The sequence below is a fragment of the Bacillus sp. AFS098217 genome, from assembly GCF_002551815.1.
GTDB lineage: Bacteria > Bacillota > Bacilli > Bacillales > Bacillaceae_G > Bacillus_A.
This window is the reverse complement of the sequence record NZ_NVPR01000045.1, coordinates 1-57,671: the sequence shown is the minus strand read 5'-3', so window position 1 is coordinate 57,671 and position 57,671 is coordinate 1. Positions and strand designations below refer to the sequence as shown.

Below are 57,671 nucleotides of genomic sequence, written 5' to 3'. Positions count from 1 at the left end.
CAACAAGGAACAAAAGTAGTGATGCGTACGGAAGAAGTATTTGGGAAAATTACTGAAAAAGTTCAGCAAGTATCTGCTCAAATTCAAACTGTATCTATGTCTACGGACGAAATGGTTGCGAGCAGTGAGGAAATTTCTGCTTCTGCAGAAGAAATGGCACACATTGCACAAAGGTCATCTGATCGCACTGATGCGGTAAAAGAATCTATTCGTCAGCAGGAAGAGTCCATTCAAACGATTTCTGTTGCAATTGAACAACTTCACAGTATAGCAGGTGGATTGAAAAAGATTGTTTCTCAATTTACACTTCAAAAATAGGAGTATGAGTCAAACAATCTGTAAAAGAAGCGTAACGATGTGAAAAATACAATCATGTATAAAAGAGACATGTTAAGATGTGATAAACCTTTACATTTTAATATGTCTTTTATTCTATTTTTTTACAGATTATTGTTCATAATATATAATTGAATTTATTGTTTTTGGAATATTTAGTTTATAAAGATTGGATTTGTATATGAGAATACCTATATAAATTCATTTTAATGTTTCGACATCTACATTCCTGCTATGCAGAACAAAAAGTAACCGACACTCGTTTGCTCATTCTGTTTTTACTTCGCATGTGGCAGAAAAGGGCCCTGACCGCTTCTATGCATGGTCAGATGCTCTCTCCCACCGAAAAAGAGGGGGATATGTCGTTTTTTAAATTGATGTATATATAGCAAAATTCAAAGGAGGTTATATGCATTGTTTCCAAAGAATCAAACAAAATCGATGCCAGCTATAAAAATGATACTATCTATGTCTATTTTTGGCTCAATTGGATTTTTCTCGGTAAGAACCGGTTTGCCATCTTTCGAATTAGTATTTGTACGCTGCATTTGTGCCACGGTATTTTTAACTTTATGCTGGCTTGTAACAGGGCAGTTTAAAGAGGAAAAATGGAATCGAAAAGAAATATTGCAAATATTAGCTTGTGGTGTATTCCTCGTTTTTAACTGGGTCTTTTTATTTAAAGCTTTTGAAGTAATGTCCATAACGATTGCAATTTCTGTATATCATCTTGCGCCAATTCTTGTATTACTAATTGGCAGTGTAGTATTTAAAGAGAAACTAACAATATTATCTATTATTTCAATTGTCATTTGTTTTATTGGTACTGTTTTAGTAGCGGGAGTGGATGGAAGTATCTCTTTAGAGAAATTGATGTCGTCTGGGATGATTTGGGCGCTTCTTGCCGCATTGTTTTATGCATTTACGACTTTATTAGGGAAAGGAATTAAGCAGACCAGCGCGTATGCAATGACATTTTTGCAAACGTTTTTAGGAATATTTCTTTTATTGCCATTTGTAGACTTTGGGGAATTTCAAGGATTAACAGAAAGTAATTGGATTGCAATTACAGCAACAGGACTCATACATACAGGGTTTGTTTATTATTTATTTTTCGACAGTTTAAGAGATTTGCCAACAAGGCTTATTTCCGTATTAGTCTTTTTAGATCCAGGTGTAGCGATTCTACTGGACACAGTATTTACTGGATTCCGGCCGACTATAGTGCAGATTGTAGGGATTATTCTTATCTTCGCGGGAATGACGTTTACTTTTCGGAAATCAAAAACTGAAACGGTGCAATGGGAAGAAAAGATTCACTCTGAAGCGTGAGATGCAAACACATTGTAATGAATACACTTCAAAAAAATGTCATATGTAATGCGCAGAAATATATTGTTCCATTTTTGGTTTTTTTATACAATTAATATGTACATAAATTAAGGGGGAAAGGTGGATGAATGAAATGAAGAAACAGTTAGTAAAAGTGATTACTTCTCTTACTTTAATGGGCGGGGTATTTGTAGGTGCAAATAGCGTTTCTGCAAACACTAATGAGACTCCACCAGTTGGACCGGATATCATGCTTACATTTAATGATTTACCAAAAGATCATTGGGCATATGAGGAAATTACGTCTTTGGTTTACCATAGAATTATGTATGGTTATGGAAATGGAAAGTTTGGTGTAGGAGATAATGTAACACGTGAACAAGCAGCAGCGGTACTCTATCGTGCGCTTGGCCTGAAACAGCGCGCAGATTTAGAAAATCCATACGAAGACATCGATGGAAGTTCAACAATGTTTCCATACGAAATTTTACAATTAACAGATCTTGGTATTTTTAAAGGGGATGAAAATGGAAAATTCCGTCCAAAGGCACCGTTAACTCGTGCAGAAATGGCGCAAATTCTTACAAGAACATTTGAATTTGAAGTGAAACAAAAGCATACGTTTACGGATGTGCCGGAAGATTTTTGGGCAAAAGATGCAATTAGTGCTTTACAATCTAATAACGTTGTGGTAGGAACTGGTGACGGGAAGTATGAACCCCAAATGTTTGTAACTCGTGATCAGTATGCGAAGTTTTTATATAACGCAATATTAAGCTACTATTCACAAGATGAAGTAGCTAAGCAATAAATTCTATTATATATACATCAATTAAAAAGCTAACATAAAACCCCTCTTTTTGGGTGGGAGAGAGCATCTATTCATGCATAGAAGCGGTCAGATCCTTTTTCTGCCACATGCGAAGTAAGAACAGAAAAAGCAAACGAGTGTAGGTTGCCTTTTGTTGTGCATAGCAGGGATTTAGATGCCGAAAAATGAAAATGGATTTATATAGAATTATGATTTAGATTTGGTTAAGAGAAAAAAGCGCAAAATCATATTTGCGCTTTTTTTGTTCATAAAGTGAAATTACATTCATTGTTTCTTACTTTTTATTCTTTAATTTTAAATTGGGAAAGTAATCCTTCTAATTCTTCGATTTTTTTCTTTATTTGCATGGATTGATTTGTTATTTCTGTAATGGATGACGCTTGTGTTCGAATGGCTTGAACGGTTTGATTTGTATCTTTCGCTACTTTTGTAGAAGTTTCTGATACTACTGATAGGGAAGCGTTAATTTCTTCAGTTCCAGCAGACATTTCCTCTGTTGTAGCTGATACTTCTTGGATTTGGCGTGTTATTTTATGAATGTCTTTCATAATTGTTGAAAAGGCTTCGTCTGCCTCATTGGCAGCATTTCTTCCCTGCGTAGCTTCTTCGTGTCCTTTTTTCATAATTTGAACCGTATCTTTTGTATCTTGTTGGATGGATTTAATTAAATCATTAATTTCATTTGCGGATTGCTTGGATTGTTCAGCTAAATCTCTCACTTCAGCCGCAACAACTGCAAATCCTTTTCCGTTTTCTCCTGCACGTGCTGCTTCGATTGCAGCATTTAAAGCAAGCAAGTTTGTTTGTTCCGCAATATTCGTAATCGCGTCTAAAGCCTTATCTATATGTTGTGTACGCATAATAAGACGTTCTATCACTGTAGATGTTTCTTCAACAACTGCATGCACATTATTCATTTGCGTAATAGATTGTTTGATTACTTTACTTCCGTTATTTACACGATCTGTTGTAGCAACAGATACTTCAGCAACAGTTGCTGCTGATTCAGCTACTGTTTGAACGCCATTTGTTAGGTCACTCATTGCTGTTGAACTTTCCTGAATATTAGTAACTTGTCCTTCTATTTGTTTGTTTACTTCATTAATGGTTTGAACGGCTTCGTTAGATATTTTAGATGCTTGTGTTGTATTCTGTAACATATTATCGGTAGAGGAAGTAACTTCGTGTGTCGTTACTTGTATTTTCTCAATTAATTGCTGTAAATTATCTAACATGTGATTAAAAGAAGTAACGATCGCTCCTAATTCATCATTTGCTTGATAGGAAGTACGTATGACTAAATTTCCATCTGCTACTTGTTTTATATCATGCTCTAATAAATCAATCGGACGTTTAATCGCGATTTTAATAATATATCCAATACATATAATAACTGCAGTTGCAATAACGGAAATAATAATAAACATCAGTATTGTAGTATGTGCACTGCTTGTATTGTTTTTTTGTAATTGTTCTGCCTGATCACTATTATATTTCACAAGTTCTTGAATAGAATTAATTGCATTTCGCATAGCGGGCTCAGTGTTTTTTGAATAATAAGCATAAGCTTCTTCATTTTTATTATTTACTGCTAAACTTTGTGCTTCTTTCATTTGAGTTCTAAATTCTTGAAAGTTTTTTTTGAAATTCTCATATAATTGCTTTTCTTCTTGTGAGCTGATCTTAGACTCAAAGTTTTTTAATAACTCATCATTTTCTTTACGTAGTTCAGCTATATTATTTGATAATTCTTTGTTTCTTTTTTCATCGGTTGTAACCATAAGTTCCATAAAATTACTATTCCCGGCGTAGAAATTCGATTCTAGAGCTTCTATCCAAAAAATTGGAAGTAACCTTTCGTCATACATACTTGCAGAAGCTTCACCTGTTTTCTTTAAAGAGATAACCCCTATAATGGATAAGAGAATACATGCAATACTAGCTGTAATCACTAATGTATTCAACTTTGTACCAATCTTACTGTTTTTTAGAACTGACATTCAACCACACCCCTCTTAAATCTTCATATTACGTTATATATCTTATAATAAAATACGCCAAATAACGACATATTTTTTGAAAAATGTCGTTATTTGTTGTTTTTTGAAGAACTAAAATTAGTAAAGTTGTTAATTGAGAAGGAAAGAACTGTAAGATATTTTGGATGTGGTGATATCTCAGTAATCGATTAAGAAAATATTAGTTCATCTCGCATAAACGGGCAGTAAGATCCCCGCCTCAAAATTCAGCAAAAGCAAAGAAGCTAGGTGAGGGCTAATAATCAGTGGGGGATGAAGAAAACTCCTACTGATTAAAGTTTCACTTTATCAACTAGATAAATACAAATGGATCGCAACAATATAAAGTTCGCAATTCAAGAGGACGAACTTTATATAGTACAGCAAGTGAATAATATGTAAAATAGGTTTAAAAGCAAAAAGCCCCGGTACTCTACTAAATGCAGTAACAGGGCTTTTTGCTTTTGTTTAATAAGGCGACAATTTTCTAATCAAACATTTTAATTATACTTGTTATGACATTACGAATACAAAAGTTGGTCAAGTAACTGTTGTAACACAAAAATATTGAATTATAAAGATTTTATAATATAAATTCGTTACAATTTTAGTAACATTAAAAAATAATCGTTTTAAACACCCTATTTGTACTCTCTAATTTTGATGTTGTAAAGATATATAAATCCATTTTCATTTTTCGACATCTAAATCCTTGCTATGCAGAATAAAAAGTAACCTCCAATCGTTTGCTCGTTCTGTTTTTACTCCGCATGTGGCAGAAAAAAGCCCTGACCGTTTCTATGCATGAATAGATGCTCTCTCCCACCTAAAAAGAGGAATTTTAGGTCGTTTTTTTAATTGATGTATATATAGATTAATTAAATTGTTAAATAGTTAATGAAATTAAACTTATCGTTATTTCCTACTTATTTTATCAGATAAGTTTATTAAAAAATAGACTGGTTTTAAAATTCTTTTAATGTAAATATTTATACATAGGGATTAATGAAAATAAAATGAGAATTTAGTTTTTTTGAATATTTTGCTTGCTAACAATAGATGTTGTTATGGTTATTAAGATAGGTACAGCTTGCTAAATATTTAAAAAGTATTTTTTTGTCGTTTTATTGTCGAAATTTGTAGAATATTTTTATTGGAATGAGGTGTAATTATGAGTAATTTAAAAATGATTACTTACGTTTTAAAGAAGCCAGAAAGATATTATGAAGACTTTATTAAAGCGATCAAAGATTATGAAACATGTGCAAAAATCACAGAATTTACTTGGTTTGTTTCAACTTCTGATTCATGTATTAGAATTATGGATACTTTAAAAAAACACATAGATTTTAATGATCGTTTGTTTATAACTGAGATTTCTGGAGTTTCAGCTTGGCAAAATATTATCTGTAAAACTTAGATTTTAAAGGTGTATTGTTAATTTATAGTTATTCACAATAATGGACTGAATTATATTTTCATAATATGACCTGTTTTATCATTTTAACCGTGAAGCTCCCTTTCTCTAAACGAAGTGAAGGTGGGGGTAGTTCAATATTGATTCAGTCCTGTGAGCTTAAATAAAGTGAAACTTCCATCAGTGGAAGTTTCAGCAGCAGGTACTAACCAACTTTTAATTGATTAATAAAATGAAGATATTATGGACTCCCTTTCCATGATATGACCTCTTAGTAAGTCTTTTCATATAAATTTTAATACAAATATCACTCCTGTATTTGCAAACTCTTGGAGGTTTAATAAAATGAAACAAAAAAGCATAAATATAGCACTATCTCTCATACAATTATTTCTTTTAGTACTCAACCTATTTATATGTTCCTCAAACATGCGATTTTTACCTTGGTTTGTGGAAGATGCTTTTGGTTGGTTCGGACTCTTCGTTACTGTTCCTTTATTATTAGTTCTAGGTGTAATTATGACATATTTAAAGAAGAGAAAAGGTCACTCTATAACAACTGCAAGACAAAGCGTACCCTTTATTACAGCAATTTTTTTGATAGGTATCATGTTTTTATATATGACAGATGCAACTGTTATAGCATCTCTTATCTTTAATTTTGTAATGGTTATCATAACGATTTTATTTATATTAAAAGATATAAATAAAAATTAAGTATAGGTTCAGAAGAATGTCAATTAGACAAGACTAGTTAAATATGAGGATTAGTGTATAATTTAAGGGATTTTATCTTTTATAATTAAGTAATTGGTAAAGTTAAGGGGCTGAGCTGTATGATAAAGTTTAGCTCCTTTTATGGTTCTGATGCAAAAAATACAAGATCAGTGTAACGAGTTGGTTATAACAGCTGAGATAATATGATGTTAATCCGTGAAAAAAATGTCGAATTTATGTGAATTTTGTTGTTTTATTTTATTTTTAGTGATAAACTTGTCATTACAAAGAAAGAGTGAACACACATCCCTTAGCGATTGTAGTTTTCTGAAAATTTGTTTAGTTCGAACAGTTTTATTTGATTGACATGTTTGTGCATTTTCTATCTCCACTCTTTCTTTGTTTGACCCCACAGAAAAAATAGACTTGTCATGATTCAAGTCTTTTTTTCTGTGAAAGTTGATATAATTGTCATTCTGGTGAAAAAAATCTATAAAACTTGAAGCGTTAAAGCTTTACGTGTATAAATATAAAAGAAGCATAATTACTAAAGCACCTCGCCATGGATGGGGGTGCTTTTCCTTTTCTGTAAAATACAAGAAGTTATTTTAATGCACGATATTCACCTATATAAATTCAAATTGAAAACCCGACATAACCCCTTTCTTTTTGGGGGGAAAGAGGATCCGCCGATGCATAGAAGCGGTTAGATCCTCTTCCTATTCCATGCCAAGTGAAAACAAAAAGGGAAAAAGAGTGCAGGTCACTTTTTGTTCTTCATAGCCGCGACTTATATGCTGGAAAATTAAAATGGATATATATACAATTCGTTGCTGCCGTGCCTATTATAAAAGGATGAAAAGACAAAAGGTATGAACTTGAAGATGAGCATTTTTCAGCAGATTTTTGGTATGATAGCTGTATGTAATATCGTAGGAGAAATTGATTTATAGAGAAGTTACAATTGAAGATGAAAAATTACGAAAGCAAGTAAAAGAAGTAGAAGAATCTTATCAAAATTGTTATGAAACTAAAAAAAGAATGAAAACGACATGAAATCATTGATGATTGAAAAAGAACTTTATAGGAGAAGTAAAAGCAACAAAAACATCTAAGAGAAATATAGGGAGGATTGTGAATGCCCACACCATTAAATAAAAATAATCGTTATATGGTCGGATTAGATAGTTTAAGAGGCCTAGCTATACTAGGTGTTATGTTGTACCATATCAATTTTAAGTGGATGCCTGGAGGATTCTTAGGCGTTACTGTATTTTTTGTGCTTTCTGGTTATTTAATAACTGATATTCTTGCTATTGAGTGGAAGAAAAATAAGAGAATTGATTTGAAGAATTTCTGGTTGCGTAGGATAAGAAGGTTGATTCCAGGAATGATTGTCATGCTCATTATCGTTTTGGCATGGGTTACGATTTTTCATAGTTCTTTACTGGGGAAAATGCGGGAAGATTCGTTAGCAGCTGTATTCTATTTCAGTAACTGGTGGTATATTTTTCACAAAGTATCCTACTTTGATAACTTCGGCCAACTTTCTCCTTTGAATCATTTTTGGTCGTTAGCTGTTGAGGAGCAATTTTATGTGGTCTGGCCATTTATCATTAGTTTAGGATTTTACTACATAAAGAAACAATCACGTCTGGCACTATTTATTTTTCTAGGAGCTATTGCTTCAGCTATCGCAATGGCAATGATATATGAGCCAGGTGTTGATCCAAGTAGGGTTTATTATGGTACCGATACAAGGGCGTTTTCCTTATTGATTGGTGCAGCACTCGCTTTAATTTGGCCGAGCAGTAGGCTTGCTAATAAAATTATTGCACCAGCACGTCTCGTTCTTGATGTAATTGGAGGAATTGCTCTTATTGTTATTCTCGTTATGTTTTGGAAAACGAATCAATATGATCCATTCCTTTATCGAGGGGGAATGTTCCTTTTATCGATTGCTACTGCTGTATTAGTAGCCAACCTTGCTCATCCAGCTAGCCGAATTGCTGTATTTTTGAGGTTTAAACCTTTACGTTGGATGGGTGTCCGCTCCTATGGGATATATCTTTGGCATTATCCGATTATCACATTGACGAGTCCGCAAGTTAGTACGGGAGAATTTCAAGTCACTAGGGCTATTTTTCAATTCTTTTTAATCCTGTTTGTGGCGCAACTTTCATGGAAGTTTATTGAAAACCCAATTCGTCAAGGTGCGTTGAAGAATATTCATTTACAGAAATTGAGAATAAGAAACTTAAAGTTCAGTAGTAAGCTAGCTTTAACATGTGCATTATTGCTTTTCTCAACAGCTAGCTTTGGTTTAGCTACAGCTGGTAAAGCAAAAGAGAATCCTAAGGAAAATAGGATAGAAGCGGTGCAAACGGAACAAAAAGAACAGGCTAAACAGCCAAGTATAGTTAAAGAGGAGCATGCTGATAAACCATCTGAAAATAAAGAGGAAAAAGAAGCAGCTTCGGCACAAACGGAACAATCTCCAACCATTACAGCCATTGGCGACTCAATTATGATTGATGTCTCTCCATATTTGAAAAATGCTTTCCCTAATGTCAATATTGACGCGAAGATTGGAAGGCAGATGTCTCAAGCGTTTGATACGGTAGAGAGAATGAAAAAAGAGGGTACTTTGGGGGATTATGTTATTATTGGATTGGGTACAAATGGAGCATTTACTACTGAACAAATAGAATCATTGATTCAGTTAATAGGTAATAAACATAAAGTTATATTGGTTAATACTAGAGTGCCGCGTCCATGGGAATCGGTGGTTAATGAAAAATTAAAAGAAGTAGCATCGAAATTCTCTAATATTACACTAGTTGATTGGCATTCAGCAAGTGCTGGGAAACAAGCGTATTTTGAACCAGATGGAGTCCATTTGACGAAAGAAGGGGCAGAGGCATACACTTCACTTATAGTAAAGCATATTAAAAAGTAATTCGTCTTACTTCCGTTAAATGAGCTATTGTTTTTTACTGGTGTTATTTCAATATTGTTTTTAGCTATCGCTGCAATACACAAAAAAAGTAAACGTACTTAATTCATAAAATGAAAAAGCCAATTTCCTGTAAGGTAAGGAAATTGGCTTTTTCTGTGAAACCTTGCTGAATATATGAAACTTTCAAGTGCATAACAGCTAGGAAGTTCTTTGGATACTCATAGGGGCAATGAAGTGTTTATATAAATCCATTTTCATGTTTCGACATTTAAATCCCTGCTATGCAGAATAAATAACCTCCACTCGTTTGCTCATTCTGTTTTTACTTCGCATGAGGCAGAAAAAGGCTCTGCCCGCTTCTATGCATGGCCAGATGCTCTCGCCCACCTAAAAAGAGGAGTTGTATGTCAGTTTTTTAATTGATGCATATATATTTATTGTTTTTTTAGCAAGAAATCTTTCCATTTTTCTTTATAGATGATACAAGTCTAATCAATTATTTCATTACTTTCATAGAATATAACGCAAGAGTATAAAGCAAGGAAAAGGAGTTGTTAAAATGTTCTTTGGGCGAAGAGGTAATGGATTCCGGAGAGATTGCGATTTCGATAATTTCCGAAGAGATTGTGACTTTGATGATTGTCGAAGAAGAGAAAGACGTAGAGAATTTGAAGATGATTTTGAATGTGAAGAAAGGTTTGAGCCTAGACGTCGTGGAAGATTAGATGGTTTAAGAGAAGGCGATAAAATCCAAGTGTTTTCTGGTGGCGATCGGATCGATGGAACAGGCGTATTTATTAATGTAGAAGATGGATTTCTTGTTTGGGTTGATAATCATGCAAATATTAATATCACAAGCCTAGACGTTATTAGTGTTCGCAGAATTTCTTAAATGAATAAAAAGATTAAAGGTAAGAAGAGAGAACGCTTATCTTAGTTTACGTATTTATATATTTATTTAAAAGGAGGATAATCATGGGAAGTCAAAGAGAATGTGAAGACAATAGAGGTCGTAGAAGATTAGACGGTTTAAGAGAAGGCGATAAAATTGAAGTGTTTTCTGGTGGCGATCAAATCGATGGAGTAGGTGTTTTTATTCGCGTAGAAGATGGATTTCTTATTTGGGTTGATAATCGTGCAAATATTAATGTCACAAGTCTAGATGTTATTAGTGTTCGAAGAGTTCTTTGCTAATGTTATAGCATAGAAAAATAAAAAGAGGACAGTATGTTGACTGTCCTTTTTTGCTGTTCATATTTATAGGGTGGGGTTATGTTTCGGATGATTTTCATCCTACGAATAGTGTATGCAAATAATGAAAAAAAGCTTGTACGATTATTAAAATAATTTATAAATTTAATGGATTAGGCATTTGATAGAGGGGAATAGCCTAATCAATTAATTTATTCATTTCATAAGCTATCGTGTAAATAAATTTTTAGAAAAAAGGGGTTATGTGAAATGTTTAATGGGCGTAGATGTGAGTGTGATGAGTGTATGAGACACAGAAGAAGAAGAAGAGAAGTTAAAGAAGTGAAGGAAGTTAGAGAAGTACCCACAATGAGACCGACAGTATTAGATGGTTTAAGAGAAGGCGATAAAATTAGGGTCTTTTCTGGTGGCGATCAAATCGATGGAGTAGGTGTTTTTATTCGCGTAGAAGACGGATTTCTTATTTGGGTAGATCATCATGCAGATATTAATATCACAAGTTTAAATGTTATTAGTGTTCAAAGAATTTGTTAATCAGTATACAGTTAAGCCTGTTAATTTTATTGATTAATGGGCTTAGCTATTATTTTTATGTGAGAACATGTATTGTAAGGACTTAACTATATAAGTACAAATTGAAAAATCGACATAAAACCTTTCTTTTTAGGTGGGCAAGAGCATCTGGCTATGCATAGAAGCGGTCAGGGCCTTTTTATGCCCCGTGCCAAGTGAAAACAAAGAGAGAAAATAAGTAGCGGTCACTTTTTGTTCTTCATAGCAGTGACTTATATGCTGGAAAATCAAAATGAATATATATAAGTTGTGTCCATATGACTATACTAACTCCACTCAATGGAGTGATTTCAGATCATACGAAAGTATATAGGAATGAATAAAGAGGAAAAAGATATATAAAGCATATTTTTAAAAATGAATTTTCGATATATTGTCACATGAATTTGAAAGCATTATGACATTTTCAAAAAAGAAAAACGAATAATATGTTACTAAATTATCATGTGATTATATATACATCAATTAAAAAAACGACATGAAATCCCCTCTTTTCAGGTGGGAGAGGGCATCAGGCCATGCATAGAAGCGGTCAGTACCTGTTTTTGCCACATGCGAAGTAAGAACAGAACGAGCAAACGAGTGTAGGTTACTTTTAATTCTGCATAGCAGGGAGTTAGATGTCGAAAAATTAAAATGGATTGATATAGCACCAGCCCTTTTTTGTATTATGTTTGAATGAGGGCGTAGGAACGTACATAACTTGCAGGTATAACCGAAAGGAAAAATGATGAAGTTCTTAAGAATGATACCTAAGAATAAACGATATTTTAGTTTGCATTCAACAATTTCCATTTTAGTATGTGTTGTCGTAATCATTGCTTTATTAGTTACAGATGTATTGATAAGTAAGAACATTGCTGAAAAAAAAGAAGAAGCGTTGACAGAAAAAGTGACAGATATAGCTCGTACAGTTGCACGTTCAAATGTCGTGATAGATGCTTTGAGTGGGACTGGGGATGAAAAAGAAATTCAAAGTTACTCTAATCAAATAAAGAATGTAACAAATGTCAGTTTTGTGGTCGTATTAGATATGAATTTAATTCGAAAATCACATCCAAATCCACAGGAAATTGGGTCTCCATTTTTAGATAAAAAGGATGCTGAACCATCACTTCAAGGAAAGGAATATATTTCAGTTGCAAAGGGAGTACTTGGAGATGGGATGCGTGTATTTACTCCTGTAATGAATAAAGATGGTGTGCAAATAGGTGTTGTAACGGTAGGAATATTACTTGATGAAGTGCAGGATGCTGTTGATAAGAGTCAGTCGATGATTTATGTAGGAACTGTTATTGGATTATTGATTGGAGTTGTTGGTGCCTTAGTATTAGCTAGGCATATTAAGAAAATATTATTTGGTCTTGAGCCTTCTGAGATTGCGATGGTTTTAGAAGAGCGAAATGCAATGCTACATTCGTTGAAAGAGGGGGTTTTGGCAGTTGATCGTACGGGGAAAATAACCCTCGTTAATACCGCAGCAATTCGCCTTTTACAATTAGGGGATACTGCAGATCATTTAATTGGAAAAGATGCTGATGGGTATATGGAAGTTTTTCAAGAAGTATTACATACCGGCAATCCAGAGTTCAATAGAGAGCAACATTTTAATGGTGTTTTAGTTCTTATTAATTGTGCTCCAGTTCGAGTTGATGATGAGATTGTTGGTGCAATTGCTACGTTTCGTGATAAAACCGAAGTGAAAAAACTTGCAGAGCAACTTACAGGTGTTCAGTTATATACAGACGCTTTACGTGCACAATCACATGAATTTATGAATAAGCTCCATGTTATTTTAGGAATGGTTCATATGGAATACTATGACAAGTTAGGAGAGTATGTTCAACAAATTGTTCATCAGCATAAAAAAGAGATAGGGTTTATTATGAAACGAATTAAAAGCTCTGTATTTGCAGGGTTTTTATTAGGGAAGTATAGTGATGCAAGAGAAGACGGGGTAGAGTTAATTATTAACAATGATAGTTATTTGCCCGAAGCAGCTCATTCAGATGTCATCCACGATCTCGTTAGAATAATAGGAAATATTATTAATAATGCGATTGAAGCAATGCATGGATGCAAAGAGAAAAAAATAATGGTATCCATTGATTATGATTTTGAAGAGAAGCTTTTATATATAGAAGTAAAAGATACAGGAAGAGGCATTGAAAGGGACATACGAGAAAAAATTTTTACAAAAGGTTTTTCAACAAAAGGTGAAAATAGAGGCCTAGGTTTGTTTTTTGTCCAACAAAGTTTAAGGAAATTGCATGGAGATTTACAGCTTCGTACCGTTGTTGGAAAAGGGACAACGTTTCGTATGAAGTTACCCTATGAAGTTAAGGATGAAAATGAATGATTAAAGTACTTATTGTAGAAGACGATCCAATGGTTGCAGAATTTAATAAGCGTTATTTAAATCAGCTTGAGGGATTTCAACTAATAGCAGTCGCTTCTTCTGTAAAAGATGCGATAAAGGTTCTAGATACAACGGTTATTGATTTGATTTTATTAGATATATATATGCCAGAACAAACTGGTTTTGAATTACTAACACACATCCGAAATGTTGAAAAAAGTGTTGACGTTATTTTAATTACAGCAGCAAGGGATATGTATAGTGTAAAAAAAGCGATGCAATATGGTGCGATTGATTATTTAATTAAACCTTTTGAATTTGAACGGTTTAATGAAGCGTTGTCAGCATATCGAGAAAAGGCGACGTTTATGGATGCGCAGCAAATAGTCAGCCAAGAAGAAATAGATAAAATGTTCTTAGCTAAAGATCAAGGTGTGGGCTCAGCAGAATTACCAAAAGGTTTAACGAAAAAAACATTGGTAGTAGTATGGAAAAGTATTATGTCCATGGAAGGAAGAGCATTTTCTACAGAAGAATTAGCCTCTCAAATAGGGATTTCTCGTGTTTCCATTCGAAAATATTTAAATTTTATGGAAGACATAGGCATATTAGAAGTGGAAGTTGGGTATGGGGTTGTTGGAAGACCTATTACAAAATATCAATGTACGGAAGAAAATAGCGATGTGATAAAACGGTACTTATGAGTTCTTCATAAGTACTGTTTTTTGCTTTAAGTAAGATAGGAAAAGTAATCAATCATATATATCAATTAAAAAACCGATATAAAGCCCCTCTTTTTAGATGGGAGAGAGCATCAGGCCATGCATAGAAGCGGTCAGTACCTGTTTTTGCCACATGCGAAGTAAGAACAGAACGAGCAAACGAGTGTAGGTTACTTTTAATTCTGCATAGCAGGGAGTTAGATGCCAAAAAATTAAAATGGATTTATATGTATAACCCCCTCTTTTAGGTGGGAGAGAGCATCAGGCCATGCATAGAGGCGGTCAGTGCCTGTTTCTGCCACATGCGAAGTAAAAACAGAAAGAGCAAATGAGTGTAGGTTACTTTGTATGCTGCATAGCAAGGATTTAGATGTCGAAACATTAAAATGGATTTATATAGAAGTTATGTTCTAGAGAGAAATGTCTAAATTGTGGATAAAGAAAGTTTTGAAAGTGATATTTTAATAGTTTATGCAACATTTCACTTACATTATTAACATAATACTTTTAAAAATAACGCAATGTATTCAAATAGTGATAGTAGATTTATCATAAAGTTGTAATTCAACAACGCAAATTAATGTGAAACACTTCACATTAAGAGATGAATATTTTTTTAAAACAAAATGTGAACTATTTCACAAAAAAGGAGGCTTTTAAAATGGATATCGGTCAAATACTTATCAAGACTCTAACCGATAAAAACATTATTAGCGCAATTAGTTCATCGGTCTTTATTATTTTATTGGGTTTTTACATGCGCAAAAAAAATATTTTAAATGCTCAGGCAGCAAAGGTATTAAGTGGCGTTATTCTTTCAGCTGCACTTCCAGCTTTAGCATTTACAGCATTCATGCAAAATATCAATACGAATTCATTAAAACAAGGGGCTAACTTACTAATTTGGGGTATAGTCATTTACATTATATTAATCGTTGTAACAAAGCCATTGTTTATGAAATACAAAGGCGATAAACAAGATGTTTTACGCGTATTAACAATCTTCGGTTCAACTACATTCTTTGGTATTCCAATTATCGGCGTCGTTTATGGCCCAGAAGGAGTTATGTATGCATCCATTTTTAACATCGGATACCGCATTTTCCTTTATTCTTACGGATATATCAAAATGTCAGGTTTAAAGATGGAGAAAAAGAATATTAAAACAATGTTCTTAAATCCAATTGTTATCGCAACATTTGCAGGTTTATTCATTTGGGTATGCCAAACATACTTACCACAAGTAGCAGTTACAGTGAATGGTAAAGTTTCTCATTTCGCCTTTTTACGAATCGATCAAACAGCTCCATGGTTATTCAAGCCAATGGATTACTTAGCTAAATTAGCTTCACCGCTTGCATGGATTTCCATCGGTGCAACATTAGCTGAAATTTCATTAAAAGATGCAATCAAAACAAAAGATGCTTGGTACTATAGCTTAAACAAAATCATTATTGTTCCAGTAATTAACATTGCTTTACTTATGATCTTAAATGCAACAGGTATTCTTCCAATTTCACAAGTTGCAGTAGCTACAGTTGTTATTATGATGGCTACACCAACAGCAACAGTTGCAGCAGCATATGCGATTAGCTTTGATAAAGAAGCGATTTTAACATCTAACTGTTCTCTTCTTTCCACTATTCTAGGTGTTGTTGCAATGCCATTATGGATTGTAATACTTGAAGTTATTAAAAGTTTTCATATTTTCTCTTAATACTATATCGGAGGTAGATGAAGATGAAAGCAAATTTAGTATGTTATGGTGTACGCGATGTAGAAATAGCCTTTTTTGAGAAGCTAAATAAACACGATTATAATTTAACTCTAGTAACAGATTTAATGAATGATGAAAATGTAAATACAGCAAAACATGCAGATGCTGTCATGATTCGTGGTAACTGCAAGGCGAATAGAAAAAATATTGAGAAATTAGCTAGTTTTGGTGTGAAATATTTATTAACAAGAACAGTAGGATTCAATCATATTGACTTAGAAGCTGCAAAAGAGGTCGGAATAAAAGTTGCACGTGTACCTGCTTATTCTCCAAATGCTATTTCAGAGCTTGCAGTAACGCTTGGTATGATGTTATTAAGAAATACAGCATACACTGCAAACAAAACAAAAGAAAAAGACTTTACAGTAGACGCAGTGATGTTCAGTAAAGAAATTCGTAACTGTACAGTTGGTATTCTTGGAACTGGAAAAATTGGTTTAACAACTGCAAAACTGTTCAAAGGTTTAGGGGCAAGAGTCGTTGCATTTGATGTGTTTGAAAGTGAATCAGCAAAAGAAGTCGTTGAATTTTTACCTTTAGACGAAGTGCTGGCAAGTTCTGATCTAGTTTCTGTACATGTTCCTTATATTAAAGGACAAAACTATAAAATGATTAACGAAGAATTTTTAGGGAAAATGAAAAACGAAGCGATTTTAATTAATACTTCTAGAGGTGAACTTCAAGACAATGAAGCAATCTTAAAAGCGATTGAAGAAAATACAATTGCAGGATTTGGTACAGACGTATTTGAGGGTGAATCTACATTCTTCTTCAAAAACTTAAAAAATAAATCTTTACCATCTGAAACAATTGAAAAGTTAATGAGTTATTTCCCAAGGGTTCTTGTAACTCCTCATATCGGTTCCTATACTGATGAAGCTTTAACAAACATGGTTGAAATTTCTTATGAAAACTTATATAGTTTCTTAACTGATGGTGTTTGTCAAAACGAAGTTGCTTAATCATAGAGAAAATTATATAAGTACAAATTGAAAAATCGACATAAAACCTTTCTTTTTAGGTGGGAGAGAGAATCCGGCTATGCATAGAAGCGGTCAGATCCTTTTCCTGCCCCATGCCAAGTGAAAACAAAGAGAGAAAATAAGTAGCGATCACCTTTTGTTTTTCATAGCCGTGACTTATATGTTGGAAAGTCAAAATGGATATATATATGGTAATAAGACAATCCTTTTCTTTCCTTTTTCGAAAAACCCGAAGTTTGTAACCAAACTTCGGGTTTTTGACGTATAGCAAACTACAGGAATGATTCAGCTCATTTTTTCACTTTAATAATTGCCAATTTTTTTAGTTAATAGACGCGTACATAGATTGCTATTTTAGTAAGTCGACAAAAAAGTATTTTTTGTCGAAAAATAGCTAAAATTGTATAATTTTGATTGCTATACTATATGTTCGATGTTAAATTCGTAGTAATAAGAAAGAATGATGGGTTCGTTTCCCCATCCTACCTTACATAATTATGTATCTCTTAGCTATTATTTATCATGATCTAGGATGAGGATTTCTTTCTTCGGGTAGGTGTTATATTTATCAAACTATAGAAAGGTTTGTGATATAGAGTGAAACAAAATAGCCAAAAAAGAAATAAGGAGAGAGCAATCAAAGCGTTTATAGCTGTGAATGTACTTGCTTTTCCATTTGTAGGGGGGACGACGGGAATAACAAAGGTTTCAGCTGAAACTCAAGAACAAACTGTAGGAAAACAAGTATCCACCGAACGTATTTTTCATGTGATGGGTAAAGGAAATGTAGACCAAATCCGAGATATGGATAGGCGCCAATTTAGATTTAGTCCATATGAACCAACCGGATTATATGCAAGCCCGAATGAAAAAATAACAATTCAAGTAGACGGTACACAGAATATTCAAGCTTATATAGGAACATTCTCCTATGATGGCGCATGGAATGAGGATTCGTTAGTAAAGTCGTTTACTTTAAAACCAGGAGAAAACACAATTGAATCTCCAAATGGTGGAATGATTTATTTCTATAATCCAAGTCAAGGCGGTGCAGTACAAGCTGAAATAAAAACAGGGGGAGCGCCTACGCCTTTTTTTGAATTAGGCAAACATACGAAACAAGATTTAATCAACATGCTAGATGCATATCCTAACGCCCATGCGGTAGAATTAAAAGGGGAACGCTCACTAATAACCGCAAGTCCTGTAAGAGTGAAAAAATATTTAATAGATTCTAATACCGATCCTGTAGAACTTTTAAAAAAAATAGATGAATCTATTAGAATTGAAGATCGAGTTTCTGGTTTATCTGAAGCAGAAGCAGACAAGCATTACGTTCATTTTGTAGAGGATAATCATTCGAATTATTATATGTATTCATATAATAGTAGAACTGCTTATGTAGGAGATTCGATTCAAAATGTATTAGATATCAATAAGTTTACAAAAGATGGATGGGGACCTTGGCATGAAATGGGTCATCAAAGACAACAAACTCCTTGGCTATGGGATGGATTAGGAGAAGTTACTACAAACATCTATAGTATGTCTGTGCAACGAGCTTTTGGAAATAAATCAAGATTAGAGAATGGAACATATGAAAAAGCATTCAACTATTTAAATAAGCCTCAGTCAGAAAAAGACTATAATAAAATCGATGATGTTTTTGTAAAATTAGCAATGTTTTGGCAATTAAACTTAGCCTTTGGAGAGGAATTTTACCCTAAATTACATCAAGCGTACCGCTCATTATCTAAAGAAGAGCTTCCTAAAACGAGTGACGAGAAAATCCAAGCTTTTATTTACAATACATCTAAGGTAGCAAAACAAAATCTATTGCCATTCTTTGATAAATGGGGACTTATAGCCACACCGGAAACAAGAAAAAAAGTAGAAGCTTTAAATTATCCGATTTTAGTCGCGCCTATTTGGGAATCAACAGACTCTAAACCTGTTAAAGCGAATGTCCTCAAGTTAGGCGGCCGAGTATGGGAAGATAGTAACCAAAATGGTATTCACGATCAAAGCGAAAAAGGAATGGAAGGCGTTCGTGTTCAACTGTTAGATAAAGATGGGAATGTATTAAAAGAAGTAAAAACAGATAAAGAAGGCCACTACTTGTTTGATGGGTTAATAGAAAACACATATCGTGTACAAGTAGAGAAACCATCTGGTTATGTCTTCGCACCAAAACAAAGTGGACAAGATGTAACGATTGACTCTAGTGTAAGTGAGACTGGAGTAACAGATGCTATTACTCTTTTACATGATGATTTAACACTCGATGCGGGAGTAAATAGAAATACATTCAAGGATGTCCCAGAAGGACACTGGGCATTTAACGCGATTTATGATTTAGCGAATAAAGGAATTGTTGCAGGTTATGGAGATGGAATATTTGGTATGGGAGACAATGTAACACGTGAACAAGTAGCTGCATTAATTTACCGTACTTTGCATATAGAAAAACAAGATAAATATGAAAATCTATATGGAGATATCGATAAAAATTCAACAATGTTTCCTGAGGAAATATTAGCTTTAACGAAGCTAGGGATTTTCCAAGGCGATGATCAAGGGAACTTTAGACCGAAAGCTACATTAACACGTGCAGAAATGGCACAAGTTATTACGAGAGCTTTTAAACTAGATGTGAAGGCTCCACATAATTTCAGTGATGTCCCGGCGAATTCATGGGCAAAAAATGCGATTAGTGCCGTACAATCGAATAAGATTGCAGCAGGAGTTGGAGAAGGAAAATTCGCTCCAAATATGAAAGTAACGCGTGAACAGTACGCACAGTTTTTATATAATGCAAGTTTGAATGAACGATCTCACCAATAAAAAGAAAATAAAGTTGAGCGGTCTATTATATCATCATTATAGGGGAGTATTACTACCTGTAAAAGCCTAATTGGTGAGGACTAATAATCAGTGAGGGGAGAAAACCCCTACTGATTAAAGTTTCACCGTATGCAATTTTACATATTAATTGATACTCAGTTATTTTTTATTATATATTGTAATTGTCTTTTTTTCTTTTAATTATTTGTTGCAATACTTGTGTGCTCCAGTTATGGGGCCTTTTTTTATAAGTGTCACTTTACCCATAAGTTGACCGCATTTGGAAGCATTAGTTGACCAGAAAACACTTATTTTTATAGGCGATTATCTAATTATCTAACGGAATTGGAAGCATAAATTGGCCTTGAGTTAATAACCCATAAGCTGGCCGTTAATTTATGCGGAATTTTATACATATGGAGTAAAGGAAATAAAGACAATAATTGCTTTTAACCACTGATATAATGGGATGGATAAGAAACTGCATACGTAGGTGAAGAGGATGTTTCACAGAATGTTGATAAGCCGGGGATTGTTGGTGAGGAGAACTTCTGATAATGAGACGTTATGTTAACCGAGCATGTATAGGATATACAAACAAATACCCCCAACAAATTACCTCTTCCGAATGGTATAATTAGGAAAATGGAGGTGCATGTAGCATGGTAAAGAAAACAGGTTGGACCTATCTCATTGGTTTATTATCATTAGGAATCCTCGCAATAATCGTGGCAAATACTGCTAAGTTGATTCCGAATCATGTTGTTTCCTCGAAAATCTTTATTGTTGCAATTATCATTGGATTCGGAGCCAATTTAACGGGGCTTTACTTACTTAAAAAAAACAAATTGTAAGAACCGATAACCCCTTTCTCCAAACGAGAGGGATTTGCTGTGTAATGGAAGGGGATTCGATTATGGTGAGAATAAATGCTTGGAATATTGCTCCATTTATTATGGCAATTATTGGATTTATATTCAGCCTAAAATTTCAAGATATGGCGTATTGGGAGCGAAATGAAACAAGAGTAGTAGGTACATTCAGTATCGCATGGTTTTGGATTGGAGTAGGCTTAACATATGCCTGTACCATTACATCAATTATTCTTGTATTCTTACAGACCAAAAATATACAGCGGGGTACAATGAGTAATGTTTTGAGGTCTATTAATTTACTCATAGTCACTATAACGCTGATTTGGACAACATTTGTTGTCATAGCAGGGTCTTCTTGTAGAGTGATAATAAAGTAGTTTAATTTACAATAAAGTCCTTTAAGAAATAATAAAGTTGTTTAATTCCCTATAGAGCTAACGGAGCAGTCTAGTTTAATAAGTTGGGAAGTAATGCTTAACTACTTGATAAAGCATGAGCTAATGAAGTACCGGAAAAATAACTGTACCACGAAATAGTGCCATAATTGGGGCTTAGAAACAAGTCGATAAATTAGAATTTGTAATGGAGATTATTTATATTTTGTGCGGAGCGCAACTTTGAATTGGCAGAAAGCAAACATTAGGTGATAAAAGTCAAAGCGTCCATCCGTTAAAATTTAATGTATACATTTAAAATGTGAGGTGAAGAAATCATGACAGACAAAAAAATCACAGTACAATTTACGATGCTGACATTTTGCATAGCCTATCTTGTGTCAGGTGCTTTGATTGCTCTTGGGCAATTCGGATATTCGGTTCACAATTGGGTTCACTCGTTACAGCAATTCGGGATGAATATCCCCTTTGCAATCTATATTTTGTCGCCCGCTATTGCTTCATATATCGTTCTGAAGAAAAATAACAAAATAGCCGGTTTCAAGGAATGGTTGAGAACTGTTTTTTATGCCAAAAATAGCATATCTCTCTATTTGTTCGTTGTTGCAGGACTTGCACTGTATTTTTTGATACATATTGCAGTTTCAGGCCACACGGAAATGGTGCTTCCATTTTATACGTTCTTCCTTTCCCTGCTTGGTAATCTTATTATCGGTGGCTTGGAGGAAGCTGGCTGGATGTACATATTGCAGCCTGAACTTGACAAAAAATACGGTTTTGTCTTGTCTTCTGTTTTTGTTGGAATCATTTGGATTTTATGGCATATCCCTCTCTTCTTCATTCCGGGGACGAATCACGGAGAGGGACTCATTAACTTTTGGATGTTTGCAGTTCAACTCATTGCGTTTCGGTTTTTCAACGGGGCAATCTACAAAATATCAGGAAAAGGCCGTGTGTTTATGTGCGTATTATTCCACACCATGTTCAATGCGGCATCCCCCATCTTCGGCACCATGACTATGACTTGGGCAGGAACCATTGCCGCAAATGCTGTGATTGTTCTTGTTTCAATTGTAACCGTTGTGATATACGACAAAAAGAACAGGCGAATAGTATAAGCATAATCCGTGTTCGCCAAATTCCAGTTTGTTGAATAGCCGTTTATATAAACGAAACGTCTTTGCAGGAGTGGCGAAGCCACGACTACATGAACAGCCCCCATTATCTAACAGGGGCGCAAATTCACCTATAATTCCCCTTTCTGAAAGAAATGTGATTAACATCAATGTGTAAGATTGTGAAATGTTGTACTTAAAGTAACAGGTGCTTTAGTTGAAAAAAATTAAACAACTTTATTATCACTCTACACTTCTGGAATGTAAAAACAACTTCCGGTAACGAGAATTATGTAACCTACTAATGATAGCCTATTGAGGTATCTTTTTTTGTTGTATGTATATTAGAAGCATAAGTTTGCCGCAAGCTAAAGGAAGCATAAATTGACCAAAACGGCCATCTTATGCTTCTTTTCACAATAAGTGAAATTTTAATTCAGTGGTGGCATTTGTTTTTTATAAATAGTTTAATAGAAAGATAAAATGATATAAGGGAAAATATATAAGTTCATTTTAACTTTTCGACATCTAACTCCCTGCGATGCAGAATAAAAAGTAACCTCCACTCGTTTGCTCTTTCTGTTTTTACTTCGCATNNCTCCCACTTAAAAAGAGGGGGTTTATGTCTTAAATGTATATATAGTGTGTTTCTATCCCTCTGTAAAGGTTGTTTTTGCTTGAAATAACTGTTTTACATTAGCTGTATTATCAAGCAGGTGAACAAAACATCATGTGTAATATGGTTCATAAAGTTGTCACTTCAAGAGCGAATATGTATATTGTTTCTTCTTTATCAATTCTTTATAGTAAAACAAAATACATATTCAAAGGAGCAAGTTTAGTGAACAAAAAGGTTTTAAAGGTAGTAACATCATTAACAATTATGGGCGGCGTTTTATTCAGTGCAGAAAGTGCTGCTGTAAAGGCTGAAACAAATTCAGTTGAATTCAAGGATGTTCCGCAAGGGCACTGGGCATTCGAGGCGATTGATAGTTTAGCGAATGTAGGAATTATTGCAGGTTATGGAAATGGAATATTTGGTATGGGGGACGATGTAACGCGTGAACAAGTAGCTGCATTAATTTCCCGTACTTTTCAGCTAGAAGAACAAGATGAATACGAAAATCCATACGGAGATATCAATGAAAATTCGACAATGTTTCCTAAGGAAATATTAGCTTTAACTGAGCTAGGGATTTTCCAAGGCGATGAGCATGGAAACTTTAGACCGAAAGATACGTTAACACGTGCAGAAATGGCACAAGTTATTACGAAAGCCTTTGAACTAGATGTGAAGGCTCCGCATAATTTCAACGATGTGCCAGACAATTCATGGGCAAAAGATGCGATTAGTGCCGTACAATCGAACAATATTGCATCAGGAGTTGGAGAAGGGAAATTCGCTCCAAATATGAAAGTAACGCGTGAACAGTATGCACAGTTTTTACATAATACACTTTTGAATGTTTAACCTCAAGAATAAAAAAGAAAATATAATTTGTAATGAGTAGTGGAATGAAACAAACAGACCGGTGTTGTATAACACCGGTTTTTTGTATGAAATAAAGTTTAAAAGAATAAGAGAAAGCAAGGCTTCGTGAAAAAATAAGTTGAATTTTCAAAAAATAACTTCCTTTTCTGAAAATTTGTTATATAATATAAATCATAAAATGAAATCTGTTATAAAACAGTTTAAGAAAAGGAGATGCTAATATGTCAACGCAAACTTCACGGGTGACACTCGTTGGAGAATTATTACCATCGTATGGAGAAATTTTGACACCGGAAGCGCTCGCTTTTTTGAAAGAGTTGCATGAGAATTTCAATGAGCGCCGTTTACATTTACTGCAAAGACGAGCGGAAAAACAAAAAAGAATTGATGCAGGGGAGTTTCCTAGCTTTTTACCGGAAACATCACATATACGCGAAGAAGATTGGACGATTGCCCCGCTTCCAGGAGATTTAGAGGATCGGCGTGTCGAAATCACAGGGCCAGTAGATAGAAAGATGGTAATTAATGCTTTAAATTCGGGAGCGCATCTTTTTATGGCAGACTTTGAAGATTCTAATTCTCCAACGTGGAAAAATATAATAGAAGGTCAGATTAACTTAAGAGATGCTGTTAGGGGAACGATTTCATACGAGAACGCAAGCGGAAAGGAATATCGCCTTGACAGTAAAACAGCTGTACTTGTCGTGCGCCCGCGTGGATGGCATTTAGAGGAAAAACATATGCAAGTTAGTGGAGAGAAGATGTCAGGGAGCCTTGTAGATTTTGGCTTGTACTTTTTCCATAATGCAAAAACATTGTTAGAGAAAGGAAGCGGGCCATATTTTTACTTACCGAAAATAGAAAGCTATTTAGAAGCTAGATTGTGGAATGATGTTTTCGTGTTTGCTCAGAAGTATATCGGAATTCCAAATGGAACGATTAAAGCGACTGTATTGTTAGAGACAATTCATGCTTCTTTTGAAATGGATGAAATTTTATATGAGTTACGTGACCATTCGGCTGGTTTAAATTGTGGACGCTGGGATTATATTTTTAGTTTTTTAAAAAGCTTTCGTAATCATAATACATTTTTACTTCCAGACAGGGCGCAAGTTACGATGACAGCGCCGTTTATGCGCGCGTATTCTTTGAAAGTCATTCAAACTTGTCATCGCCGTAATGCACCAGCAATTGGAGGAATGGCAGCGCAAATTCCAATTAAAAATGATCCCGAGGCAAATGAAATTGCTTTTGAAAAAGTGCGTGCTGATAAGGAACGTGAGGCTTTAGATGGACATGATGGGACTTGGGTTGCTCACCCGGGCCTTGTACCGGTTGCAATGGAAGTATTTGATCACATTATGAAAACATCGAATCAAATCTTTAGGAAACGTGAAGAAATTCATGTGACAGAAAAGGATTTGTTAGAAGTACCGGTGGGAACGATTACAGAAGATGGCCTTCGTATGAATATTAGCGTGGGTATTCAATATATTGCATCGTGGTTAAGCGGCCGAGGTGCAGCACCTATTTATAATTTGATGGAGGATGCAGCAACGGCAGAAATTTCACGAGCGCAAGTTTGGCAATGGATTCGTCATGAGGGCGGGAAGCTGAATGATGGACGTAAGATTACATTTGCTTTAGTAGAAGAATTTAAAGTGGAAGAATTAGCGAAAATAGAACGAGAGGTTGGTAGAGAACAATTTGAGAAAGGGAGATTCTTAGAAGCAACAAAGCTCTTTACTGATCTAGTTCGCAATGATGAGTTTGAAACATTTTTAACATTACCAGGTTATGAAATTTTATAAAAAAGAAAAGGGGATGGAAGAAATGAAAAACGAAAGAATTCAGCAATTACAAGAAAATTGGGAGTTAGATGAGCGTTGGAAAGGGGTAACACGTCCTTATTCTGCTGAAGATGTTATTCGTCTTCGAGGATCTATTGATATTGAACATACATTAGCGCGCCGCGGTGCGGAGAAACTTTGGCAATCGCTTCATACAGAGGACTACATTAATGCGCTTGGTGCATTAACAGGAAATCAAGCAATGCAGCAAGTGAAAGCAGGTTTAAAAGCAATTTATTTAAGTGGTTGGCAAGTAGCTGCTGATGCCAATTTATCTGGACATATGTATCCGGACCAAAGTTTATATCCAGCGAACAGTGTGCCGGCTGTTGTAAAAAGAATTAATCAAACATTGCAACGTGCAGATCAAATTCAGCATATGGAAGGCAGCGGTGATATAGATTATTTCGTACCGATTGTTGCAGATGCTGAAGCTGGATTTGGCGGTCAATTAAACGTATTTGAATTAATGAAAGGAATGATTGAAGCAGGGGCATCAGGTGTGCATTTTGAAGATCAGTTGTCTTCAGAAAAGAAATGTGGGCATTTAGGTGGAAAAGTATTACTACCAACGCAAACAGCGGTACGTAATTTAATTTCTGCCCGTTTAGCTGCGGATGTAATGGGCACGCCGACAGTAATTGTAGCAAGAACAGATGCAGATGCAGCAGATTTAATTACGAGCGACATCGATCCAGTTGATCAAAAATTTATTACAGGAGAAAGAACGCCGGAAGGTTTTTATCGTACAAAAGCGGGACTCGATCAAGCGATTGCGCGCGGCTTAGCATATGCACCGTACGCAGATCTTGTTTGGTGTGAAACATCTGAGCCAAATTTAGAAGATGCGAAACGCTTTGCGGAAGCAATTCATGAGAAGTATCCAGGAAAGTTACTTGCATATAACTGTTCACCGTCGTTTAACTGGAAACAAAAATTAGATGAAAAAACGATTGCAAACTTCCAAAAAGAAATCGCATCATATGGTTACAAATTCCAGTTTGTAACACTTGCAGGATTCCATGCGTTAAATTACGGCATGTTTGAATTAGCACGCGGTTACAAAGAACGTGGTATGGCAGCGTATTCTGAATTACAACAGGCCGAATTTGCAGCAGAAGAGTATGGCTACTCTGCTACGCGTCATCAACGCGAAGTCGGAACAGGTTACTTTGATGAAGTAGCACAAGTGATTACAGGTGGGACTTCATCTACGACAGCGCTGAAAGGTTCTACGGAAGAAGCGCAGTTTACGAAATAAGTAAGGAAGCGGGTGCCCTTTAAGGGTACCTGTTTTTATTTTGTATGTATTCTGCTATTTGAGGTGCAAATCAAGGAAAAGAAGATAATTGTCTGTAAAAGCCCCGTTGGTGAAAGTTTTTATTAGGAAGGGATGCGTTACTTTATGAGGAATACCAAAAATTAGAAAATTTCATTTTCGGAAAAATATTGTACATTCTATTTTAAATATGCTATGATGAACTCAGTTGAATAACTAAATCAAGCAATCCATATATTATCAAGTGCTGAAAACGAACGAGAAAAAGTATGTGAAAACTGTTTTATGTTTCGTATTTGATAATGTGTGGATTCTTTTTTTATGTATGAAAACTAAAAAAATTCTATTTTCTTAGGAGGAAATAATAATGACAGTAACAGGACAAGTAAAATGGTTTAACAACGACAAAGGTTTCGGTTTCATCGAAGTTCCAGGCGGAAACGATGTATTCGTTCACTTCTCTGCAATCACAACTGAAGGTTTCAAATCTTTAGAAGAAGGCGAAAAAGTTAGCTTCGAAATCGAAGATGGCAACCGCGGACCTCAAGCTAAAAACGTTGTAAAATTATAATTTTATAGTATATGATGAAAAAAAGGATGGCTTAAGCCATCCTTTTTTTTGTACTAATTTCTAACTATATAAACATAGGTAGTAACTATTCAGCCACTCCTGTGATTTAGCTGTTTAATATTTTCATCTTGCAGTTTACCTCTTGAAATTCCTGTTAATGCTAGATATATCAACAACAGGAGGTGAAGTGTATGATTTTAATTTTTCGACATCTAAATCCCTGCTATGCAGAAGAAAAAGTAGCCTACACTCGCTTGTTCTTTCTGTCTTTACTTCGCATGTGGCAGAAATAAGCCCTGACCGCTTCTATGTATGGCCAGATGCTCTCTCCCACCTAAAAAGCGGGGTTTTATGTCGGTTTTTTAATTGACGTATATAGGTAGTTCATTTATGTTATTTATTGTTTCAACTTTAGTAAGCTGGTATCAAGGTAGTAATTTAATAGACTATCCTGATGAATGGAAATATACTGCGAAATTTACAAATTACTTCAAAGGATCGGTGTCAAATTATCAAGATATTTATCAAATAGATTTTTTTATATATGCCGCTAAATTTTATCCTTTATCCATAATACTTATGTTGGCAAGTTTTTTTCACATGATGATATTAATTGTTTACATTATATTCAAAAAAACAAATAATAAAATATAAAGAAAAAATGGTAGTATCTCCTTGTAAAAGTTCACTATGTTACAAATGTTTCAAAAAAGCAAAAAGGTATTTTTTCATAGTGATATATAGGTTTAAGCTAGAACAATAAAGTGCTTTTATTTAGATATTTTTATGAAGAAATGTGATGGGAATTTAAAGTTTTATAAGAAAATGTAAAACATTTGAAAAATTTCAATTATTTTATTTTGAACATGATACAATTATTCATGCAGCTGCTAATGTGAATTAAAAAATGAAGGAGTGAATATAGCATGGGTGACAGAGCTGAACGCTATGTCGAAAACTATGTCGTAAACAAGAAAACTATGGCCTTACTCCCAGTTATTTTAGGTGAAAAAAGCATTGTGACACGAGTGATTGAGGTAGAAGATTCTTTTTTTATGTTTCAAAAGCCTCTTGATATTGTAGAACGAAGCTGCCGCAAGCATGGATCTAGTTTTTTAGGAAGAAAAGAAGGTACAAAAGAGTTGACACGTATTACGCACAAAGCACCCATTGCAATTAGTCCGACAGATCAACTGTATTTCTTTCCTACGTATTCTTATTCTAGAAAGGAATGCGCGTGGTTATCCCATTTTCATATCGTAAGTAATAGAGAACTAGCAGACGGTAATCTTATTATTCGATTTATTAATGGGCTTGCGGTGAAATTAGAAATGTCAAAGAGTAGTTTTGAAAATCAGCAAAATCGTACTGCAAAATTGCGGACAGAATATGAGGATCGAAAAGATAAACAGGGGAGTCTTCGGTTTAAAGAAGTAGCTAAAGAAGATGAATCTAGATTGAAGCCTGCTTATGAAAAAGTGTATGTTGTGAAAGAAGATGACGATGACTAGTAAGTAAAAAGGATGGAGAACCATCCTTTTTTCATTTCTTAACATGTAATATTCTGTCAAATAATGATAGATTATCACACAATAATAATGAAGGATTTCTACATAAAGGTATGGAAAATAAATAAATACATCTCCATATGTCGTATTTGCCATTTCCTCTTTTTGCTAAGCGGTGATAAAGTAGGGATAGTAATGATAGTAAAGGGGTAAATCGTAGAATGGATTTTCAAACAATCAAAGAGTACTTCTCAGTAGAAAACATGGATCATCTTGTCGAGAGTTACCGAGCGTTTGGACCGATTCTTGGTATTGGATTACCAATGGTAGAGGCGCTTATCCCAGCATTGCCGCTCATAGTGTTTGTAATGGCAAATGCCGTTGCATTTGGTTTATGGCTTGGTTTTTTCTATTCATGGTTCGGCTCAGTTCTTGGTGCGTTAATTGTTTTTTTTGTTATTCGTCGTTTTGGTCGGAGTCGCTTTTTTTCCTTTTTAAATAAACATGCGAAAGTACGAAGTGCAATGGGATGGATTGAAAGAAAAGGATTCGCGCCTATTTTTGTACTATTTTGTTTTCCGTTTACGCCGTCTGCACTTATTAATGTAGTCGCTGGTTTATCGCGTATTAGTATAAAACAATTTGGATTAGCGTTAGCATTCGGGAAACTAGTAATGATTTTTATTCTAAGTTATATCGGCCATGATTTAACTTCTTTTATCCATAATCCTGTGAAAACAGTTGTTGTCATAGGTGTTATCTTTATTTTATGGTATATCGGTAAGAAAATTGAAGTGAAATTAGAACTGCATTAAGACTAGACTTCACTGTAAATACATCTTCATTATCGAAAAAGGTGAGGGGAGAGGCAGATGAAGCGAGCTTTGAGAAAAGAAAGCCTAGAGTGGATGAGAACAATCTTTATAGGTGTGCTATTAGCTGTTTTTTTTCGAACGTTTTTCTTCTCAACGTATGTTGTAGAGGGGAAGTCAATGATGCCGACACTTCAAGATGGGAATATGCTTGTTGTCAATAAAGTTAGCTATCAAGTCGGGGAATTGAACAGATTTGATGTTGTTGTATTTCATGCGAATAAACAAGAAGATTATGTAAAGCGAATTATTGGTTTACCAGGCGATCAAATTGAATATAAGCATGATAAGCTGTATGTAAATGGAAAGTTTATGGATGAACCTTATTTGGAAACATATAAGCAGCAAGCGGAAGGGCATCAGCTGACGGGAGATTTTACGCTAGAAGAATTAACGAGAGAAAAGGTTGTGCCAAAGGGATATATTTTTGTACTTGGTGATAACCGCCTCGGTAGCTGGGATAGTAGACAGTTTGGTTTTGTGAAAGCAGATACTGTTGTCGGTAAAGTAGATTTACGATATTGGCCGATTCGTGATTTGCAAACGAATTTTTCAAAAGGTTAATGAAATGATGTATCCTAACGTAGGAAATAAAAAGACAAGCAGCCGCTGTTTGTCTTTTTTATTGTCCTATAATAAAATGATAATAGCAAACTAACGTTCGTTATGTGAATGAAAGGTGGGGAATTGCATGTCACTTCGATTTGTAATTGGTAGAGCTGGAAGTGGAAAAAGCACGCTTTGTTTACATGAAGTGCAAACAGAGTTAAAGCAGCGCCCAAGAGGTAAAACAATCTTATATCTTGTGCCAGAGCAAATGACATTCCAAGCGCAACAAGCGTTAATAGGAAGTGAAGATGTAAGAGGTTCTATTCGGGCACAAGTTTTTAGTTTTTCAAGGTTAGCGTGGAAGGTTTTGCAAGAAGTGGGTGGTGCAAGTCGTCTTCATATTGATGAAGCGGGTGTGCATATGTTACTTCGCAAAATTGTAGAGTCGCGTAAAGATGGACTATCCGTGTTTCAAAAAGCAGCAGAGCAAAACGGTTTCTTTGAACACCTTGGTAGCATGATTGCGGAGTTTAAACGTTATAACGTGACGCCATCTAACGTATATGAAATGTGGCAACAATTAGATGCGCACAGCAGTAGTGCAGAGCAAAAACTACTAGCGAATAAAGTATACGATCTTCAGCTTTTATATGATGATTTTGAACGAGCTTTAATTGGAAAATATTTAGATTCAGAAGATTATTTACAGTTGCTTGTAGAAAAACTTCCGCAGTCTGACTATGTAAATGGTGCGGAAATTTATATAGATGGATTCCATTCATTTTCTCCTCAAGAGCTAGAAATTGTTAGAGGATTAATGAGATTAGGGACTAGAGTAACAATAACATTAACGATAGATGAAAAAACGTTAGCACAGCCAGTAAATGAGCTCGATTTATTTTATGAAACGACGTTAACGTATGAAAAAGTAAAACAAGTAGCACGTGAAGAGAAAATAGAAATTGAAAAAACGGTTCCACTTATGGAACAGCCGCGGTTTCATTCTCCGGCATTAGCGCATTTAGAAACGCATTACGAAGCACGTCCAAATGAAAAGTTTCACGGAGAAGCGAGTGTAACGATCAGTACAGCAGCTAATTTACGAGCTGAAGTAGAAGGCGTTGCACGTGAAATTCGAAGACTTGTAGCGGATGAAGATTATCGTTACCGAGATATCGCAGTACTTCTTCGTAACGGAGAAAGTTATTACGATGTATTGCGAACATTATTTATGGATTATAGCATCCCGCATTTCATCGATGAAAAACGCCCGATGTCACACCATCCGTTAGTAGAATGCATTCGTTCTGCATTAGAAATTATTAGCGGAAATTGGCGCTATGATGCGGTGTTTCGCTGCATTAAAACAGAACTTTTATATCCACTAGACGTAAGAAAAGAAGCGATGCGTGAAGAGATGGATGAGTTTGAAAACTACTGTTTAGCATACGGTGTACAAGGAAAGAGGTGGACTTCTGAGGAGCCGTGGATGTATCGACGTTACCGTTCTCTTGATGATACAAGCGGGACAATAACAGATAGTGAACGTGAAATGGAAGAGAAAATAAATCGACTTCGTGACGTTGTAAGAACGCCAGTTATTCGCATGCAAAAAAGACTGAAGCGTGCCGGAACAGTTATGCAAATGTGCGAAGCTGTGTACTTATTTTTAGAGGAGCTTGACGTTCCGAAAAAACTAGAGGAATTACGTATTCGTGCAGAAGAAAGTGGAGATTTCTTATTTGCGACAGACCATGAGCAAGTATGGGAAGAAGTGATGAGTCTTCTTGATACGTTCGTTGAGATGCTTGGTGAAGAGAAAATGTCACTCGCTATGTTTACGGACGTAATGTCGACAGGTCTTGAAGCGCTTCAATTCGCAAACATTCCGCCGTCGTTAGATCAAGTATTAGTTGCCAATATCGATCGTTCTAGATTATCAGATATTAAAGCGACATTCATTATTGGAGTAAATGAAGGGGTGATTCCAGCAGCACCTATGGATGAAGGCATGCTTTCTGATGAAGAAAGAGATATTCTTAGCGCTGCAGGTATCGAATTAGCACCAACAACGAGACAAACTTTATTAGAAGAACAGTTCGTCATGTACCAAATGGTGACGAGAGCATCTGAGAAATTATACATTTCTTGTCCACTTGCAGATGAAGAAGGAAAGACGTTACTTGCTTCTAGCTTTATTAAGAAAATAAAAAGAATGTTCCCTGATGTGAAAGAATCGTTTATAACGAATGACGTAAATGACTTATCTCGTTCGGAACAAATCTCATACGTAGCAACGCCAGAAGTGACGTTATCATATGTAATGCAGCAACTGCAAACGTGGAAGCGATACGGATTTGAAGGCAATTTAGATTTTTGGTGGGACGTATATAACTTCTACGTTACTTCAGATGAATGGAAGCAAAAAAGTAGCCGTGTATTATCAAGTCTGTTTTACCGAAATCGTGCACAGAAGTTAAGCACATCTGTAAGTATAGATTTATATGGAGATAAAATAAAAGGAAGCGTCTCTCGTATGGAATTATTTAATCGCTGTGCGTACGCTCATTTTGCGCAGCACGGTTTATCGCTAAGAGAGCGTGATATTTTCAAACTTGATGCGCCAGATATTGGTGAACTATTCCATGCAGCCCTGAAGAGAATTGCAGACAAGCTATTACGTGAAAACCGTACGTGGGCGGATTTATCAATAAAAGAGTGTGAGCATCTTTCTGTTTTAGTAATAGAAGAAATTGCGCCGTTACTACAAAGACAAATTTTATTAAGTTCAAACCGTCATTTCTATTTAAAACAAAAACTACAACAAATCATTTTCCGTACTTCGCTTATTCTTCGTGAACACGCGAAGTCGAGTGGCTTTGTACCAGTTGATTTAGAAGTGCCGTTCGGTATGGGCGGTACTGGATCACTTCCGCCAATGGAATTCGCGTTGCCAAATGGTGTGAAGATGGAAGTTGTTGGCCGTATTGATCGTGTTGATAAGGCGGAAGATGAGAGCGGAACGTTCCTTCGTATTATTGATTATAAATCAAGTTCGAAAGCGTTAGACTTAACGGAAGTGTATTACGGATTAGCACTTCAAATGTTAACGTATTTAGATGTCGTTATTTCAAATGCGAATACGTGGATGAAAAAGGGTGGTACTGCATCACCTGCGGGCGTACTGTACTTCCATATTCATAACCCGATCGTTGAGATGAAAGGTGACGCATCTGAAGAAGAAATTGAAAAAGAAATTTTAAAGAAATTTAAAATGAAAGGGCTCGTGCTAGGAGATGCTGATGTTGTTCGTTTAATGGATAACAAACTTACAACAGGAAGCTCTGATATTATTTCTGCTGGGTTGAAAAAAGACGGTAGTTTTAGTGCGCGTTCTAGCATTGCAAGTGAGCAAGAGTTTAACGTACTTCAAAAATATGTACACCATACGTTTGAAAATATCGGGAAAGACATTACAGAAGGTGTTATCGATATTGCGCCGTATAAAATGGGGAATAAAGCGGCATGTACGTTCTGTAACTTCAAATCTGTTTGTCAATTTGATGAGTCACTTGAAGATAATCAATTCCGTACGTTAAAAGATATGAAAGATAGTGAAGCGATGGAGAAAATAAGAGAGGAGATTGGCGGAGAATGATAGAAAATTGGCCTGAAAAACCAGAAGGTAGTCAATGGACAGATGATCAGTGGAAAGCAGTTGTAGCGAACGGACGTGATATTTTAGTTGCAGCCGCAGCTGGATCAGGGAAAACAGCGGTACTAGTTGAACGTATTATTAAAAAGATTATTAACGAGGAAAATCCAGTCGATGTCGACCGCCTGCTCGTTGTAACATTTACGAATGCAGCGGCGCAAGAGATGAAAAACCGAATTGGGGAAGCGTTAGAAAAAGTATTAATTGATGAGCCAGGCTCACAGCATATAAGAAAACAGCTTAGCTTATTAAATAAAGCTTCCATTTCAACTATCCACTCATTTTGTTTACAAGTGATTAGAGGATATTATTACATGCTTGATGTCGATCCTCGCTTCCGCATTGCGAATCAAACAGAAAATGAGTTATTAAAAGAAGAAGTACTAGATGACATATTAGAAGAAGAGTATGGAATAGAAGATAATACGATATTCTTTGAACTTGTTGATCGTTATACGAGCGATCGTAGCGATGATGACTTACAACGTATGATTTTAGCGCTTCATACAGAATCAAGAGCACACCCAAATCCAGAGAAGTGGCTTGATAAATTAGTAGAAGCATATGACATTGAAGGAAAAACGATAGAAGATTTAGTGTACGCTTCTTACTTATTAGAAGATGTAAAATTCCAGCTTGACACAGCGGAAGGGCATATTCGTAAAGCGATGGAACTTGCGATGCTTCCTGACGGTCCAGCACCGCGCGTTGAAACTTTACAAACAGATTTAGCTTTACTTAAAACGTTATCAAGCGCAGCTCGTGAATCGTGGACAAGCGTTTATGAAGCGATGCAAAATGTATCTTGGCAAACGTTAAAGCGTATTAAGAAAAGTGATTATAACGAAGATGTTGTAAAACAAGTAGATTCTCTTCGTAATAAAGCGAAAGATGAAGTGAAGAAATTACAAGAAGAACTATTTAGCCGTAGGCCAGAAAGTTTCTTGCGGGATTTCCAAGATATGCATCCTGTATTAGAAAAACTCGTTCAGCTTGTAAAAGTATTTACAGATCGTTTCCAAGCTATTAAGCGAGATAAAGGAATGGTCGACTTTACAGATTTAGAGCATTTCTGTTTACAAATTTTAAGCGAGCAAAGTGAAGAAGGTGAAATGAAGCCATCAGCAGTAGCTTTACAATATCGTAATAAATTTGCTGAAGTACTAGTCGATGAATATCAAGATACGAACTTCGTACAAGAATCGATTATTAAATTCGTAACGAAAGATTCTGAGAGTGAAGGAAACTTGTTCATGGTTGGTGACGTGAAGCAGTCGATCGTGCGCCCATAAGGGTGTTGCATATTTCACCATTAGGCGGTGAATTAACTACAGAAACGGTTAAAATACCAGCCGACTTATCTCTGCGGGAAACCAAAGAGGGAGTGTAGCATGTCGGGAAAGTCACGAGTTAACCTAAACGGAAAGGTTACGACTGAGTGGCAAGGTATAAAAGATGAGTATGAGGAAGAAGGCTAAACTGCTTGAAGAACAGTCTGAGCGGGGCAATGTTTCCCGTCTAGGAAACCGTTTGAAACCTAGAATCTGTCCTGCTTTACGTCATAAATAGAGACGTTAAAGCATGGGGAAGCGTACTAGATTGATGCGCTGACCTAGTTTCTGAATGAATAGGATGGACGCACCCATAGATATGGGAAAAGGATGAACGTTCTTTCCGACAACTTATCGAGCCTGTATGCAACATACTAAATGGGGATTACCTAAGTTGGAACGCCAATAAAGGCTATGTACAAAGGTACTGAATATCCAATATGGTAACGGAGTCCTCGTAGTAGTCCGAGATGGGGAAAGCCCATTACATGGCGAAGGGGGACAGCTTACAAAGTATAAACAATGATGAAAGGAGCGAAATGCTCTATGCAAAATTCGGAAGTTGTATTATACAATCTATCCAAACAAGCTAACAAGGAAAATTGCCGTTATGACAGGTTGTACAGAAGCATGTACAACAAAGAGTTCTATATGAAAGCCTATACAAAGATATACAAAAATAAAGGTAGTGCGACAAAAGGAATAGATGAAGAAACGGCAGATGGTTTTGGAGATGAAAAGATAGAGTCCATTATCTCTTCATTGAAGGATGAAACGTATCAGCCAAAACCAGTAAGAAGAGTAAATATCCCAAAGAGTAATGGTCAAACAAGACCACTTGGTATCCCAACTTTCACCGACAGAATCGTTCAAGAAGTATGCAGGATGATACTAGAGGCAATATACGAACCAACATTTTCAGAGTTCTCTCATGGTTTTAGAGAAAAACATAGTTGTCACTCGGCTCTTATTCAAATCAAAAATACGTTTACTGCGGTCAACTGGTTTATCGAAGGGGACATAAAAGGATTCTTCGATAACATAAACCATCATGTGCTCATCAATATACTTCGCAAGAAGATAAGTGATGAACGCTTTATTCGGCTCATATGGAAATTCCTAAGAGCGGGGTATCTGGAAGATTGGAGGTACAACAACACATATAGTGGAACACCACAAGGTGGGATTGTTAGTCCAATCTTAGCGAATATATATCTGAATGAGCTTGATCATTTCGTGATAAATGAACTGAAACAAAATTTTGACCAAGGAAAGCCAAAGAAGCGTAAACGTAATACGGAATATCGTAAATATGATATGAGAAACCAAAGACTCAAGAAAAAAATTGATATGACAAGTGATAAAGCAATGAGAGAAATGATGATACAGGAATATAAGGAGAACAAGAAGAAGCGTCTAAACCTGTCCTACTACGAACCTAATAATGAGGAGTATAAAAGTCTTAAATATGTAAGGTATGCAGATGACTTCCTCATAGGGGTAAATGGGAGCAAGGAAGATTGTCAACACATAAAAAGTGTGATTAGCAAGTTCCTAAGTGAGAAACTTGAACTAGAAATGTCGGAAGAAAAGACTCTTATTACACATAGTACAAAATCCGCAAAATTTTTAGGATACGACATTAGTATAAGTCGTGATTTAGCGGTAGCAAAAGACAAGAACAATGTGGCAAAAAGAACGTATCGTGGTTACGTACAACTACGGATACCAAAAGGAACGATAGAAAGAGTCATTGTGGATAGAAAGATGGTCAAAGATATCGATGCGAAGCAATGGGATATGCTTCACAGACCGAGACTTCTAGGTCTATCAGATTTAGAAATAGTGGAAACTTACAATGCCGAGTTAAGAGGTTTATATAATTACTATTCCTTAGCTGAAAATGTATCAAAAAAAATGTGGCAGTTAAGATACGTCATGGAATATAGCTGTTTGAAAACACTCGCCAATAAATACAAATCCACAGTTGCCAAGATGAAAACAAAATACAAACAAGGCAAGTACTGGGGGATAAAGTATCAAACGAAACATGGAGAAAGAATAGCTTATTTCTATAAAGACGGTTTTACTAAACGAAAAGTTAGCCACAAAAAAGATATTGATACAAAACCTAACCTTTATGTATATCAAGGGAAAACAGATTTAGAACAAAGATTGAATGCAAAAGAATGTGAACTCTGTGGAGATAATCATCCTGATACGAAATTTGAAATTCATCATATCAATAAGGTGAAAAACTTAAAAGGTAAAACATATTGGGAAATGATGATGATCGCAAAGCAGAGAAAAACATTAGTCGTATGTAAGAAATGTCATAACGAAATTCATAAAACGAGAGGATAGATATTTGTAAGTGGAGAGCCGTATACTCTGAGAGGAGTACGTACGGTTCGGGGGGGAGTGTCTGGAAACCTACTGTAGAGATACAGAAAGGCGCTGGACGCTTACCCTACTATCGTTTCCGACTAGCAGAGCCAGGCCTATTCTTAGGAAAATATAAACGCTTTACACCAGAAGGATTAGACGGCGGAATGAAGATTGATTTAGCGAAAAACTTCCGTAGCCGTCATGAAGTACTAGCAGGTACGAACTTTATTTTCAAACAAATTATGGGCGAAGAAGTTGGGGAGATTGACTATGACGCTGACGCTGAATTAAAGCTAGGTGCTAGCTATCCAGAAGGTGAAGATGTAGCGGCTGAACTATTATGCATTCAGCAAACTGAAGAAGAAGTAATAGACGGAGAAGAAGGTGCAGAAGTAGAAAAAGCACAGCTAGAAGCTCGTCTTATGGCGCAGCGCATTAAAGCGATGGTTGATTCAGGTTATGAAGTGTATGACCGTAAAACGGATAGTATGCGCCCGGTACAATACCGTGATTTCGTTATTTTACTTCGCTCCATGCCGTGGGCTCCGCAAATTATGGAAGAGTTAAAGTTACAAGGAATTCCGGTATATGCTGATCTTGCGACTGGTTATTTTGAAGCGACAGAAGTAAATATTATGATGAATGTATTTCGTGTTATTGATAATCCGATGCAAGATATTCCGCTCGCAGCTGTACTTCGTTCACCGATTGTTGGACTAAATGACGAAGAACTTGCAACGCTTCGTGCTCATGGAAAGAAAGGCTCGTTTTATGAAGTGATGCGTTCATTCTTAAAAGGAGCACCACTTGAAGAAGAGAAGGAACTGCATGAAAAACTAGAGTGGTTTTATAACTTACTTCAAGGATGGCGCGAATTTGCACGTCAACAGTCTCTTTCTGATTTAATTTGGAAAGTATATCGTGAGACAGGTTATTATGATTTCGTTGGCGGTCTTCCAGCTGGCAAGCAAAGACAGGCTAATTTACGCGTATTATATGATCGGGCAAGACAGTATGAAGCAACATCTTTCCGCGGATTATTCCGTTTCTTACGTTTTATTGAACGTATTTTAGAGCGCGGTGATGATATGGGAACTGCAAGAGCGCTTGGTGAGCAAGAAGATGTTGTTCGGATTATGACGATTCATAAAAGTAAAGGTTTAGAGTTTCCGGTTGTATTTGTGGCAGGACTTGGTCGTCGTTTTAATACGCAAGATTTAATGAAGCGTTTCTTGTTACACAAAGATTTTGGCTTTGGTTCGCAATTTATTGATCCGCGTAAAAGAATTAAATATACAACGCTATCGCAATTAGCGATTAAACGTAAGATGAAGATGGAACTGATTGCAGAGGAGATGCGCGTATTATATGTTGCTTTAACACGTGCGAAAGAAAAGTTGATTTTAATCGGTACGGTGAAAGATAAAGAGAAAGAAATGGAGAAATGGCTGGATGCTAGGGAACATACAGATTGGTTATTACCAGATTACGTCCGTGCTGGGGCATCTTGCTATTTAGATTGGATTGCACCGTCACTATACAGGCATCGAGATAGTGAAATACTTCTAGAATTAGGTCAAGGAACAATTCCAGATGAAATTTATGAATATAATGCGAGTTGGAAAGTAGAAGTTGTTGATGGAAAGAGTCTACTTGCACCAGAACCAGTGCAAGAAGAAAAGCAAGAACTATTAGAAGCACTTCGTGAGCAAATCCCCGTTCCACTAGAGAGTGAACGAAAAGAAGAGGTATACGATCGGTTAACGTGGGAATACGAATACGAAGAAACAACAGTCCACCGTGCCAAGCAGTCTGTTACGGAGATAAAGCGAAATTATCAATCGGAAGACGGAAGTGACAACGCCTTTATTAAAAAACTTCGAGCGCCTATAAAAACGCGTCCGCGCTTTATGGAGAAAAAAGGATTAACGTATGCTGAGCGTGGAACAGCTGTCCATGCCGTTATGCAACATGTGGACTTGAAGAAACCAATTACAGCAGAAATCATTCAGGAACAAATTGCAGAAATGGTAAATAAAGAATTACTAACATTTGAACAAGCAGAAGAAATAGCGATCGACCGCATTGTAGACTTTTTTGATACGGAGATTGGAAAAAGGGTATTAGCAGCGAAAAGTGTAGAACGTGAAGTTCCATTTACGATGATGCTTTCAGCAGAAGAAGCGTATCAAAATTGGCAGGAGAAAAGCGGAGAATCTGTGCTTGTCCAAGGGGTTATTGACTGCATGATAGAAGAGGAAGATGGGATTGTATTAATTGATTTCAAAACCGATACAATAGAAGGACGTTTTCCAGGTGGATATGAACAGGCAAGACCTATTTTAGAAGATCGATATAAAGTGCAACTTTCATTATACGCAAAAGCGTTAGAAAAGAGTTTACATCATCCTGTAAAGGAAAAGTATTTATATTTCTTTGATGGTAATCACATACTGCGTGTGGATGAAGTATAAGAAGAATGAATTTGCTTGCAGCTGATGAACACTTCTGCCTGCAAATAGCGGGATAAAAAATGAAAAGAGTAGGAGGGCGGCCCTTCTACTCTTTTTACACTGTTCCAATTTGATTTTGATCTGCAACATCTGCGTCAAATGTATTCGTTGCGCTGACACCGTTGAAAGTATTGATGACAAAAGCAACATTTGATGCTCCTGAACCATTATAGGATTTTGTATTTTCTTTTGGAGAGACGTTATAAAAATCACCTAAATTAAAAGAACCGTTACTGTTTTGGACGATAAGGTTGCCAACAATGGATGGCATAAACATTCACCTACTTCACTGGCCTTCTTTAAAATTACTATATAAATCCATTTTCATTTTTCGACATCTAAATCCCTGCTGTGCAAAATAAGAAGTAACCTACACTCGTTTGCTCCTTCTGTTTTTCCTTCGCATGTGGCAGAAAAAGGCCCTGACCGCTTCTATGCATGGCCAGATGTTCTCTCCCACCTAAAAAGAGAGGGTTTATATGATGTATATAATATATGAGTTACTCTAAAGAAGGGTCATTTGTAATGTATTGGCGGATTTGCATAATACGAGAATTGCTAAATCCATAGTCGACAGAGCCAATTTGAACGTAACCTGAATTTAAAAGAGATCGTATGAGAATATCATCTACTTCAATAAAGGGGCATTCATTTACAATATTCAACTTGACATCAGTCGACCGTTTTGGGATTGTAATGTATTCATCTGTAAAGATTTCAAAAGCCTCAAAAGGCCCTTCATCTTTTAAATAATAAGGAAATTCTCGATGAACAGTAAGTATTCTGCTTTTTAGATCTATTTGATTTGCATCACCAACTTGAACTACGCTGCTAATCCCCATAGAAATGATGGAAACATTGTGGACAACTGAAATATGACGGAACATAACTTAGCCTCAGCCAGTGGGAAGAGACGTTACAAGGGGTACAAATGCCCCTTGGACAACAGATTCAAATGGTGTATCGAGAATAGCAGAAAGAATAAGAAGGTTGGCATCACCAATTAATACAAGTGCGGAGGAGGAGACTCCATTCGTTTTAATCTGCCCAACTTTTATTTCACGATTTATAACGTTTAAATTCATACATACTTACTCCTTTCGGAAGTTACCTGGTATGTGTTGAATAAAGGAAAGGAATGCTTTATCAATATCTTGCTTCATTGCTTGAATAATTACATCTTGTAAATACTGCGGATTAGATGTAATGTCATCATAAGGCTGTACTTGTGATAAATAATAAGGAAGTCGATGCTCCATTTGTTTTTTTATGTCATCAATCATCATTTGTCGATACATATCATCAAGTGGTGTTCTTTCTTCTCTTTCAAAATGAAGAATCCGGTTATATGCCTCTTCATCTAAATAGCGGTGCATCTCTTGAATGATGCCTTGATAAAAATCGGGAGCTGTTTCTGGCGCTGTCTCTGGATTGACATGTAATGTTTCTGTATCTACTTGAAAATCTTCAATTTGTTGTCCTTTCGTTGCGAATGGATTTAAGCCGATATTTAACGTACCATTTAAATTTTCAACTTTTAGTTGGTCGAATTTGTATTCGACTCTTCCTATAGAAGAGGAGGGACGGCTTTTTAGTTCATCAAGCTCTTCTTTTAACATACGTATTTGATCTTCTAAAGCGCGGATTGTTTCTTGTTGTTGTTGAAGAACTTGTTGGAATTGGTGTAAGTAAGTGTATATATCTTGATTCACTGAATGAAACCTCCTTTTCGATAGGGAGGGTGTATGCTGATATATATATTTTTATGATAAGGAGAGCTTAAGAAGAACCAGATGTTGGCTTAATCGAAATAATTTGTCCTTTTGCTGTAAGAGGGCGAAGGGGTGCTGTGAATCCACCAGTGTTTGAAAACTTAGATAGTGCTTTAATACTTCCTGCTGTTCCAATTTGAAAAACAGAAGATGTTGTAATATTTTCTATTTTAATTTTGTTAATGATAATACTTTGCTGTACATAAAAGTTCACAGTGTAATCGCCTCCTTTAGTTAGAACCGATTATAGCTTGATCGACTACGTCTGAATCATTGACAGTTGTTGAATTTTGATAGTTGTATACAGAAATATTATCTCCAACATTAAAAGAACCAGCTCCTGCAAAAGCGCGAGAATAACTAATCGGTCTAATTGCAAATACATCTCCAATATGAAAAATCCCACTCGATCCAATATTGACGATACGAATATGTCCAACCATCGCTGGCATAGAAAACACCTTTCATAAATAAAATTTTATTTTGTTATCAACGGTGAATCATAGAACATATATATTCTATACAATAAGAATAGGGAGGAAATATAAGTCTTCGTTTCTATTATTGTATGGGCGTTTTCAATAAAATGTGTCTTTTTTTTAATAAAAGATGCACATTTCATTGTGTGTGTTTGTTCATAGTACAAGCGGTGGGGAAATCTCCTTGCATAAGCCAAACAATATTTAAGAGCCTGTCTAGTTCTTGGCTACAATGCACTGTTTTTTGAGAAGTTATTCCATAACGTTTAGCAAAATAGATCATTTTTTTGCGTTTTTTTTCAATTACTTGCTCGAACATAGAATCGGCTCCATCTCTTTATAGATTTTTTAGTATAGTATATATGTGTAGTACATATTATACAAAAATTCCATAAAAAAGAAATGGCTTCGATAAAAAAAGCAAAAATTCTACAATTTATTTTACAAATAAATAGAGAACAAACACAAAAGGTAAAAAATACTGTAAAAATTACAATGTATTAGAAGGTTTTTTTCTCGGTAATGCGAATACAATTACATTGTATGAGTTTTAGGATGGAGAGTGGAAATATTGCGGTTAGTGACAGTGAAGAAAGATGAGAAAGTGTTTATTGGTGTTGTGGATGAGAATGAACAAACGGTGTTGCATATAAGGGAAGCACAGCGGCAAAAAGGTGAAAAGATTACAATTCCAATTACAATGCTAGAATGTATTGAGAAAGGGAATGCCTTTATTGAAAAAGTAAATGAAATTGTAAATTGGGCAAACGAAAATAAAACAACGGCTTATTATCCGTTAACAGAAGTCAAAATATTGGCACCTATTCCAAGACCCAGAAAGAATATTCTTTGCGTTGGAAAAAACTATCGTGATCATGCGATAGAAATGGGTGGAGAGGAGTCTATTCCGAAAGATATCATGATTTTTACAAAGGCGCCAACAACTGTCGTTGGGGATGGTGAGAAAATTAACAGTCATCCGCATGCAACGAATGAACTAGATTATGAAGGTGAACTAGCGGTTGTCATTGGAAAACGAGGGAAACAAATTCCGAAAGAGAAAGCGTTTGACCATATTTTTGGTTATACAGTTATAAATGATATAACTGCGCGAGATATTCAAAGGAAGCATAAACAATTTTTCTTAGGAAAAAGTTTCGATACATTTTGTCCAATGGGTCCGTATTTAGTTCATAAGACATCAATGGAAACCCCGAATCAATTAAATATTGAAACAAGGGTGAACGGAGAAATTAGGCAAATTTCAAATACTGCAAATATGATCTTTTCTATAGAAGATATTATTTCTACTATAAGTAAGGGGATGACCCTAGAGCCAGGGGACATTATTGCAACAGGGACACCAGCTGGTGTTGGAAAAGGCTTTAAACCGCCGAAGTTTCTGCACGCTGGTGATGAGATTACGGTAACAGTACAGCATATTGGAACGCTCCGAAATATAGTGAAATAGTATTTTAAACATGTGGAATGAGGTTTATAAAATATTTCATAGAACAAGCTGCCTTTTGAAGGCAGCTTGTTTATGTTAGGATAATACAGCTTTAATTTTTTGGAATGCCCACTCTAAATCTTCTTCAGAAATAACAAGAGGTGGCGCGATACGTATTACATTTTCGTGTGTTTCCTTACATAACAGGCCTGCTTCTTTTAGCTTTTCACAGTACGGACGAGCTGGCTCGTTTAATTCAATTCCGATAAATAGCCCTTTACCACGAATTTCTGTAATCATTGGATTATTGATTTCTTTTAATTGTCCTACTAACTTTTCTCCTAATTGAAGAGAACGTTCTGTTAATTTTTCGTCTAATAATACGTCAAGAGCTGCGATAGAAACAGCACATGCAAGTGGATTACCACCAAATGTAGAACCGTGAGAACCTGGTTCGAATACTCCTAAAATATCTCGGTTTGCTGCAACACAAGAGATTGGGAATACGCCGCCGCCTAATGCTTTACCAAGTATGTACATGTCAGGAATTACGTTATCCCAATCACATGCAAATAATTTACCAGTACGACCTAAACCAGTTTGGATTTCATCAGCTACAAATAAAACATTTTCTTTCTTACATACATCATATGCTTCTTGTAAGAAACCAGCTGGTGGAATGTTAATGCCAGCTTCCCCTTGAATTGGCTCTAAAATAAATGCTGCTGTATTTGGTGTAATGGCAGCTTTTAATGCTTCTAAATCACCGTAAGGGATTACAATAATACCAGGAAGCATTGGGCCAAAACCGCGTTTATAATCTTCGCTAGATGACATAGAAACAGCGCCCATTGTACGGCCGTGGAAGTTATCCTCACAAACGATAATTTCAGCTCTATTTTCTTCTACTTTTTTCACATCATATGCCCAGCGGCGTGCTGTTTTGATAGCGGTTTCAACAGCTTCCGCACCTGTATTCATTGGAAGTACCATATCTTTATGAGTTAATTTCGCTACTTTTTCGTACCAAGGACCTAATTGATCGCTATGGAAGGCACGAGAAGTTAACGTAACACGGTTTGCTTGTTCAATTAAAGCGTTAATAATTTTAGGGTGACGGTGACCTTGGTTTACCGCAGAGTATGCACTCAGTAAGTCCATATAGCGATTTCCTTCAGGATCTTCTACCCAAACACCTTCCGCTTTAGAAATTACGATTGGAAGTGGATGGTAGTTATTTGCACCGTATGTGTCTGTTAGTTCGATAATGTCTTTTGTTTGAATCATGATTGTTCCCCCTTTTGTTATTGCAAGAAGTTTGTAAATACTCTAAATATTATATCATTTAAGTTGGAAAAAGCGAAACATTTCCTAAAAAAGAAATGAACATGTTATCATATAAAGTGAAAAAGTGTGAAAAAAGGAGGGAGAGGTACCATGACAACACACATGCATATTACAGCGTGGGCATTGGGACTTATTTTATTCTTCGTGACGTACTCTATGTATACGGCAGGGAGAAAAGGTAAAGGTGTACATATGGGGCTTCGTCTTGTGTATATCATCATTATTGTAACTGGTTTCTTGTTATACCAAAGTATTATGAAAACAGCAACAGGTAACATGCACATGTGGTACGGCCTAAAAATGTTAGTCGGTGTTTGGGTTATTGCTGCAATGGAAATGATTCTTGTAAAAACAAGTAAGAAGAAGCAAACAGGAGCATTCTGGGTTCAATTTATTATCGCGTTTGTCGTTGTATTATATATTGGATTACGATTACCACTGGGATTTGCACCATTTGCGTAAAATAAAAACATCCTATTCTTCTATAAAGGAGAATAGGATGTTTTTTTATTTCATGTAGCATCTACATGGAGTTGCTCGCCATTTGTTTTTGTAAATTGAAAAATATTTTTGTTGCATGAGGAAAAGCGGACATAATGATGGTGCAAAGCACATACCATTTCTTCGTTATCAAATAAAAGAATATTTACACCTTCGCAAGGCTCTCCCTTTGCTTGGAATGATAAGAAGTTATGACAATACACACAATCATATAAAGAGTAATGAAGTGATTGTAGTGCATCAGCGAATAAAGAGAAAGTGGAATCAGACAGTTCTTCTAACCATTCATGATAACTGAGTAGTAATTTTTTACGAATTCGTATCATCTCACCATTTTGTAATGGATGGTGTTCATTTGCAACTTGTAATATGTTTTGCTCGTAGAAGCGAGCTGGTAGCCAATTATTGTTATATGAAATTTCAAATCCATCTTCAATGACATCTTCTAACAAAAATGCTTCGTCATTTTCATCATCAAAAAAAATCCATTCATTGTTTATATATTCCACGTTACCAATTGTATGAGCGCGTGGCTGATTATACAAAATATGTTTGCGTTGTTTCATTTATGATTTCTCCTTTTGTAGAAGTAGTTATTCCTGTTATGGACAGTTCAGGCGTTCTTTATAACTACGGAACACCTAAAGAAAGTTGGGCATAGAATAAGAACACGTTTCACCAATCGGGCTTTTACGTGCGATTGTCCCTGTTCCCTCTAGAGTTATCTGGATTTTGAACGGGGGTTACTGCACGTTAATAAGGGGTAAAGTTATACGGATAAAGATAGGAAGGATGATTGATATGTGCGGGATTACAGGATGGGTTGATTTTAAACGCTCGTTAGAACAGGAGAGAGAGACGGTCATGAAAATGGCTGAAACACTTGCAAAGCGAGGACCAGATGATACGAATATCTGGATAAGAAGGCATGTTGCTTTTGGACATAAACGATTAATTGTTGTGGATCCCGAAGGTGGAAAACAGCCGATGACTTGTCTGAAGGAAGAATCAAGTTATACGATTTGTTACAACGGTGAGCTATATAACACAGAAGATATTCGTAAAGAATTACTGCAAAGAGGATATACATTTAAAGGACACTCTGATACGGAAGTATTATTGGCGTCTTATGTAGAATGGAAAGAAGAGTGCACCCAGCATTTAAATGGGATATACGCATTTGCGGTATGGGATGAGGAAAAAGAACAACTATTTATTGCAAGGGATCGGTTAGGAGTAAAGCCACTATTTTATAAATATGATAAAGGAAGAGTGCTGTTTGGATCAGAATTAAAAGCGATCTTAGCGCATCCGGATGTAAAGGCAGAAGTTACGACAGAAGGACTTTCAGAAATATTTGGACTAGGGCCTTCAAGAACGCCTGGTCATGGTATATACGCAGAAATTCAAGAGCTCCGTCCGGGGCACGTTCTAACATTTTCGAAAGATGGTTTATCTATATGGCGCTATTGGAATGTGGAGAGTAAAAAGCATGAGCATTCATTTGAAGAAACAGTAGAAAAAACACGTTTTCTGTTGCAAGATGCGATTACAAGGCAACTCGTTTCAGATGTACCATTATGTACATTTCTGTCAGGAGGCGTGGATTCAAGTGCTATTACGGCATTTGCGGCAAGGGCATATGAGCGAGAAGGGAAAGGGAAGTTGCACACATATTCCATTGACTATGAAGAGAATGAAAAATATTTTAAGGCGAATGCTTTTCAGCCGAATTCAGATGCGCCTTTTATTGATTTAATGACCGATACGTTTCAAACGATTCATCATCGCTGTGTCATTTCCAATGAGCAACTAGCAGAGTATTTAACAGAAGCGGTACTTGTGCGTGATTTGCCTGGTATGGCAGATATTGATTCGTCATTATTATGGTTTTGCAAGGAAATCAAACATGATTTTGTTGTTGGTTTGTCAGGAGAATGTGCGGATGAAATTTTCGGAGGATATCCGTGGTTTTACCGAGAAGATGATTTGCAATCAAGTGCGTTTCCATGGATGAGATCGACAAAGGAACGTGAACAACTTCTAAAAAAAGAATGGCGTAATAAATTAAAGCTGCAAGAATATGTACAGCGGCGTTATGAAGAGTCAATACAGGAAGTGCCGGTTTTAGAAGGAGAAAGTATGGTTGAAGCAAAAAGACGACAATTGTTTTATTTAAATATGACTTGGTTTATGGCGACATTATTAGACAGAAAAGATCGGATGAGCATGGGAGCGAGTTTGGAAGTACGTGTTCCATTCGCGGATCATCGCCTTGTCGAATATGCGTGGAATATTCCTTGGGAAATGAAAATGTATGAAAATCGCGAAAAAGGTCTATTACGTAAAGCGTTAGAAGGTATATTGCCAAATGATATATTATATCGAAAGAAAAGTCCGTATCCGAAAACGCATAATCCACATTACACAAAAGCAGTAACTGTTTGGCTAGAGGATTTATTAACAGACAGACATTCCATTTTGCATGAATTATTTGATAGAGAACAATTGCAAGGGTTAATCCAATCAGGAGGGAGTGCCTTTCAAACACCGTGGTATGGCCAGCTGATGACGGGACCACAACTATTAGCGCATTTGGCACAGATTCATGTTTGGTTTAAGGAGTATGGGGTGAACATTAAAGAATAATAAAAAGCGGCTTACAATCATTGTGAGCCGCTTTTTATTATTCTGTATGAGTGGGAGCGACTTATGATACGGCGAAGTTTAAATGAATTGTCAAATAAAATTCAAAATCATATTATAAATAATACTTATTTAGAATTATTATTTTGACGTATTGATTATTAATTGTTATACTTTAGAACAAATATTGTTGAAAAAGGTTCTCATTTATGAAACTGAGGTGTTATATAGATGATAAAGAAGAAGATAGGTTTACTTGTGATGGCGTATGGGACGCCTGAGTCACTAGAGGATGTAGAAGCGTATTATACACATATTCGTCACGGACGTAAGCCGTCTCAAGAAGCACTTGATGATTTAATTGGACGTTATAAAGCAATTGGTGGTATTTCACCGCTTGCACAAATTACAAAGAAGCAAGCTAATAAATTAACGGAGGAACTGAATAGACGTTTTTCCAATTATGAATTTGTTTGTTATTTAGGTTTAAAGCATATCGCGCCGTTTATTGAAGATGCGGTAGAAGAAATGAAACGAGATGGGATTGAGGAAGCGATTAGTATTGTGTTAGCGCCTCACTATTCGACTTTTAGTATTAAAGCATACAATGAGCGTGCAATGCGTATGTCTAAAAAAATAAATGGTCCTGTTATCGAACCGATTGAACAGTGGTATGATGAACCGAAATTTATTGATTACTGGGCAGAAAAAATAAAAGAAACATTTACTAGAATTACAGATCAAGAGAAAATGATTGTCATTTTTTCTGCGCATAGTTTACCTGAGAAAATTATTGCTGCTGGTGATCCTTATGTGGAGCAACTGCAGCATACGGCAGATTTAATTGCTGAGGCAGCAAGTATTCAAAATTATACAATAGGCTGGCAAAGTGCTGGAAATACACCAGATCCATGGATTGGACCAGATGTGCAAGATTTAACGAGAGATTTGTATGAAAAGTATGGTTATGAATATTTCATGTATTGCCCGGTTGGGTTTGTGGCCAGGCATTTAGAAGTGCTGTATGACAACGATTATGAATGCAAAGCTGTGACAGATGAATTAGGTGCAGCATATTTCAGACCGGCTATGCCAAATGCAGAGGAATCATTTATTGATTGTTTAGCAGAAATTGTTTCCAAAAAAGCGAATAAAATGATTGACAAAAAAGTAAATTTAAATAATAATCAAATTGTAATAATTTTAAATAAGTAATTATTATTGTTAAAAACTAGGAGGTCCCACTTGATGAATCCAAATAATCGCTTAACAACAAACCAAGGTGCTCCAGTAGGAGACAACCAAAATTCTCGTACAGCTGGTCGCCGTGGACCGGTATTATTGGAAGATTATCATTTAGTAGAAAAACTTGCTCATTTTGATCGCGAACGTATTCCAGAGCGTGTTGTACATGCACGTGGTGCAGGTGCTCATGGTGTTTTCGTAACGAAAAATAGCATGAAGAAATATACAAAAGCAGCGTTTTTACAAAATGAAGGAACAGAAACGCCTGTATTCGTTCGTTTCTCAACAGTTATTCATGGTCAAGGTTCTCCAGAAACAGCTCGTGATCCACGTGGTTTCGCTGTTAAGTTTTATACAGAAGAAGGAAACTATGATATCGTAGGTAACCATTTACCTGTTTTCTTCATTCGTGATGCAATTAAATTCCCTGATATGGTGCACTCGTTAAAACCAGCACCGGATACAAATATTCAAACACCAGATCGTTACTGGGATTTCATGACACTATCCCCAGAGTCTACACACATGCTGACGTGGGTATTCTCGGATTACGGTACGCCTGCAAACTACCGTCAAATGGAAGGATTCGGTGTTCATACATTCAAATGGATTAATGCTGAAGGTGAAATCGTTTATATTAAATATCATTGGAAACCACAGCAAGGTGTGCGTAACTTAAGTGCGAAAGAAGCAGAACAAGTACAAGGAAAAGATTTTAACCATGCAACTCGTGACCTATTCGATGCAATTGCAAACGGAAACTATCCGAAGTGGGATTTACACGTACAAATTATGCAATTAGATGAAATGGATTCTTTAGACTTCGATCCATTAGATCCAACAAAAGTATGGCCGGAGGATCGTTTCCCGTTAATGGAAGTAGGGACAATGATGTTAAATCGTAATCCGCAAAACTTCTTTGCGGAAGTAGAACAAGCGGCGTTCTCTCCTAGTGCGACTGTACCTGGCGTTGAACCGTCTGAAGATAAGTTATTACAAGGTCGTTTATTCTCTTACCCGGATACACAGCGTTACCGTCTTGGTGCGAACTACTTACAAATCCCTGTAAACTGCCCATATGCAGCTGTTCGTAATCAACAACGTGATGGTGCAATGCAAATCAATCAAAACCCGTCAACAATTAACTACGAGCCAAGTCGTCACGCTGAAAATCCAGTTGAAGATTCTGTTTACCGTGATTCAACTATGAAGCTTGAAGGCTATGTATCTCGTGAAAAAATTGATAAACCAAACGACTTCCAGCAAGCTGGTGAACGTTACCGTTCATACTCTAAAGAAGAACAAGATAACTTAATTGCCAACTTAACAAACGACTTAAAAGATGTACATGAACAAACAAAATTACTTGCAATCTGTAACTTCTTCCGTGCAGACCGTGAGTATGGTATGCGTTTAGCGGAAGCATTAAACGTTGATATTTCAGCGTATGTAGGAAATCCTGCGAAATAATTACATTTCCAATTCTCTTTTATTCTCAATAAGAAAAGACGACTGATTACGGTCGTCTTTTTTGTGCGCATGTATGCCGAATTTTGCAGGTAAGTCGATATGTTGCGATATATGAAAAAGAAGTAATGTTTCTTATCATATTGAGCGTGAACAAAAAGAAATCCGGTGATTGATATGTGTAAGATTAAATTCGTATATGTATACAATACTGCAACATAATAATATATAAGATAAACGATTAAAAGTACAATGCCTCCTTGTTGAGTAGATTGTGTTGAAAAATCATCTTATTTAGATAGAATTTTTTTATAATCGGATACGTTAAACAAAAAATTTATGAAATCTTTTTGGTGTAAAAGTTAGAAGAAGAAATAGTACTATTTCGCCTAAAATTGCGACAACTATATTTAATAAAAGAGTTCGGAAATTCGAGGTAAGATGATTGATTATGATGCATTTCCAGTGGAATAAACTCATAAAACTCACTCCTTGTAGATTTTCTTTTAGTATATTAAAACATTTCTGTAAAAGTGCATGTCTTAGTTTGTGATTTGCAAAAAAACAAAATAAATTCTCAATAAAAACTCAACGAATAAGCAACAAATTGCTGTTGAAGGAGCTGAAAATGAAGTAGCTTCAACGGAAATAAATGGCCTAACGAAAAATATAGGTAAATCTGGGGAGATTGGATTTGTAGAATCTATTTTTCTTGGAGTTGGTCTTTCGGCTAATGCATTAACGAATGGATTAGGGGCTGGTTTATTTGGTTTGAACCCGATAGCGGTATGCGTTGCGGCGGCGATTGGTAGTTTCATAACAGTTTGGGGTGGAGTTGCTTTAGGAAGAAAAATAGCTCATGTTCGTATTGGTAAGTTTACTTTAGGGCAATTTGGAACATTACTATTAAATATAAATACCTACCTTGTAACTAGATAATAGAATTTGTTAATATTGAGTGTATATAGGTTGTAGTTATCTCTCGTTTGACAACTATGATAATTCTCATGAATAAAGGAGAATCGAATATGTCTGAAGGAACTGAAAAAAGTAATCTTGGCTTGTTGTTAAAAGAATTGCTGAAGGAACAGTCTTTGTCGATGCGAAAACTTAGTACGCTTACTGGAATTGATACTGCTACGATTTCAATGATCATAAATGGTAAGCGAAAAGCAAATCCAAAACACTTACAAAAATTTGCGGACTGTCTTGGCATTCCTATCACTGATTTATTTGTAGCGGCAGGTTATTCGATTGAAACAAAACAGGAGAAACAATCTGATATTCACGTATCCATTGACAACATTCAACATTTACTCGAATCTTCCCATCTATATGATCAAAAGTTTAGTATAGCTAATGTCAAGCAGCAATTGGCTAATTATGAACAATATTCACAAACAGAAGAGGGAAAAGGAACAATTTTAAAGGGATTTGAAGAGAAGATTCAGAAGGTAAGTGGTATCGGGCCGTTTATTAGTGATTTGAAGGATTTGTATGAGAAATTTATTAAGAAGAAGGGGACCCGTGGGGAACTCGCTTTGATGGGAAGTGCACTTATATATTTTATTTTAGCAGTCGATGTGATTCCGGATTATGTTTTTCCCATCGGTTATTTAGATGATGCTGTCGCTGTGCAAATTGTTTTAAATTTACTATTGAAAAGATAAGATGTTTATATAGATAAATGAGTAAAAAAAAGATAAAGATATTTATATACCAATAGTTTGGAATATTCGCGTTATATATATTGTTTTGAATATACAAAAAAGGTGTACTCTATTTTGAAGTGAAGTACGCCTTTTTCGTATGTTCATAAGTTTTAGTTTGCTGACCTTTCCGTATGCTCATAAGCTTTCTCCCCGTGCATGGAAATATCCAGTCCTATTTCTTCTTCATGCTCATGTACGCGGACCGGAAGAAAGAAGTTGATAACTTTAATAATTGCGTACGTCATGATGATTGTGAAGGTATATGTTGCACCGATTGCTACGAGTTGTTTGAAGAGGAGTACAGCGTTTCCGTAAAATAATCCATTGGCTCCATCGCTATTTACGGAAGTTGTTGCAAAGAGTCCGGTTGCAATACCGCCCCATGTTCCGCCGATACCATGACATCCAAATGCGTCAAGGGCATCGTCATATCCAAGTTTATGTTTTAAAAAGAAGACAGCTCCGAAGCATAATACCCCGCCGATAGCCCCGATGAGAAGGGCGGAGAATGGAGTGACAAATCCGCAAGCGGGTGTAATCGCGACAAGACCTGATACTGCACCGCAAGCTGCTCCCATGACGGTCGGTTTGGATTGGAAGAACCATTCAGTCAAGATCCAAGTTAAGGCAGAAGCTGCGGCTGCTGTATTTGTATTAATAAACGCAGTTAAGGCTACAGTGTTTAGTGAAAGGGCACTGCCGACGTTAAACCCAAACCATCCAAACCATAGTAAGCCAGCGCCTAAAATGGTAAAGGGAAGGTGATGAGGAGATGAACCTCTTATGTCTTTTCGTTTTCCAAGGAAAATTGCTAATACAAGACCGGCAACTCCGGACGTAATATGAACGACATTACCGCCAGCGAAATCTAATGCGCCGAGCTCTCTCAGCCAGCCACCAACGCCCCATACCCAGTGTGCAACAGGGTTATAAACAATCGTCGTCCAAAGAAGAATGAAAATAAGAAAAGCGGAAAATCGCATTCTTTCAGCAAATGCACCTGAAATTAAAGCTGGAGTTAAGATTGCAAACATGAGTTGAAACATCATAAATAAATTGTGAGGAATAGTAGCGGAGTAATCCGGATTTGGTGCGTAAGTTACGCCTTGTAGACCAAACCAATCAAGTGTACCGATGATCCCGTTCCAATCGGGCCCGAATGATAAAGAATAGCCGATAAAGATCCATTGGACGGAAACAATCGCCATTGCGCTATAACTATGCATCGTTGTGCTCAGTACGTTTTTACTGCGAACCATTCCACCGTAAAACAGTGCCAGGCCTGGTGTCATAATCATCACCATTACCGTTGCTAAAAATATAAAAACCGTATCTCCCATATTCATTCTTTTTCCCTCCTATGATGTTATAAAGTGTTACAACTAGTGTTATTTTTCATATCATATTCAAAAACAGGAAAGAAATCAATGTAATTTTTAGAAAATTTTAATTTTTATGTAATAAAATCTAACATAAGTTATTTTTAAGAATGAAAGATGATAATTGTTAACTGTGAATATGGTGTAAGTAAATAAATGGAGGATATATACGGTTGCTCCGGGAAATTGATATACTATTCTTATAATTAGAAAAAAGTTGGGGGATCTGTGTGAAGAAGATATGGAATAGGGGAGTGTGTATTTGTTTTTGTCTGGTAGTCGTTTTTTTAGTGCCTATACATACCTTTGCGGAAGAGGAAAGGGAATGGCAAGATGAAGTGATTTATTCTATCATGATTGATCGTTTTAATAATGGAGATGCGAAAAATGATAAACAACTTGATGTGGGAAATTTAGAGGCGTATCAAGGGGGCGATATACAGGGAATTATTAAGAGGCTTGATTATATAAAGGGGATGGGATTTACCGCTGTTATGCTTTCGCCTCTTTTTGAAAGTAAAACATATGATGGAACTGGTATAGGTGACCAGCGAAAAGTAAATGAACATTTTGGCTCACTGCAAGATGTGAAACAACTTGTACAAGAAGCTCATAAAAGGGAAATGAAAGTAATATTTCAATTTGTTGTTGGAGAAGAACCGCAACAAATGATTGATTCGATGAAGTGGTGGATAAAAGAAGTAAACTTAGATGGCAGCTATCTTATACATAGTGAGAAACTGCCCTGTGCTTCGCTGAATGAGGTAAAACAAAATGTACAAGAAATAAAAAAAGACTTTCTCGTGATGACGAATGAAGCAGAAGGTATACATAATAAGCATTATAAGCAAATCACAGATGTGTTCTCGGAACCTGGTATCTCTATTAAACCGTTGTATGATGCAAGTTTAATAGAGGGGGATGAAGTAAGAGGTACATTTGTAGATAATCAAGAAACAAAGCGATTTGTGCGTATTGCAAAAGAAAATGCGTACTATCCACCAGCACGTTTGAAGTTAGCACTTGCTTACTTATACACATCTCCAGGGGTGCCGATTGTGTATTACGGAACAGAGATTGCGCTTGATGGCGGGGAGACACCTGATAATCGCCGCTTAATGGATTTTAAAACAGATGAAAAGTTTTTGCAGTATGTAACGAAATTAGGAGAATTAAGGCAAAAGCTGCCATCTTTACGTCGTGGTACATTTGACCTGCTGTACGATAAAAATGGGATGAGCGTACTGAAAAGAACGTATAAAGATGAAGTAACGCTCGTTGCGATAAATAATACAAAAGAGACGCAAAAGGTTGCACTTTCAGCTAGTAGTATTGGAGAGAACCAGGAATTAAGAGGGCTGTTGGAAGATGAAATTATAAGAGAAGAGGATGGTAAGTATTATCTTGTATTGAAACGGGAAGAAGCGAATGTGTATAAAGTTGGAGAACAAACAGGGATAAATTGGGTGTTTATATCTTTGTTAGTCTTAGTAAATGTTGTGTTTCTTGCTTTTTTAATTGCTGTAAAGAAGCGGAAAAAATCTTGAAAATAGTATGGTTATGAAAAGGAAAAACCCTCATGATAGAGGGTTTTCTTTTTAGCGATAGTTGATGAATTGTACGTCAATTGGTAAATCAGCACTACGAACTGCTGAGATTACTGCTTGTAAGTCATCGCGGCTTTTCGCTGTTACACGTACTTGGTCATCTTGAACTTGTGTTTTTACTTTTAATTTTAGCTCTTTAATGATGTTATTGATTTTTTTCGCGTTATCTTTATCGATACCTTGTTGCAGCGTTGCACGTTGGCGTACTGTGTTGCCCGATGCACTTTCGACTTTTCCGTAGTCTAAGTTTTTAATTGGAACGTTACGTTTAACGAGTTTAGAAATGAGAACGTCTTTTACTTGTTCTAATTTAAATTCATCATCAGAAGTTAAAACAAGTACTTCTTTTTCTAATTTAATGTCACTTTTGCTTCCTTTAAAGTCGTAGCGATTTTGAATTTCTTTTAATGCGATGTTAATAGCATTTGTTACTTCTGGTAATTCTACTTTTGAAACGATGTCAAAAGAACTGTCTTTTGCCATAGTTAGCACCTCCAAATTAAATTCCACCTCTTATTATAGTTAATTTTGGGCAGTTGGACAAATAAAGGAAAAATCGTGTTATAATGAAGCTTTCTTTGGAATGATAAAAATATAACTTTATATATAGAAGGGAATTAAAATATATGTATTTACAACCAGGAGCGATTGAGCAGGTAACTGTTTTACGAGAAACGGAAATTGGATATATGGTCGGATTTGATGATGAGGATGGTTATGAAGAGGTATTTCTACATAAAAATGAAGTAGCGGGGGAAATTGAAGAAGGCGATACGATTGACGTATTTTTATACCTTGACCATAAAGAGCGAATTGCAGCAACGATGAAAACACCGCTTATTACAACAAGTGACTGGAACTGGGTAAAAGTTGTAGAAGTAAAACCTGATCTAGGTGTGTTTGTTGATATTGGTGTTTCAAAAGATATATTAATTCCGGCTGATGAGTTTCCAATTTATACACCGGTTTGGCCTGAAGAGGACGACGAATTGTATTGTACATTGAAATTAACAAACCGTGGTCGTCTTATTGCTCTTCCGGCAAGGGATTCAGATATGCAAGAAATCATCGTTGATGCAACGCCATCTATGCGTAATAAAAATGTAAATGGACGTGTGTATCGCTCTCTTCAAGTAGGTTCGTTTGTATTGACGGATGAACATTTCCGTGCCTTCTTACACCACACAGAAAGAAAAGAACAGGTTCGTATTGGTGAGCGTGTAACAGGTCGTATTATTGATGTAAAAGATGATGGTACAATTAATATCTCACTTCTTCCACGTAAAGAAGAGGGGATGGAAGACGATGCTGCGGTAATTTATGAGTATATGGAGAGCCGTGGCGGAGCGATGCCGTTTTGGGATAAGAGCTATCCGGAAGACATTAAGGAGCGTTTCAATATGAGTAAGGCTGCGTTTAAGCGTGCGCTTGGTAAATTGATGAAAGAAGAGAAGATTTATCAAGAAGATGGCTGGACGTACTTCAAAAAGTAAAAAAAACGAACAAGCTGCATAATCTGTACCCTTTGTAAA

The 57,671-nt window shown here is 36.0% G+C and carries 47 protein-coding genes and 3 pseudogenes (1 of these 50 running past the window's edge); 38 read left to right on the top strand and 12 right to left on the bottom strand.

The window, feature by feature from the left end; translation table 11 throughout:
* The 3 genes from COO03_RS13205 to COO03_RS13190 form a co-directional block, all read left to right on the top strand.
* Nucleotides 1-318, top strand: the end of a protein-coding gene (locus COO03_RS13205; RefSeq protein WP_097897615.1) for a methyl-accepting chemotaxis protein. 1,410 nt of this gene lie to the left of the window's left edge; 318 of the gene's 1,728 nt are visible here — the last part of the coding sequence; the start codon falls outside the window, past its left edge; the stop codon is at nucleotides 316-318.
* Nucleotides 319-777: 459 nt separating this feature from the next.
* Nucleotides 778-1,668 (top strand): DMT family transporter, encoded by an 891-nt coding sequence (locus COO03_RS13195; protein ID WP_097897637.1) that lies wholly within the window; start codon nucleotides 778-780, stop codon nucleotides 1,666-1,668.
* 124 nt (nucleotides 1,669-1,792) lie between these two features.
* Nucleotides 1,793-2,479, top strand: coding sequence for an S-layer homology domain-containing protein (locus tag COO03_RS13190; protein ID WP_097897613.1), 687 nt, complete (start codon nucleotides 1,793-1,795; stop codon nucleotides 2,477-2,479).
* A gap of 302 nt (nucleotides 2,480-2,781) precedes the next feature.
* Here COO03_RS13190 and COO03_RS13185 read toward each other — a convergent pair whose 3' ends face one another.
* Entirely contained in the window at nucleotides 2,782-4,500 is a 1,719-nt protein-coding gene (locus COO03_RS13185; protein ID WP_097897612.1) for a methyl-accepting chemotaxis protein, read from the bottom strand.
* A gap of 1,189 nt (nucleotides 4,501-5,689) precedes the next feature.
* Here COO03_RS13185 and COO03_RS13180 point away from each other — a divergent pair.
* The 26 genes and pseudogenes from COO03_RS13180 to addA form a co-directional block, all read left to right on the top strand.
* Nucleotides 5,690-5,938: a CRISPR-associated protein Cas2 gene (locus COO03_RS13180; RefSeq protein ID WP_097897611.1), complete on the top strand. Its 249-nt coding sequence runs from the start codon at nucleotides 5,690-5,692 to the stop codon at nucleotides 5,936-5,938.
* Nucleotides 5,939-6,280: 342 nt separating this feature from the next.
* A complete protein-coding gene (locus tag COO03_RS13175) occupies nucleotides 6,281-6,652 on the top strand; it encodes a hypothetical protein (RefSeq protein WP_230322488.1) in 372 nt (123 codons plus the stop codon).
* 1,138 nt (nucleotides 6,653-7,790) lie between these two features.
* Nucleotides 7,791-9,611 carry an acyltransferase family protein gene (locus tag COO03_RS13170; protein ID WP_097897610.1) on the top strand — a complete coding sequence of 607 codons (1,821 nt, stop codon included), beginning with the start codon at nucleotides 7,791-7,793 and terminating at the stop codon, nucleotides 9,609-9,611.
* A gap of 559 nt (nucleotides 9,612-10,170) precedes the next feature.
* Nucleotides 10,171-10,503 (top strand): hypothetical protein, encoded by a 333-nt coding sequence (locus tag COO03_RS13165; RefSeq protein WP_097897609.1) that lies wholly within the window; start codon nucleotides 10,171-10,173, stop codon nucleotides 10,501-10,503.
* A gap of 83 nt (nucleotides 10,504-10,586) precedes the next feature.
* A complete protein-coding gene (locus COO03_RS13160; protein ID WP_097897608.1) occupies nucleotides 10,587-10,805 on the top strand; it encodes a hypothetical protein in 219 nt (72 codons plus the stop codon).
* 267 nt (nucleotides 10,806-11,072) lie between these two features.
* Nucleotides 11,073-11,357: a hypothetical protein gene (locus COO03_RS13155; RefSeq protein ID WP_097897607.1), complete on the top strand. Its 285-nt coding sequence runs from the start codon at nucleotides 11,073-11,075 to the stop codon at nucleotides 11,355-11,357.
* Nucleotides 11,358-12,144: 787 nt separating this feature from the next.
* Nucleotides 12,145-13,755, top strand: a complete 1,611-nt coding sequence (dcuS, locus tag COO03_RS13150; RefSeq protein ID WP_097897636.1) for a DcuS/MalK family sensor histidine kinase — start codon at nucleotides 12,145-12,147, stop codon at nucleotides 13,753-13,755.
* Nucleotides 13,752-14,459, top strand: coding sequence for a response regulator (locus COO03_RS13145; protein WP_097897606.1), 708 nt, complete (start codon nucleotides 13,752-13,754; stop codon nucleotides 14,457-14,459). The genes dcuS and COO03_RS13145 overlap by 4 nt, the downstream gene beginning before the upstream one ends.
* A 679-nt stretch (nucleotides 14,460-15,138) precedes the next feature.
* The gene (locus tag COO03_RS13140; protein WP_097897605.1) at nucleotides 15,139-16,194 is read left to right on the top strand and encodes an AEC family transporter; all 1,056 of its coding nucleotides are present in this window, start codon (nucleotides 15,139-15,141) and stop codon (nucleotides 16,192-16,194) included.
* 23 nt (nucleotides 16,195-16,217) lie between these two features.
* On the top strand, nucleotides 16,218-17,216 hold the full coding sequence (locus COO03_RS13135; protein WP_097897604.1) for a 2-hydroxyacid dehydrogenase: 999 nt from the start codon (nucleotides 16,218-16,220) through the stop codon (nucleotides 17,214-17,216).
* 675 nt (nucleotides 17,217-17,891) lie between these two features.
* On the top strand, nucleotides 17,892-20,081 hold the full coding sequence (locus COO03_RS13125) for a M60 family metallopeptidase (RefSeq protein ID WP_306620243.1): 2,190 nt from the start codon (nucleotides 17,892-17,894) through the stop codon (nucleotides 20,079-20,081).
* Nucleotides 20,082-20,743: 662 nt separating this feature from the next.
* Nucleotides 20,744-20,935, top strand: a complete 192-nt coding sequence (locus COO03_RS13120; protein WP_087955552.1) for a hypothetical protein — start codon at nucleotides 20,744-20,746, stop codon at nucleotides 20,933-20,935.
* Between the two features lie 62 nt (nucleotides 20,936-20,997).
* Entirely contained in the window at nucleotides 20,998-21,333 is a 336-nt protein-coding gene (locus tag COO03_RS13115) for a hypothetical protein (RefSeq protein ID WP_087955553.1), read from the top strand.
* Nucleotides 21,334-21,668: 335 nt separating this feature from the next.
* A complete protein-coding gene (locus tag COO03_RS13110) occupies nucleotides 21,669-22,469 on the top strand; it encodes a CPBP family intramembrane glutamic endopeptidase (RefSeq protein ID WP_000130117.1) in 801 nt (266 codons plus the stop codon).
* 838 nt (nucleotides 22,470-23,307) lie between these two features.
* Entirely contained in the window at nucleotides 23,308-23,937 is a 630-nt protein-coding gene (locus COO03_RS13105; RefSeq protein ID WP_230322508.1) for an S-layer homology domain-containing protein, read from the top strand.
* 242 nt (nucleotides 23,938-24,179) lie between these two features.
* Nucleotides 24,180-25,769 (top strand): malate synthase A, encoded by a 1,590-nt coding sequence (aceB, locus tag COO03_RS13100; RefSeq protein ID WP_097897601.1) that lies wholly within the window; start codon nucleotides 24,180-24,182, stop codon nucleotides 25,767-25,769.
* Between the two features lie 22 nt (nucleotides 25,770-25,791).
* On the top strand, nucleotides 25,792-27,069 hold the full coding sequence (gene aceA, locus COO03_RS13095) for an isocitrate lyase (RefSeq protein ID WP_097897635.1): 1,278 nt from the start codon (nucleotides 25,792-25,794) through the stop codon (nucleotides 27,067-27,069).
* Nucleotides 27,070-27,454: 385 nt separating this feature from the next.
* Nucleotides 27,455-27,658 carry a cold-shock protein gene (locus COO03_RS13090; protein ID WP_097897600.1) on the top strand — a complete coding sequence of 68 codons (204 nt, stop codon included), beginning with the start codon at nucleotides 27,455-27,457 and terminating at the stop codon, nucleotides 27,656-27,658.
* Nucleotides 27,659-28,024: 366 nt separating this feature from the next.
* Nucleotides 28,025-28,312 (top strand): YjdJ family protein, encoded by a 288-nt coding sequence (locus COO03_RS13085; protein WP_255257297.1) that lies wholly within the window; start codon nucleotides 28,025-28,027, stop codon nucleotides 28,310-28,312.
* A 272-nt stretch (nucleotides 28,313-28,584) separates the two neighbouring features.
* Entirely contained in the window at nucleotides 28,585-29,169 is a 585-nt protein-coding gene (locus COO03_RS13080; RefSeq protein ID WP_097897598.1) for a competence protein ComK, read from the top strand.
* A gap of 218 nt (nucleotides 29,170-29,387) precedes the next feature.
* On the top strand, nucleotides 29,388-29,981 hold the full coding sequence (locus COO03_RS13075) for a TVP38/TMEM64 family protein (protein WP_097897597.1): 594 nt from the start codon (nucleotides 29,388-29,390) through the stop codon (nucleotides 29,979-29,981).
* A 57-nt stretch (nucleotides 29,982-30,038) separates the two neighbouring features.
* Nucleotides 30,039-30,602, top strand: coding sequence for a signal peptidase I (gene lepB, locus COO03_RS13070; RefSeq protein ID WP_097897596.1), 564 nt, complete (start codon nucleotides 30,039-30,041; stop codon nucleotides 30,600-30,602).
* 127 nt (nucleotides 30,603-30,729) lie between these two features.
* Complete coding sequence (gene addB / locus COO03_RS13065; RefSeq protein ID WP_097897595.1) at nucleotides 30,730-34,245, top strand: helicase-exonuclease AddAB subunit AddB; 3,516 nt, start codon at nucleotides 30,730-30,732, stop codon at nucleotides 34,243-34,245.
* Nucleotides 34,242-35,588: pseudogene (locus tag COO03_RS13060) on the top strand (UvrD-helicase domain-containing protein); the annotation flags it as partial. The gene addB and the pseudogene COO03_RS13060, both read left to right, overlap by 4 nt.
* 591 nt (nucleotides 35,589-36,179) lie before the next feature.
* Nucleotides 36,180-37,997 carry a group II intron reverse transcriptase/maturase gene (gene ltrA, locus COO03_RS13055; protein WP_097897634.1) on the top strand — a complete coding sequence of 606 codons (1,818 nt, stop codon included), beginning with the start codon at nucleotides 36,180-36,182 and terminating at the stop codon, nucleotides 37,995-37,997.
* A 110-nt stretch (nucleotides 37,998-38,107) separates the two neighbouring features.
* A pseudogene (gene addA, locus COO03_RS13050) lies at nucleotides 38,108-40,495 on the top strand (helicase-exonuclease AddAB subunit AddA); the annotation flags it as partial.
* A gap of 94 nt (nucleotides 40,496-40,589) precedes the next feature.
* On the opposite strand, the gene COO03_RS13045 reads toward addA, so the two are convergent.
* From COO03_RS13045 to COO03_RS13015, 7 genes are all read right to left on the bottom strand, one after another.
* A complete protein-coding gene (locus COO03_RS13045; protein ID WP_141523246.1) occupies nucleotides 40,590-40,805 on the bottom strand; it encodes a spore germination protein in 216 nt (71 codons plus the stop codon).
* A gap of 229 nt (nucleotides 40,806-41,034) precedes the next feature.
* Nucleotides 41,035-41,421, bottom strand: a complete 387-nt coding sequence (locus tag COO03_RS13040) for a spore germination protein GerPE (RefSeq protein WP_097897593.1) — start codon at nucleotides 41,419-41,421, stop codon at nucleotides 41,035-41,037.
* Between the two features lie 9 nt (nucleotides 41,422-41,430).
* Nucleotides 41,431-41,619: a spore gernimation protein GerPD gene (locus COO03_RS13035; protein WP_097897592.1), complete on the bottom strand. Its 189-nt coding sequence runs from the start codon at nucleotides 41,617-41,619 to the stop codon at nucleotides 41,431-41,433.
* A gap of 6 nt (nucleotides 41,620-41,625) precedes the next feature.
* Nucleotides 41,626-42,246: a spore germination protein GerPC gene (locus tag COO03_RS13030; RefSeq protein WP_097897591.1), complete on the bottom strand. Its 621-nt coding sequence runs from the start codon at nucleotides 42,244-42,246 to the stop codon at nucleotides 41,626-41,628.
* Nucleotides 42,247-42,313: 67 nt separating this feature from the next.
* Complete coding sequence (locus COO03_RS13025) at nucleotides 42,314-42,520, bottom strand: spore germination protein GerPB (RefSeq protein ID WP_097897590.1); 207 nt, start codon at nucleotides 42,518-42,520, stop codon at nucleotides 42,314-42,316.
* 16 nt (nucleotides 42,521-42,536) lie between these two features.
* The gene (gerPA, locus tag COO03_RS13020; protein ID WP_097897589.1) at nucleotides 42,537-42,758 is read right to left on the bottom strand and encodes a spore germination protein GerPA; all 222 of its coding nucleotides are present in this window, start codon (nucleotides 42,756-42,758) and stop codon (nucleotides 42,537-42,539) included.
* 166 nt (nucleotides 42,759-42,924) lie between these two features.
* Entirely contained in the window at nucleotides 42,925-43,104 is a 180-nt protein-coding gene (locus COO03_RS13015; RefSeq protein ID WP_097897588.1) for an aspartyl-phosphate phosphatase Spo0E family protein, read from the bottom strand.
* Between the two features lie 249 nt (nucleotides 43,105-43,353).
* On the opposite strand from COO03_RS13015, the gene COO03_RS13010 reads away from it, so the two are divergent.
* Nucleotides 43,354-44,256 (top strand): fumarylacetoacetate hydrolase family protein, encoded by a 903-nt coding sequence (locus tag COO03_RS13010; protein ID WP_141523247.1) that lies wholly within the window; start codon nucleotides 43,354-43,356, stop codon nucleotides 44,254-44,256.
* A 75-nt stretch (nucleotides 44,257-44,331) separates the two neighbouring features.
* Here COO03_RS13010 and rocD read toward each other — a convergent pair whose 3' ends face one another.
* Nucleotides 44,332-45,522 (bottom strand): ornithine aminotransferase, encoded by a 1,191-nt coding sequence (gene rocD / locus COO03_RS13005; RefSeq protein ID WP_097897586.1) that lies wholly within the window; start codon nucleotides 45,520-45,522, stop codon nucleotides 44,332-44,334.
* A gap of 150 nt (nucleotides 45,523-45,672) precedes the next feature.
* On the opposite strand from rocD, the gene COO03_RS13000 reads away from it, so the two are divergent.
* Nucleotides 45,673-46,044 (top strand): YisL family protein, encoded by a 372-nt coding sequence (locus COO03_RS13000; protein ID WP_097897585.1) that lies wholly within the window; start codon nucleotides 45,673-45,675, stop codon nucleotides 46,042-46,044.
* A gap of 50 nt (nucleotides 46,045-46,094) precedes the next feature.
* Here COO03_RS13000 and COO03_RS12995 read toward each other — a convergent pair whose 3' ends face one another.
* Nucleotides 46,095-46,649: a DUF2777 domain-containing protein gene (locus COO03_RS12995; protein WP_097897584.1), complete on the bottom strand. Its 555-nt coding sequence runs from the start codon at nucleotides 46,647-46,649 to the stop codon at nucleotides 46,095-46,097.
* A gap of 235 nt (nucleotides 46,650-46,884) precedes the next feature.
* On the opposite strand from COO03_RS12995, the gene asnB reads away from it, so the two are divergent.
* The 5 genes and pseudogenes from asnB (at nucleotide 46,885) to COO03_RS12970 (ending at nucleotide 53,111) form a co-directional block, all read left to right on the top strand.
* Entirely contained in the window at nucleotides 46,885-48,732 is a 1,848-nt protein-coding gene (gene asnB / locus COO03_RS12990; RefSeq protein ID WP_097897583.1) for an asparagine synthase (glutamine-hydrolyzing), read from the top strand.
* Nucleotides 48,733-48,960: 228 nt separating this feature from the next.
* Nucleotides 48,961-49,944, top strand: a complete 984-nt coding sequence (gene hemH, locus COO03_RS12985; RefSeq protein WP_097897582.1) for a ferrochelatase — start codon at nucleotides 48,961-48,963, stop codon at nucleotides 49,942-49,944.
* A 33-nt stretch (nucleotides 49,945-49,977) separates the two neighbouring features.
* Nucleotides 49,978-51,444 carry a catalase gene (locus tag COO03_RS12980; RefSeq protein ID WP_097897581.1) on the top strand — a complete coding sequence of 489 codons (1,467 nt, stop codon included), beginning with the start codon at nucleotides 49,978-49,980 and terminating at the stop codon, nucleotides 51,442-51,444.
* A 618-nt stretch (nucleotides 51,445-52,062) separates the two neighbouring features.
* Nucleotides 52,063-52,380: pseudogene (locus tag COO03_RS12975) on the top strand (manganese efflux pump); the annotation flags it as partial.
* 89 nt (nucleotides 52,381-52,469) lie between these two features.
* Nucleotides 52,470-53,111 (top strand): helix-turn-helix domain-containing protein, encoded by a 642-nt coding sequence (locus COO03_RS12970; RefSeq protein ID WP_097897580.1) that lies wholly within the window; start codon nucleotides 52,470-52,472, stop codon nucleotides 53,109-53,111.
* A 152-nt stretch (nucleotides 53,112-53,263) separates the two neighbouring features.
* On the opposite strand, the gene COO03_RS12965 is transcribed toward COO03_RS12970, so the two are convergent.
* A complete protein-coding gene (locus COO03_RS12965; protein WP_097897579.1) occupies nucleotides 53,264-54,499 on the bottom strand; it encodes an ammonium transporter in 1,236 nt (411 codons plus the stop codon).
* Between the two features lie 263 nt (nucleotides 54,500-54,762).
* On the opposite strand from COO03_RS12965, the gene COO03_RS12960 reads away from it, so the two are divergent.
* Nucleotides 54,763-56,079 carry an alpha-amylase family glycosyl hydrolase gene (locus COO03_RS12960; protein ID WP_097897578.1) on the top strand — a complete coding sequence of 439 codons (1,317 nt, stop codon included), beginning with the start codon at nucleotides 54,763-54,765 and terminating at the stop codon, nucleotides 56,077-56,079.
* Between the two features lie 51 nt (nucleotides 56,080-56,130).
* Here the strand turns inward: COO03_RS12960 and COO03_RS12955 are convergent, their stop codons facing one another.
* Nucleotides 56,131-56,622, bottom strand: a complete 492-nt coding sequence (locus COO03_RS12955; protein WP_097897577.1) for a YajQ family cyclic di-GMP-binding protein — start codon at nucleotides 56,620-56,622, stop codon at nucleotides 56,131-56,133.
* A gap of 143 nt (nucleotides 56,623-56,765) precedes the next feature.
* Between COO03_RS12955 and COO03_RS12950 the strand changes: the two genes are divergently transcribed.
* Nucleotides 56,766-57,632, top strand: coding sequence for a CvfB family protein (locus COO03_RS12950; RefSeq protein ID WP_097897576.1), 867 nt, complete (start codon nucleotides 56,766-56,768; stop codon nucleotides 57,630-57,632).
* The last annotated feature ends 39 nt before the right edge of the window (nucleotides 57,633-57,671 follow it).

Excerpts from the sequence above, each read along its gene's own strand:
- COO03_RS13195 (WP_097897637.1), top strand. The coding sequence starts at position 778 with ATGCCAGCTATAAAAATGATACTATCTATGTCTATTTTTGGCTCAATT.
- COO03_RS13190 (WP_097897613.1), top strand. The coding sequence starts at position 1,793 with ATGAATGAAATGAAGAAACAGTTAGTAAAAGTGATTACTTCTCTTACT.
- COO03_RS13185 (WP_097897612.1), bottom strand. The coding sequence starts at position 4,500 with ATGTCAGTTCTAAAAAACAGTAAGATTGGTACAAAGTTGAATACATTA.
- COO03_RS13180 (WP_097897611.1), top strand. The coding sequence starts at position 5,690 with ATGAGTAATTTAAAAATGATTACTTACGTTTTAAAGAAGCCAGAAAGA.
- COO03_RS13175 (WP_230322488.1), top strand. The coding sequence starts at position 6,281 with ATGAAACAAAAAAGCATAAATATAGCACTATCTCTCATACAATTATTT.
- COO03_RS13170 (WP_097897610.1), top strand. The coding sequence starts at position 7,791 with ATGCCCACACCATTAAATAAAAATAATCGTTATATGGTCGGATTAGAT.
- COO03_RS13165 (WP_097897609.1), top strand. The coding sequence starts at position 10,171 with ATGTTCTTTGGGCGAAGAGGTAATGGATTCCGGAGAGATTGCGATTTC.
- COO03_RS13160 (WP_097897608.1), top strand. The coding sequence starts at position 10,587 with ATGGGAAGTCAAAGAGAATGTGAAGACAATAGAGGTCGTAGAAGATTA.
- COO03_RS13155 (WP_097897607.1), top strand. The coding sequence starts at position 11,073 with ATGTTTAATGGGCGTAGATGTGAGTGTGATGAGTGTATGAGACACAGA.
- COO03_RS13145 (WP_097897606.1), top strand. The coding sequence starts at position 13,752 with ATGATTAAAGTACTTATTGTAGAAGACGATCCAATGGTTGCAGAATTT.
- COO03_RS13140 (WP_097897605.1), top strand. The coding sequence starts at position 15,139 with ATGGATATCGGTCAAATACTTATCAAGACTCTAACCGATAAAAACATT.
- COO03_RS13135 (WP_097897604.1), top strand. The coding sequence starts at position 16,218 with ATGAAAGCAAATTTAGTATGTTATGGTGTACGCGATGTAGAAATAGCC.
- COO03_RS13120 (WP_087955552.1), top strand. The coding sequence starts at position 20,744 with ATGGTAAAGAAAACAGGTTGGACCTATCTCATTGGTTTATTATCATTA.
- COO03_RS13115 (WP_087955553.1), top strand. The coding sequence starts at position 20,998 with ATGGTGAGAATAAATGCTTGGAATATTGCTCCATTTATTATGGCAATT.
- COO03_RS13110 (WP_000130117.1), top strand. The coding sequence starts at position 21,669 with ATGACAGACAAAAAAATCACAGTACAATTTACGATGCTGACATTTTGC.
- aceB (WP_097897601.1), top strand. The coding sequence starts at position 24,180 with ATGTCAACGCAAACTTCACGGGTGACACTCGTTGGAGAATTATTACCA.
- aceA (WP_097897635.1), top strand. The coding sequence starts at position 25,792 with ATGAAAAACGAAAGAATTCAGCAATTACAAGAAAATTGGGAGTTAGAT.
- COO03_RS13090 (WP_097897600.1), top strand. The coding sequence starts at position 27,455 with ATGACAGTAACAGGACAAGTAAAATGGTTTAACAACGACAAAGGTTTC.
- COO03_RS13080 (WP_097897598.1), top strand. The coding sequence starts at position 28,585 with ATGGGTGACAGAGCTGAACGCTATGTCGAAAACTATGTCGTAAACAAG.
- COO03_RS13075 (WP_097897597.1), top strand. The coding sequence starts at position 29,388 with ATGGATTTTCAAACAATCAAAGAGTACTTCTCAGTAGAAAACATGGAT.
- lepB (WP_097897596.1), top strand. The coding sequence starts at position 30,039 with ATGAAGCGAGCTTTGAGAAAAGAAAGCCTAGAGTGGATGAGAACAATC.
- addB (WP_097897595.1), top strand. The coding sequence starts at position 30,730 with ATGTCACTTCGATTTGTAATTGGTAGAGCTGGAAGTGGAAAAAGCACG.
- ltrA (WP_097897634.1), top strand. The coding sequence starts at position 36,180 with ATGCAAAATTCGGAAGTTGTATTATACAATCTATCCAAACAAGCTAAC.
- COO03_RS13045 (WP_141523246.1), bottom strand. The coding sequence starts at position 40,805 with ATGCCATCCATTGTTGGCAACCTTATCGTCCAAAACAGTAACGGTTCT.
- COO03_RS13040 (WP_097897593.1), bottom strand. The coding sequence starts at position 41,421 with ATGTTCCGTCATATTTCAGTTGTCCACAATGTTTCCATCATTTCTATG.
- COO03_RS13035 (WP_097897592.1), bottom strand. The coding sequence starts at position 41,619 with ATGAATTTAAACGTTATAAATCGTGAAATAAAAGTTGGGCAGATTAAA.
- gerPA (WP_097897589.1), bottom strand. The coding sequence starts at position 42,758 with ATGCCAGCGATGGTTGGACATATTCGTATCGTCAATATTGGATCGAGT.
- COO03_RS13015 (WP_097897588.1), bottom strand. The coding sequence starts at position 43,104 with ATGTTCGAGCAAGTAATTGAAAAAAAACGCAAAAAAATGATCTATTTT.
- rocD (WP_097897586.1), bottom strand. The coding sequence starts at position 45,522 with ATGATTCAAACAAAAGACATTATCGAACTAACAGACACATACGGTGCA.
- COO03_RS13000 (WP_097897585.1), top strand. The coding sequence starts at position 45,673 with ATGACAACACACATGCATATTACAGCGTGGGCATTGGGACTTATTTTA.
- COO03_RS12995 (WP_097897584.1), bottom strand. The coding sequence starts at position 46,649 with ATGAAACAACGCAAACATATTTTGTATAATCAGCCACGCGCTCATACA.
- asnB (WP_097897583.1), top strand. The coding sequence starts at position 46,885 with ATGTGCGGGATTACAGGATGGGTTGATTTTAAACGCTCGTTAGAACAG.
- hemH (WP_097897582.1), top strand. The coding sequence starts at position 48,961 with ATGATAAAGAAGAAGATAGGTTTACTTGTGATGGCGTATGGGACGCCT.
- COO03_RS12980 (WP_097897581.1), top strand. The coding sequence starts at position 49,978 with ATGAATCCAAATAATCGCTTAACAACAAACCAAGGTGCTCCAGTAGGA.
- COO03_RS12970 (WP_097897580.1), top strand. The coding sequence starts at position 52,470 with ATGTCTGAAGGAACTGAAAAAAGTAATCTTGGCTTGTTGTTAAAAGAA.
- COO03_RS12965 (WP_097897579.1), bottom strand. The coding sequence starts at position 54,499 with ATGAATATGGGAGATACGGTTTTTATATTTTTAGCAACGGTAATGGTG.
- COO03_RS12955 (WP_097897577.1), bottom strand. The coding sequence starts at position 56,622 with ATGGCAAAAGACAGTTCTTTTGACATCGTTTCAAAAGTAGAATTACCA.
- COO03_RS12950 (WP_097897576.1), top strand. The coding sequence starts at position 56,766 with ATGTATTTACAACCAGGAGCGATTGAGCAGGTAACTGTTTTACGAGAA.